Below are 55,204 nucleotides of genomic sequence, written 5' to 3'. Positions count from 1 at the left end.
GGGTGGAGACGCGCCCCCCGCCGTCGCGTTCAACATGCTGGACGCTCCCGAGGGCTTTACCGTGAAGCTCCCGGGCCCTCCGCCGCAGGCGCAGCGCAGCGAGGCCGCCCTGCCGAAGCGGACGGACAAGGCCACGCTCGTGACGTACGCGGCCAATGAGGAAGGTGTCAGCTACATCGTCAACGCGGTGGACTACCCGGAGGCCTTCGTGGCCACCGTCCCCGCCGAGGCGCTCATCAACGGTGGCATCCAGGGCATCGCCGGGCAGGTGGGCGGCGAGCTGAAGAGCTCCGAGGACATCACCCTGGAGGGCTACCCGGGCAAGGCGTACGTGCTGGCGTCGCCCAGCGGCGAGGTGAAGGGCCGCAGCTTCCTGGTGGGGCCGCGCGTCTACAACCTCATCACCGTCTACAACGCGGCCATCGGCGCGCCGGGCGCGGACGAGTTCCTCGCCTCGCTCACGCTGGTGAACCCGCCGCCGAAGATTGAGCGCGCGACCGCCGACGCGGATGGTGGCACGGACGCCGGAACGGCGGACGTGGGCGACGGCGCCGCCATGGAAGGCGCCGCGGACGCCGGCAGCGCCAACTAGTTCGCGGGTCCGGGGACACGCTTCCGTTGAGGGAGCGTGTCCCACGATGCCACGCTGAGGGACTCTGGGCGTTAGGCTCTCCGGTGACTGGAGGCCGCCATGTGGGACCCGGCGCAGTACTCACGCTTCCGCGATGAGCGAAAGCGTCCCTTCTTCGATTTGCTTGCCCGGGTGGACGCGGCGTCGCCCACGCAGGTCGCGGACCTGGGCTGTGGAACCGGGGACCTCACGCGCCTGTTGGCTGAGCGCTGGCCGTCCGCCCGGGTGTCTGGCGTGGATGCGTCCTCGGAGATGATTGAGGCGGCCCGCCGCGGTGCGCCCGTGGACGCGGTGCACTTCGAGGTGGCGGACCTCGCGGGCTGGGCGCCTCCCGCGCCGCTGGACGTGCTCGTGTCCAACGCGGCGCTGCACTGGCTGCCGGACCCTGAGGCGTTGCTCGGGCGGCTGGTGGCGAAGCTGGCCCCCGGCGGGGTGCTGGCCTTCCAGGTGCCGGCCAACTTCGATGCGCCTTCGCACCAGCGCGTCGACGCGGTGCGGGCCTTGCCGCGCTTCGCTGCTGCCCTGGCGCCGGTGCGGGGCGGGGCGGTGGAGTCCCTGTCCGTGTATGCGTCCTGGCTGTTCGGCCTGGGGCTGACGGTGGAGGCCTGGGAGACGACGTACCTGCACGTGCTCCCGGGCGAGGACGCGGTGCTGGAGTGGCTGCTGGGGACGACGCTGCGGCCCGTGCTCGCGGCGCTCGTGGAGGAGGAGGCGCGCGCGTTCGTGGAGACGCTGCGCCCGTTGCTGCGTGAGTCCTATCCCGCGCAGCCGTATGGGACGCCGTTCCCGTTCACCCGCCGCTTCGTGGTGGCGCGGCGGGTGAGGTGAGCCGGGTTACTGGGGCCAGTGGAGAATCTGGCCCGCGTTGCCCGAGACCCAGAGGTCCGCGGGACTGGTGCCGGCGATGTCGTTGAAACGGAGGTTCGTGTCCTCGTAGACGATCTCCCACCCCGTGCCGTCGTACCGGTAGATACGGCCGTTGTACGCGGTGACGTAGACCGACTTCGCACCGAAGGCGATGACGGAGGTCAGGCTTTCGTTGTGCGTCGTGGGGAAGGACATCCTGCTCCAGGTGCTGCCGTTCCACTGGAGCACGGAGTTCTGACCGCTCCTGAAGTCACCCACGGCGAAGGCGAGCTTGTCATTCACCACCCAGACGCCGCGGAGGCGGCCCAGTTCTGGGATTGCGGTCTCCGTGTTCTCCGACTGCCACTGACTGGTGTTGGTGTTGAAACGATAGATTCGAGGTCTTTCATTTCCTCCGTCAAAGCCGCCGACCGTGAACAGCGCTGACCGCGAACGGCCGTGGATGTCGTACAGCGGCCCGACGGTGGTGGTTCCGAATCTCAGCGCACTCGCGCCGGTCTCTCCGGTCCACGTGAATGTCAGGCCTTGGTTCGATGAGCCCGAGTTCTCGGTGACGCCATGAATCTCCAGGACGCCTGCGTTCCGGAAGCCGACGAGCCCTCGGATCCATCGGGTCATGTCATGCGTCTCGGTGCAGGCATTCTGCGACCTGTCCAGGAAGGTGAGGCTTCCTCCCGACGAGCCGAGGTAGAGGCGGCCCTGGTTGGCCATGTCCGTCCAGATGGCGTTCCAGCCCCTGTTGCTGTCACCGCAGTTGGAGGCGTTCGTCTGGAACGTGGAGGAACCTGGAGTGAGCACCGCGGTGCCTCCCTGGTTGCCCACGGCAGTCACATCACCGGGGACCTCGGTGAAGATGGAGCGCCACTCCTGGTCGGTCGCGCCCACGGTCCGTGCAAACCAGTCGGCACTGTCGCCCGGGCACACGCCGGGGCCTTCCGGGTTCCCATCACAGTTGTTATCCAACTCGTCGCACAGCTCCGGGGCGCCAGGGTACGTGAACGGGTTGCCGTCGTTGCAGTCGCCGCCGGTGCTGACGTAGCCCTCGCCGGGCGAGACGCAGGACGACACGGCCGTGCCATCACCGAAGGTGTCTCCGTCGCCGTCCAGGAACCAGTCGCCGGGCGTCGTCGTGGCCTGGCAGGTGGTGGCGATGCCGGAGGCGTCGCAGACGTAGACGCCTTCGCACTGGGCCTCCGCGGTGCACGCCGTGCCGAGGTCGGGGAACGTCTCGTCAATCTGGTCGTCACAGTCATCGTCGACGCCGTTGCAGAGCTCCGTCGCGCCCGGCCGGATGCTGGCGTTGTTGTCGTTGCAGTCGTCCGCGGGACCCGTGACATAGCCCGGCGCGATACCGGCGCAGAAGGCGACGGGAGCGGCGTTCCGGTCGCCGTGCCCGTCCTGGTCCACGTCGGGGTAGGCATACGCGGCCAGCGGCATGTTGCAGCGGACCTCTCCGTTCCCGTCGCACGCGCGGACGCCTTCGCATCCCTCTGCCTCCGTGCAGCTCCCGCCCAGGCTCAGCTCCACCGTGTCCGACTGACCGTTGCAGTTGTCGTCGACGTCGTTGCAGCGCTCCGTCGCGCCCGGGTGGATGTTCGGGCTGGCGTCATTGCAGTCCGTACCGCCCGTGAGCACGGAGACGTACCCGTCACCGTCCCCATCCGTCGCCTGGAGGGACAGGGCCACCGGAACGGGGGCTCCCGGCGTCAGCGTCACGGACGTCGACCGCGTCACCACGGGGCTCGCGGCCTCACAGGTCTGCTCGAAGGCGCGCGCCTCCACCTGGATGGCCGTGCCCCAGCCGCCGGGGGCAATCACCGCGACCGTCAGTGAGCCACCCGAGCGGTCACCCTTGCCGGCGAGGGTGGTGGTGAGCTCCTTGCCGCTGCCCTCGTCGCGTGCGTTCACCTGCACGCAGCCAGGCAGAAAGCCGGAGTAGCCCACCGTGACTTTGGCCGCGCCGGGGCTTTCGTCCTTCTTACAGCCGGCCAGCGCGAGGAGAGGGAGGAGCACCAGAACGCGTCGCATGCGGACACTCTATCGCGTCCGTGCCCCGCCGCTGCATCCTCGCGAGCCCGCGCCTACCTCACGGACGGGAAGTCGGAGTGGACCACCTCAAGGCGTACATCCACTGCGATGCTGGCGGGTGTCACCAGCTCCAAATCCAGGGGAACCCGCTTCCCGTAACGTTCGCGGAGCTTCCGCTCCAGGCCCTTCACACGGAGCGAGTCCAGCCGCTCCATTTTCCCATAATCCACGCCCGCACCCTGGGAGTAGGCCTTGCGCACCAGCTCCGAGCAGTACATCGCGTCGTCCCCCCAGCCGAAGTGCCAGTCATACGGCTTGCCCAGGTGCGCCTTGGCCGCCGTCACCGCCTGCTGGCGCTGCGCGGCGCTCAGCTCCCGAGGCCGTAGGACGAGGATGCCGCCCTTCACGCCTCGGGCCTTCCACTTCGAGAAGGGGATTCGCTGCACCGGCTGCACGGCCTCCACGACCCACGCGCCCCGGTCGGTCACCTCCACCATGCCCACATGGGACAGGGGGCTCCGCGTGGCCTTCTGGATGGCCTGCGACTGCGAGGAGCGCGAGGTGTGCAGGACGATGTCTCCCGTCTGCAACCGGGCCACCAGGTCCTCCTGTGGCGCCGCGACCGCGTTGTGGACCCCGAACCACACCAGCAGCATGACCCTCCACTGCATTGCCCCGTCCTTTCAGGTGCCTGACTGTCTCCGGAGTACAGGATGCAGCCTGGATGCCAGTCGTCACGGGGCGCCGCTCCCCAGCGCGCGGGTGAGGGGCACCTCCATCCGGGGCAGGTAATGGCCGCCCTTGCTCTCGAAGAGCACCAGGCGGTCCACACGCCCCTCGCCCAGTGACGTGTCCTGCAGCGCCTGGACGCAGGCGAGGAGGGCGGCGTCTCCACGCGGGTGTTTCGCGCGGGCCAGCGTGAGGTGCGCGGTGTACTCGCGATGCTCGGGCTCGAAGCCGAGCGGCTGGAGCACCTGGGCGGTGTCCGCCTGCAAGGCCTTCAGCGCGTCCGTGGCGCCGCACACCTCCGCCCAGAGCACGCGCGGGTGGGCGGGCACGCCAAAAGCGCCGCCGCCCGTGACAGACAGCGCGAAGGGCGCATGCCGCGCGCCCACCGGCGCCAGGGCTTCGCGCAGGGCGGGCAGGCGTGCGTCCTCCACGTCCCCCAGGAACACGAGCGTGAGGTGGAGACCCTCCAGCTTCACCCAGCGGGCCTGGGGGGCCAGGGGCCGCAACCGGTGCAGCTCCTGGGTGGCGCGCGCTTCGATGTCGGCCCCCAGGGTGACGGCGGTGAACAGGCGCATGGCGCACGGCTCCTGACTGCGAATGGGACGAAAGGACGTCCCAGGCGTCACTTCAGCATACGGGTGAAGGGCAGGGCTCGGAGTGGAGGCGGCGAGGCGGCTGGGCTACCGTCCCCGTCCGATGCCGACGCGCCTCCCCGTCGATGAGACCCTCCAGAAGCGACTGAACGGCTGGCGCGCGCAGGTCGGCGAGTGGCTCAACCGGGTCCGCGTGGCTGCGACGGCGAGCTGGTTGCTGGTGGCCTGGCTGGACGACTGGCGCGTGCCGCCCCGGGCGCTGGCGGCCTACCTGCTGCTGGCCTTCGGGCTGTGGCTGGGCGCGCGGCGCCTGGCCTCGCTGGGGCGGCGCCCCGCGCTGGGGGTGACGCTCATCGACATGCCCGCCGTCTGCCTGCTCCAGTGGCTGTCCATCCAGGGCTCGGCGTCGCCGGGGACCACGGCGCTGCTGACGCTGGGCGTGTTCATCACCCTGGTGGTCATCGTGGCGCTGCTGACGTTGTCGCGCCGCTACGTGGCGCTGGCCACGTTGGTGGCCATCGGGCTGGAAGGCTGGCTCCTGTTCCAGGCCCGGTTGCCCCCGGATACGTTCCTCTCCGGCATGGTGCTGGTGCTGACGCTGGCGGCGCTCGCGGCGTCCTTCATTGGCCGGCAGGTGATGGGGCTGGTGAAGGAGGTGGCGCAGGAGGAGGTGCAGCGCGAGCGGCTGGGCCGCTACTTCTCCCCGGAGGTGGCCCGTCAAATCGCCGAGCGTGGCACCGAGGCGGGCAGCGGCGAGCACCGCGAGGTGACGCTGCTCTTCTCCGACATCCGCGGCTTCACCTCCATGTCCGAGCGCATGGACAGCCCGCACGTGGTGGCGCTGCTCAACGAGTACCTGTCCCGCATGGTGGAGGTGGTGTTCCGCCATGGAGGGACGCTCGACAAGTTCATCGGCGACGGCATCCTCGCGTACTTTGGCGCGCCGCTGGATTTGCCCGGACATCCCCAGGCCGCCGTGGCCTGCGGGCTGGCCATGCTGGAGGCGCTGGAGTCCCTCAACGCCGAGCGCGCCCGCCGGGGCGAGGAGCCGCTGCGCATCGGCATTGGCATCCACACCGGGCGCGTGGTGGTGGGGGACGTGGGCAGCGCGCAGCGGCGCGAGTACACCGTGATTGGCGACGCGGTGAACCTGGCCAGCCGCATCGAGGGGCTCACCAAGAAGGTGGGCGTCGCCATGCTCGTGTCCGGCGCCACCCAGGCGCGCTGCGGGGGCGCCTTCCAGTTCGAGCCGGCGGCGCCCCTGCCGGTGGCGGGGAAGGCGGAGCCCGTCGCCACCTTCCTGCCTGGCAAGCCGGGCCTGCGCGTAGCAGGCTGAGGCTCAGTACGACTTGGAGAAGACGATGCGGCCCGGCGAAGGCTCGCCGGTGACGACGCACTTGCCCGGCTCCTGCTTGAGGTCGAAGGGACGGCAGCGCGTCGTCAGGCCCGTCTCCTCCTTGATGCGCGCCTCCACCTTGGGGTCCAGGTTCCAGTGCGCCAGCAGGAAGCCCTGGTCCGCCTTCTCCTTCAGCTCCTCGTAGGAGTTGACCTCGAAGGTGTGCGAGTCGCGGAAGTCCCTGGCCTTGGTGAACAGGTCCTTCTGCATCGCGTCGAGCATGGCCTGGGCCTTGGACACGGCCTCGTCCAGCGACACGAACTCCTTCTGGCGCACGTCGCGGCGGACCATGACGCAGGAGTTCTTCGCCAGGTCCTTGGGCCCCAGCTCGATGCGCAGACACGTGCCGATGAGCTCGTGCTCGTTGTACTTGAAGCCCGGGCTCTTGGTGTCGTCGTCGTCCAGCACCACGCCCAGGCCCGCCTTGCGCAGGTCCGCGGCGAGCGCGTTCGTCTTCTCCAGCACCTGCGCCTTCTCCGCGTCGGAGGCCTTGCCGAAGATGGGGATGATGACCACGTGCGTGGCCGCCAGCTTCGGCGGGACGATGAGGCCGGCGTCATCCGAGTGGGTCATGATGAGGCCGCCGATGAGGCGCGTGGACACGCCCCAGGACGTCTGCCACACGTGGTGCATCTTGCCGTCGCGGCCCTGGAACTGGGTGTCGAAGGCCTTGGCGAAGTTCTGGCCCAGGTTGTGGCTGGTGCCCGCCTGCAGCGCCTTCTTGTCCTGCATCATCGCTTCGATGCTGTAGGTGCGCAGCGCGCCGGCGAAGCGCTCGGACTCCGACTTCTGGCCGGTCAGCACCGGCATCGCCATGTAGTCCTCGGCGAAGGTCCGGTAGACCTCCAGCATCTGCCGGGTCTCCTTCTCCGCGTCCTCCTCCGTCTCATGACAGGTGTGGCCTTCCTGCCAGAGGAACTCGGTGGTGCGCAGGAACAGGCGCGTGCGCATCTCCCAGCGCATCACGTTCGCCCACTGGTTCAGCAGCATCGGGAGGTCCCGGTAGCTCTGAATCCACTTGGAGAAGCTGCGGTTGATGATGGTCTCACTGGTGGGCCGGATGACGTAGGGCTCCTCCAGCTTGGAGCCGCCCGCGTGGGTGACGACGGCCAGCTGCGGGTTGAAGCCTTCGACGTGCTCGGCTTCCTTCTTCAGGTAGCTCTCGGGGATGAGCAGCGGGAAGTAGGCGTTCTTGTGGCCCAGGTCCTTGAACTTCGTGTCCAGGACGCGCTGCATGTTCTCCCACAGCGCATAGCCGTTGGGCCGGATGACCATGCAGCCCTTCACGTCCGAGTAGTCGGCGAGCTTCGCCTTCTGGACCAGGTCGACGTACCACTCGGAAAAGCCCTTCTCGCGGGGCGTGAGCTTCTCGGCCATGTGCGGAGCACCCTTCAAAAGTCGTGGAAAGAGGACGGTTGCCTACGCCGGGCCCACCCGGAAATCAACGGCCCCGTCACCCGGACGCAGGGGTCCTTCCCGGACGGGATTGCATTTTTCGACCAATGGTCAGAATAATGAGCTCCGGTTGAATGTGCATCCAGGAGGCAGTCATGTTTCGCCAGGTGGCCGACGACGTGCATGTGCTCGCGGTGGAGTTCGGCATCGGGGGAATGGACCTGGGAGGCCGGATGACCGCCGTCCGCCTGCCGGATGGGGGGCTGTGGCTCCACTCGCCCGTCCGCTTCAGCCCGGAGGCGCGGGCGGCGGTGGACGCGCTCGGGCCGGTGCGCTTCCTGGTGGCGCCCAACCTGATGCACCACCTGTATGTGCGGGACTGGGCGGCGGCCTATCCGGACGCGAAGGTGGCCGCGCCCGCGGCGCTGCGGCGCAAGCGGCCGGACCTTCGCATCGATTTGGAGCTGGGGGACACGGCCGAGGCCGGCTGGGCCGGCGTCCTGGACCAGGTGCTCGTCCAGGGGATGCCCAGGGTGGACGAGCTGCTCTTCTTCCACCGCCCCAGCAAGACGTTGTTCGTCACCGACCTGGCGTTCAACGTGCACCGGACGCCTTCGTGGTTCACCCGCCTGTACCTGAAGCTGAGCGGCGCGTGGCAGCGGCTGGCGCCGTCCCTGCTGATCCGCGCCGTCATCAAGGACCGGGAGGCCGTGCGCGCGTCCCTGGCGCGGGCCCAGGCCTGGGACGTGGAGCGCGTGGTGGTGTGCCACGGCGACGTGGTGGAGCAGGGCGGCCGGGAGGCGGTGCGGAATGCCTTCGTCCGGCTCTAGCGGCGGTGGCCGCAAGCCCGCGCCGGGCCGCCGTCGCGCGGCCGCGTCACCCGCCGCGCCCACCCCCGCATCGGCGCCCAGCTCCAAGCCCTCCGAGCGCGAGGCGCGCAAGGCGCGGCGTCAGGAGGGGCGCCGTCAGGCCATCCTCGTCGCCGCGCGGGCGGTGTTGGTGCGGGGCGGGTGGTTGGGGCTGACGCTGGAGGCCGTGGCGGCGGAGGCGGACCTGAGCAAGCCTTCACTTTTCTACTACTTCCGCTCCAAGGAGGACCTCGTGGGAGCGCTGGCGGTGGAGGGGCTGGAGCGCGAGGTGAAGGTGCTGGAGGCGGCGGTGACGGCCGCGACCAGCGGCGTGGAGGCCCTGGCCGCGCTGGTGCGGGCCCGGGTGGATTTGTACGCGGAGGACCTGGACGGCTTCCGCGTCGTCTACCTGTGGCCACAGTTGACGGGGCGGCAATCCGAGGCTCACCAGGCGCGGGTGCTGGCGCTGAGTGGACAGCTGAATGACGTGCTGGAGGCGCGGCTCCAGGCGGATGCGCGCGCGGGCCGGCTGGCCCCGGGGCTCCAGCCGCGTCGGCTGGCCAACCTGGCCTGGACCGTGGCGCACGGGGTGCTTTCCCTGGGGGCCGGACTGGAGCACTCCGGTGTGGGAGCGCGCTTCACCTTGTCTCAGCTTCGTGACGAGGCCTGTGCGGTATTGCTGCGCAGTAGCGGCCGTTAGGGTGGCTGTGAAGGGGGGGACGGGCGCGCTATGTAGAGGGCCTCCTTCCCGTCGTTCCTTTTTGGAGGCTTCATGCGGTCGTACCTTGCATCTCTCGGAGTGGTCGGCGTTGTGTCGGCGTGCCTTGTCTCCGGTTCCGCGTTCGCCAACTCCGCGGGCATCAGTGGCCAAAGCGGCAAGCAGGGTTCGAGCCTCACCTGTGCGGCGTGCCACACCGGCGGCGGCAGCGCGCCCACGGTGACCATCGAGGGGCCCACCACGCTGGCGCCGGGCGCCACCGGCAACTACACGCTCGTCATCCGGGGCGGTCCGGCTTCCGGTGCGGGCTACAACGTGGCGGTGAGCGACAACGGCGGCACGCTCACCCCGGGAACGGGTTCCATCAGGCTGAGCGGGGAAGTCACCCACAGAACCATCCAGGCGTTCTCCGGCGGCGCGGCCCGCTTCGACTTCACCCTGGTGGCGCCGTCCACCCCCGGCAGCGTCACCCTGTACGGCGCGGGCAACTCGGTGAACGACAACGGCACCGAGCAGGGAGACGCCTCCGCGGCCACCACGCTCAACGTCACCGTGGCGGATGGCGGTGGTGGCGACGGCGGTGACGACGAGGGCGGCTGCGCCGCCGCGGGCGGTGCCCCGCTGCTGGGCGCGGCCCTGGTGCTGCTCGGCACGCGCCTGCGCCGTCGCCGCTAGGCCTCGTTGAAAGGAGGCCTCCGGGCGCGACAGCGCCGTCAGTGACCGGAGGCCACCGAGGCGGTGAACTCGTCGGGCAGGAAGGCGGCGAAGGACGGCACCCGTCGAAGCTTCCGCCGGGAGTTGCCCGCCAGCCGCAGGATGGCCACGGACACCAGCCCCAGGCCCATGGCGCTGCGCAAGGGCGCTGGACGGCGTGCGCGGCGCCGGGCCCGGTAGCGCAGGAGTCCCACGGGCAGCAGGGCGGCGGGAATGGCTGCCAGCGCCCAGGCGCGCCAGTGGGACCGGCCAGTCGAATCGGATGCCAGTGTCGTTTTCATGAAGAAACAGGTTGGGCGCGGGGTGGAGCAGGGGGAAGGGTGGCCCGGACCGGACGCCGACGGGCTCCCGGGTCGGGACCCTCCGGTGGAGGGCGGACACGGGCTCGCCCCCCTGCTCGCGGAGAGCCCGCCCGGCCGGCTGCCTCCCGGACGCGCCGGGGTGGGCGAGGCGACAAGGCCGCGCGGGGGGACTTAACATCGCGCCCCTGCCGACCATGCGCCTTCGCCGCCTCCTCCCCCTCCTGTTCCTGCTGGGGCCGCTCGCGTGTGCGACCGGCCCTGGCCACCTTGCCTCCACCGAGTCCGTCGCCGCCGTGCGGCGCGCTCCGGGCGAGCTGCGGGTGATGACCTTCAACATCCAGTCCGGCGCCCGTGGGTTGGAGCGCGTGGCGCACGTGATTCGCGCCGCGGTGCCGGACGTCGTCGCCTTGCAGGAGGTGGACGTGGGGTCTACCCGCGCGCGGGGCCTGGACCAGACGGAGGAGCTGTCCCGCCTCACCGGCCTGACGTACCGCGCCCACTTCCGCACCACGGACTTGTACGGCGGGGCCTACGGCATCGCCGTGCTGTCGCGCTTCCCGCTGGAGGCGCTGGCGCAGTATCCGCTGCCGGTGCCGCGCGGCGCGGAGCCTCGCACGGTGGCGCATGCGGTGGTGGCGGTGGACGGGCGCGAGGTGAGCGTCTACCTCACGCACCTCATCCGCCGGCCCTTCAACAGCGACACCCGCGTGCGGCAGAGCGCGTACGTGGCGGGGTTGATGGCGCGGGACTCGCGGCCCAAGGTGTTGATGGGGGACCTCAACGACGGGCCAGACTCCCGCTCCACGCGGCTGCTGCGGCGGGCCCTGCATGACGTCGCCGCCGCTACTGGAGGCACGTATCCGCTGCCGCTCTTCCTGCCCACGCTGCGCATCGACTACGTGCTGGCGTGTGATGCCTTCACGTCCGTGGCCAGCCGGGTGCTGCGCGTGGACGTGTCAGACCACTACCCCGTGGTGGCGGACCTGCGGTTGAAGCCGGAAGCCGTGCCCGTGGTCGCCGAGCGCACGGCCACCGGCACCGCGCCTTGAACGAGGCGCGGGCCGGCGCGGGCATCAGCCGACGTTGAAGCGGTACAGCACTTCGTTGTCGTTGCGTGTGAAGCCCTTGAGCACCTGGTGCTCGAGGTTCTGCGCGCCCAGGAACGCCAGTCCGCCGGCGGCGAAGCCCATGACGGACAGCTCGAAGTAGGGGTGCGGCCGGGGGACTTGGGTGATGTGCAGGTCGGTGTGGCCCTGCCCGGGGTGCACGGTGAGGTCGCCCTCGGTGAAGTAGCCCTTCCAGATGCCGGGGGTGAACAGCAGGAAGCGCCGGAAGTCACCCTGGCTGAACATCGCCTTGAGCTGGCCCTGGCCCAGCGCGTACTCGGCGGACTTCACGCCGAACTGCCACCAGGCGCTCTGGTTGTTGTTGTAGAAGCGCGCCAGCAGCTCGTCGTTGAGCCGGAGGAACGCGTCCGCCGGCATGCGCGACACCGGCATCACGGGCCTGGCGAAGAAGGGCTCCCTCGTCGCGAAGTCGGTGAGGAACGCCTTCCAGGCCGCCTCCCCGTGGGTCTGCACCATCAGCTGTTGCCGGGCCAGGAAGGCGACGCCTTTGACTTCCATTCACGCTCCTTCACGGGGGCGCGGACGCCCCACGTCTGGGTTTGCAGAGCACATTGTGCTGTGAATGTTTCATGAGACGAAGCGGGGAGGTGACAGCCGCTGGCGCCCGCTCGGCCTTCAGTCGAGCTGGAGGCCGCAGTCGCTGCAGGCGCCCTCCAGCAGCGGCGCGGCGGTGCCACAGGCCGGGCAGGGAGGCTCGCCGTCCTCGGGGATGGGAGCGGCCGGGGCGGCGGTGCGTCCCACGGGCACCAGGCCCTCGCGCTCGATGCTGTCCATCCACCGCTGCTGGAGCAGGGCGGCCACGCGAGGGCCGTCCTCGGGGCGCACCAGCACCTGGAACTTCGGGCTGCAGCCCGGCTTGCTGCAGGCCTCGCGATGCACGAGCGCCGGCACCTCCGCGCCCAGGCAAGCGTCCACCAGCCGCCGCGCGTCCATCAGCGCCATCTCCGCGCAGGGCACCAGCTCCACGTCCGACAGGGCCTTCGTCGCGTCTTCAGGGGTCATCACCCGGGGGATTGGAGCGCACCTCATGGGGCCACGTCCAGTGCGCCCGGGCCAGCGTCTCACCCCGCGCACGACTTCAGGCTAGCGTGCGGAGGGTGCCGCCCACGTCACTCACCCCGCGCACCGCGCGCCTCTCCCGGCTGCTGCTGGTGGGCGCGGGCGTGCTGACAGGGGGCGTCTTCGGCCTCGCCTGGGTGGTGGACCGGTTCGGTCAGCGCGAGCAGGCCACGCCCGCGGACGTGCTGGTGGTGCTGGGCGCGCGCGTGTTGCCCGGGGGCGTGCCTTCCGGGGCGCTGCGCGCGCGCACCGAGCACGCGGTGGCGCTGTACCACCGCGGCGTGGCCCCGCGGCTCGTCTTCTCCGGCGGCGTGGGCGTGAATCCCCCCTCCGAGGCGCGCGCCATGCTGGCGCTGGCGACGCGGCTGGGCGTCCCGGCGGAGGCGTGCGTCCTGGAGGAGGGCAGTCACTCCACCGACGACAACGCCCGGCTCACGGCCGAGGTGCTGCGCGGGCTGGGCGCTCGGCGCGTGGTGGTGGTGTCGGACCCGTATCACCTGCTGCGCGCGCGCAATTGCTTCCGGCTGTATGGCTGGGAGGTGGCCACCAGCCCGGCGCTGGAGACCGCGCGCGACATGGACACGTTCGACCGCATCTATTGGACGGTGCGCGAGGCCGTCGCGCTGCTCCTGCGGCCCCGCGTGCTGCTGGCGCGCGCGCCTACTCCTCCGGCATCGTGAGCGCGCGCAGCTCCAGCGCGCCACCCGGCAGGGCCACGCGGAGCAGCACGGACTCGCCAGGCTTCGTCTTCCGCAGCGCCGTCACCACGTCCCGCGCGTTGTTCACGGGCTTGTTCGCGGCCTCCACCACCACCATGCCCGGCAGCACGCCGGCGTGTTCGGCCATGGACGCGGGGGCCACCTCCGTCACCAATGCGCCGGAGGGCGGCAGCTCCTGGGACTCCGCCAGCGCCGGGTCCATGTCCATCAGGCTCAACCCCACGCGATGCTCGGCGGGGCGCTGCGAGCCCCCGACGGCCGGCGCCTTCACGGCGACGCCTTCCAGGTCGGGCCGCGTGCCCAGCGTCGCCTTCACGTCGCGCTTCTTCGCGTCCCGGTAGAGGGCGAGCGTGAGCTCCGCGCCGGGTGGTTTCATCGCCACCAGCCGCGTGAGCGCGCCCGCCGAGTCGATGGGCTGCCCATCCGCGGCGACGATGACGTCGTCCGGCCGCAGCCCGGCCTGGGCCGCCGCTGTCTCCGCGGTGACGTCGGTGACGACCGCGCCCGCCTGCACCGGCGCGCCCAGCGCCTCGCCCAGGTCGGGCGTCAGGTCCTGCACCATCAGCCCCAGCCAGCCCCGGGTGACGCTGCCCTTCTGCTCCAACTGGGGCAGCAGCGACTTGACGAGGTTGCTGGGCACCGCGAAGCCGATGCCCGAGCCCTGGCCGGCGATGGCGGTGTTGATGCCCACCACCTCGCCGCTCAGGTTGAACAGCGGACCGCCGGAGTTACCCGGGTTGATGGCGGCGTCCGTCTGGAGGAAGTCGTCGAAGGGGCCCGCCGCGATGTCGCGCGCCTTCGCGGCGAGGATGCCCAGGCTGGTGCTGGACGTCAGGCCGAAGGGGTTGCCAATGGCCAGCACCCAGTCCCCCACGCGCAGCGCATCCGAGTCACCCAACCGCACCACCGGCAAGGGCTTGCCGCCGTCCAGGCGTTCGAGCTGGAGCACCGCCACGTCCGTGAGCGGGTCCGAGCCCAGCACGCGCGCCTCCAGGTCACGTCCGTCCGCGAGCTGCACCTGTATCGCCTCCGCGTCCGCCACCAGGTGGTGGTTGGTGAGCACCAGCCCCTTGGCGTCGATGATGAATCCGGAGCCGATGCCCTCGCGCACCGGTGGCGCGAAGGGCGAGGGACTCTCGAAGGGAGACAGCGGCTCCTCGGGGGCGTCGCCGAAAGGGAGGCCGTCGAACGGCGGGCCACCGAAAGGCGAGGGGCCGCCACCACCCCAGGGTGTGTCGTTCGCCTCGCCGGGCGTGGGCGCCCCCAGCCGCACCTCCACGTTGACGACGGCCGGACTCACGGACGCCACCAGGGGCGCGACGGAGGCGAGCGCCACGGCGCGTCCGGCGGGCAGCGTGGGAGGCTCGGGCGGCTTCGGTGCGGGGGTCTCCGTGGAGGGAGACGACTGCTCCGCGTCCTTCCGGCAGGCCATCAGGCCCAGCAGCACCCCTACCGCCACCCCGCGCGCGCGTCCCGTCATCGCCTTCCACCCCCCGTCGCAAGCTGCGACCGCCGCGCGACGCAGGGGGGCTGCCCCCCCGGACATGAAGCCTGTCAGGCAGCCTGGAGGACGGGGGCCCCGCCGAGGGCCCGGCTGTCAGCCCGTGCGCTCACGCGGCGCGGGCGTGGCCGGCGTGGGCGAGGCGCCGCCCATGCGCTTCAGCAGCTTCTCCAGGATGCGGAAGAGGGCCTTGCGGTCTCCTGCGTCGAGGATGCCCAGGAACTGGTGCATGCCATGGACGACCACGCGGTCGAGCCGCTCCCAGGTCGACTGGCCGTCCTCCGTCAGGCGGCAGTGGACGACGCGGCGGTCGGTGGCGCTGCGCTCGCGCAGCAGGTGTCCCTGGCGCTCCAGCCGGTCCACCACACCCGTGACGGTCTTCTCCGTGACACCCAGCCGGCGCGCCAGCTCGCCCATGGTGAGCGGGCCGTCCTGACCCAGCCAGAGGATGGCGTGAACCTGAGGTGGCGTGAACTGGAGCTGCTCGCACATGTTGGCGATGGGGTCTCGGAGCGAGCTGCGCCGGCCCAGCGCGAGGAGCAGGTTCTGGAGCCTCTCCAGGTCCTCGGAAACGTCTTCATCCTCTTTGTGGAATTTCCGTGACACGGAGTATCCCATAGCGGCCCCGCATGGGCAGGTCAATCTGTTGTCCAGAAGGACGCTGACCTGACGACAATGCAACGCGGGTTGTCCGGATATGCGAGGTGCTACGCCATGCGTCATCTGTTCCTGCTTTGTGCCGTCTCCGCGTTGCTGGCGGGTGGGTCTGCCCAGGCCGACACGGTGCTGGTGTTCTCGGCCGTGAGCACCTCGGACGCGCTCCGGGAGCTGGCGCCGGTCTTCACCCAGGCCACGGGCCACGCGGTGGAGCTCTCCCTGGGGGCCTCCAGTGGCCTCGCACGTCAGGCCCTGGCCGGGGCGCCCGCGGACGTCTTCCTCTCCGCCGACACGGCGCAGCTGGATGCGGTGGAGAAGGCGGGCCTGGTCGCGCCCTCGACGCGCGTGGACCTGCTGTCCAACCGGCTGGTGGTGGTGGTGCCGGTGGACGCGAAGTCAGCCCCGTCATCACCCGCCGGGTTGCGTGGGCTGAAGCGCTTGTCGCTGGCGGACCCGGAGGCGGTGCCCGCGGGCGTGTATGCGAAGGCCTGGCTGGTGAAGGCGGGGCTCTGGACGGCGCTGGCGCCGAACATCATCCCGGCGCTCGACGTGCGCGCCGCGCTGGCGGCGGTGGAGACGGGGCGCGTGGACGCGGGCGTGGTGTATTCCACGGACGCGGCGCATTCGAAGCGCGTGCGCGTCGCCTTCCAGGTGCCCGAGCAGGACGCGCCGCGCATCGTGTATCCGGTGGCGGCGCTGACGAAGGGCGGCGCGCCGGAGGCCGGGCGGGCCTTCGTGCGCTTCCTTCAGTCAGACGCGGCCCGGAAGGTCTTCGCACGCCACGGCTTCGGCGCTCCCAGCGCGCGGGCTCCCTGATGGAGGGCGTCACGGCGTTGGTGTCCTTCACGCTCTGGGTGGCGGCGCTGGCCACGCTCCTCATCCTGCCGCCGGGGCTCGCGGTCGCGTACGCACTGGCGAGGTGGGACGGTCCGGGCAAGGGCGTGGTGGAGACGCTGCTGACGCTGCCGCTGGTGCTGCCGCCCACGGCGGTGGGACTGGTGCTGCTGGAGTTGCTCGGACGCAACGGTCCGTTGGGGCGCGTGCTGGATGCGTGGGGCGTGGAGGTCGTCTTCACGCCCAAGGCCGTGGTGCTGGCGAGCGCGGTGATGGCGTTCCCGTTGCTGGTGCGCTCGGCGCGCTCGGGCTTCGAGGAGGTGGACCCGCGGCTGGTGGCGGTGGCGCGCACGCTGGGCGCTTCGCGCACGCGCGCCTTCTTCCGGGTGACGTTGCCGCTGGCCTGGCGCGGCGTGCTGGTGGGCGCGCTGCTGGCGTTCTCCCGTGCCTTGGGCGAGTTCGGGGCCACGGTGCTGGTGGCGGGCAACATCCCAGGCCGCACGCAGACGCTGTCCCTGGCCATCTTCCAGCGCACGCAGCTGGGGCGGGACGCGGAGGCGCTGCGACTGGCGGGCGTGGCGGCGCTGCTCGCCTTCGTGGCGGTGTTCGCGACCGAGGCGGCGGCGCGGCGGCGCGGGCGGCGGGTGCGCGCGTGAGCCTGGAGCTGGACATCCGGTTGCCACTGGCGCGCTTCACGCTGGAGGTGGGGACGCGGCTGGACGGCGCGTCGGTGGCGGTGATGGGGCGCTCGGGCTCCGGGAAGACGTCGCTGCTGGAGGTGCTCGCGGGACTGCGGCGCGGCGCCCGGGGCCGGGTGGTGCTGGAGGGCCGCGTGCTGCTGGACAGCGCTGCCCGAAGCGACGTGCCGCCCGAACAGCGCCGCATGGGCTACGTGCCCCAGGACGCGCTGCTCTTCCCGCACCTCACGGCGGAGCAGAACGTGCGCTTCGGCGCGCGGCCGGGGCGGGCCTCTCGCGTGGACGAGGCCGTGGAGCTTCTGGAGCTGGCGCCGCTGCTGCGCCGCTATCCGGCCACGCTGTCCGGGGGCGAGAAGCAGCGGGTGGCGTTGGCGCGCGCGCTGGCCACGGATCCGGCGTTGTTGCTGCTCGATGAGCCGCTCGCCGCGCTGGACGTGGCGCTGAAAGAGCGGGTGCTGCCGTACCTGCTGCGCGTGCGCGACGAGTCCCGGGTGCCGATGCTGTACGTGACGCATCAGCTGGGCGAGGCGCGCGTGCTGGCGCGGGAGGCGCTGCTGCTGGACCAGGGACAGGTCCGCGCGGCCGGGCCCGCGGCCGAAGTGCTGGGCGCGGCGGCGCGAGGCCTGCTCGCCGGTGAAGGGGAAGGGGAGGAGAACATCCTCGAAGGCGTCCTGGAGCGCCCGGACGGCGGAGGGCTGCGGCTTCGGGTGCGGGGTGGGTTGTCGCTGTGGGTGCCGGACTCGCCCGCGTTGGCGCCGGGCACGCGTGCGGCCTATGCCGTGCCGGCCGCGGACATCCTGCTGTCCATCCAACCGCTGACGGGCGTCTCCGCGCGCAACGTCCTGACGGGCACGGTGGTGGACGTGGAGCCCGTGGCGACGGGTGAGGACGCGGCCATCGTGGAGGTGGCGGGCGTGCGCTGGGTGGTGTGGCTCACGTCCGCGTCGGTGCGTGAGCTGGGCGTGGCGCCCGGCGCGCGGGTGTCCCTGGCGGTGAAGACGTCCGCGTGCCGGCGGCTGCGCTGACTCATCGCGCAGCACAGATGCGCTGAGCGGCGGAGTTGCCTCAGTGGGCGAGCCCTCCGCGGCGTGTCGTCCGTGAGCTGAGCGAGCGCCAGGCAGGGCAGGAGGAGCGACAGCAGGACAGAGCGGTTCGCGTGGGAGTGCATGCGCGCGGGGGCGCAAGGCGCGCGGCTGCCATCACCACCGTGGCGGACTTCATGCGGAGCGGACCGCGCGGCCACCCCAGGGGCCCCCGCGGAGGGTCGGCCGGAGCCACTCCCGTCACTCGCTGTTCGGAAATGTCGGGGGTTTTGCGCCGCGAAATCTCCCGACATTTCCGAACAGCGAGCTGCCCGGGTGCGCCCCGGCCCTCGGGGCGCCTCGCCTCATGGCGCGGCGCAAAAGGGCTGAGCGATGGCGTCGCCGCGGTAGGCGAACCCTCCGGCGGCATCGCGCGGAGAAATCGCCGCCAGCGCGGGCGGGGCGCCCCACCAGGCTGCGATGGAGCGCTCGCGCACGTCGCGCTTCGCGAACCACCGCATGAGGGGATTGGTGAGGGCCGCGGTCAATTCCGGCCTGGGCGCCCCACCCAGATGATGATTTCGTGGATCAAATATTGAATATGAGAATCGTTATCAATTATGGTGTCGCGCGTGGGGGCCGGAATGGCACAGCGCCGTGTGCGTCTTGTCCTGGCCATCGGTGGTCTCCGGCTCCGCACCACCCGAGGGAAAGGGCCGTTGATGAAGACTCACCCCGAAGAAACGATGCACACGAAGGCCGGCAAGCAGGGCCTGTGGGTGCTGGCCGCCGTGGCGATGGCGCTGGCCCTGTTGGTGAACTGTGGTTCATCCGATGAGGACCCCACCCCGGTGCCCGACGCCGGACAGACGGACTCCGGGACGAACCCGACGCCGGACTCTGGCACCGAGCCGGAGCCCGACGCGGGCACCGAGCCGGAGCCCGACGCGGGAACGGAGCCGGACGCGGGCACGGAGCCGGACGCGGGCACGGAGCCGGACGCGGGCACGGAGCCGCAGTGCCAGAGCGACGTGCCCTGCAGCGAGCAGAGCATCGACCGGCTGAACCTGCTCACGACGCCGTCGACGACGGCGATGTACGAGGAGGAGGCCTCGGAGGGCGAGTTCCGTTCGTATATCGACGCCCGCGCGGGTGGCCTCACGGTGAACCAGTCCTACACCTACGCCCGCTTCACGCCCGAGGGTTTGTCCCGGGTCAACATCGACGACCAGACGTCGCTGGGCGACCACGGCTGGGACGTCGCGTTCCGCCGTTACTACATCCGGGTGAACGGCGGCACGTCCGGCCCGTCCTGCATTGGCGTGGCGCGGCTGCCCACGGGCACCCGCTTCGAGACCGTGACGTCCGTGCCCGAGGACCTGACCTTCCAGTCGGACGCCTGGTACACCGACACGTGCGAGTTCATCCCGGACAACTCGGGCCTCTCCGGGCCGACGATGGCGCTGAGCAGCTTCTGGGCCTACCAGGGCTGCGTGCGGATGACGGGGGATGTCTTCATCATCCGCCTGGCCGACGGGCGCCACGTGAAGTTCGAGGTGACGTCCTACTATGAGCTGGCCGTGCAGGAGCACTGCGACGCGACGAATGAGCTGCCGTCGGGGACGCCGAGCGGCTCGGGGCAGCTCCGCGTGAAGTGGGCCTTCCTGCCATGAAGCTCCGGGCGCTGCTCCTGCTGCTCCCTTTCGGGTGTGGACCTGTCCAGCAGGCCCCGCGTGAACCGCACGAGCGTCACGATGCGTTCGTGACGTGGGAAGCGGGACTGCAAGCGGGAGCGCGCCCCACCTCGCCCTCGGCGATGCCTCCGCGCTTCGACGAGGGCGAGGCGGTGGAGTCGGTCGTGTCCCCTGGGGGGCGCTTCCGCATCCACTTCTCCCGTTCGGGCTCCAACGCCGTGCCGGCGGCGGACGCGGACGGGAGCGGCGTTCCGGACGCGGTGGAGACCGTCGCGTCCGCGTATGACCGCGTCGCCGTCTTCTATGAAGGGCTGGGCTTCCGCCTGCCGCTGGAGGACGGCTGGGTGGGGAGCGACAACGGCGGTGACGGCCGCTTCGATGTGTACCTGGTGGACTTCGGCGGAATCGCGGACGGAGCCTTCCGGCTGGACGGCTGTCTGGAGACGTCGTCGCGCTGCACCGGGCACATGCTCCAGGAGAACGACTTCGCGGGCTACAGCTACCCGTCCTACGGCGAGGCCGTGGACATCCTCGCCAGCCACGAGTTCTTCCACGCCGTGCAGGCCGCCTATCACCCGGGCCTGGGTAGCGTGGCGTCGGAAGGCACCGCGGTCTGGGCCAGTGAGCGCTACCGGCCCGCGTTGGATGACCTGGAGCGCTTCACCGCCGCGTACCTGTCACGTCCGGACCGCACCCTGGCGCTGGACCCGGAGGGGCCGGCGGTGTCCTTCAGCTATGGCACGAGCATCTACTTCCAGTTCCTGGGCGAGCGCTTCGGGGATGGGGTGGTGCGCTCGCTGTGGGAGGAGAGCGTCGTGACGCCGTCGGTCCGCTGGCCGGTGCTGGTGGAGACGGCGTTGCGGCGCGACTGGGGCGCGGACTTCGACACCGCCTTCGCCGAGTTCGCCCTGTGGAACCTGGCCACCGGGCCGCGCCGGGCGCGCGGCGCGGGGTATGCGAGTGGTGAGGGCTATGCGCCGCTGACCGTCGCGCCGCGCACGCTGCCGGTGTCGGAGCCGTCCGTGCGGGTGGCGGCCGCGTCGACGCGCTACTTCGAGGTGGAAGGGGGGACGTCTTCCGTCACCGCCTCCTTCGTGCCGACCGAGGGCGAGGAGGCTCCCTCCATCCACCTGCTGGTGGCCGCGGTGACACCGACGCAGGTGCTGCGCGTCGCGCGGGCGGATGGCGTGGGGACCCTGTCCGCTCGCGTGGACGCCGAGGCCGCCACGCACGTCATCGTCGCCGTTGTGGACGGCCGGCGCGAAGGCCTGGGCCGCTATGGGCGGCTGTGCATCTCCGGGGAGGACTCCGGCGCGCCCTGCGCCACCGTGCCACCGCCTGACCCGGATGGTGGGGCGGATGCGGGCACTGGGAACGACTCGGACGGTGGGGCCGACGGTGGGCCGGGAGGCGCCCCGGACGGTGGCGTGGGCGGTGCGCCGGATGGAGGGGGCGCCGGAGGCCCTGGAGGCGACCTGGACCGTGGGGGTGACGAGGGCGGCTGTTCGTCGGCACCGGGCGGGCTGACGTGGGCGCTGCTCCTGCTGTGGGGGGCGGCCTTCATCCGGCGTTGAGCAAGGTTCGTTCCCCAGGAATGCGCCGGCCGCGACGACCGTGTGCGTCATCCGCGTGACAGTCGGACAGGCGCGGTCCGTGCGGGAGGCGTCAGCTGGAACATCCCGTATCGCGTTGGACGCTATCTCCGATTAAGCGTCCACTCTCCACCGACGCGAATGATTCGGGAACGCCATGCTCAGTGCCTCAGGCCAGGACCGCTCGCCCTCCATCCGTGCCGTGGGGCGGGCACTCCCGCCGCACTACGCCAGTCAGGAGCAGCTCATCGCCGCGTTCCGCGAGCTGTGGGCCACGCGCCACTTCAACCTGGAGCGGCTGGAGGACCTGCACCGCGCCGTCCAGGTGGGGGGCCGGCATCTGGCGTTGCCCCTGGAGGCCTACCCACCGCTGGTGACGTTCCAGCAACGCAATGACGCCTGGATTCGCTCGGCCACGGAGCTGGGTGAAACGGTGGTGCGCCAGGCCTTGGACGCGGCGGAGCTCACGCCCGGGGAGGTGGACCACGTCTTCTTCGTCACCGTGACGGGCATCGCCACGCCGAGCATCGACGCGCGGCTGGCCAACCGCGTGCGCTTCCGCGAGGACTTCAAGCGCACGCCGCTCTTCGGTCTGGGCTGCGTGGCGGGCGCGGCGGGCGTGGCGCGGGCGGCGGACTACCTGCGCGGCTTTCCGGAGCACACGGCGCTCGTCATCGCCGTGGAGCTGTGCTCGCTCACGTTGCAGCGCGAGGACCTGTCCATTCCGAACATCATCGCGTCCGGCCTCTTCGGCGACGGCGCGGCGTGCGCGGTGCTCCGTGGCGCCGCGGCTCCGGGGGCTCGAGGGCCGCGGGTGGTGGCGTCGCGGTCCGTGTTCTACCCGGACACCGAGCGCATCATGGGCTGGGACGTGGTGGACACCGGCTTCAAGGTGGTGCTGTCCGCCAAGGTGCCGGGGCTCGTGAAGGACCACATCCGGGGCAACGTGGACGGCTTCCTCGCGCAGCACGGGCTGAAGCGCGAAGACATCCGGCACTGGGTGGCGCACACCGGCGGGCCCAAGGTGCTGGAGGCCTTCGAGGAGGCGCTGGAGCTGGCGCCCTCGACGCTGGAGCGCTCGTGGGCCTCCCTGCGCGAGGTGGGCAATCTCTCCTCCGCGTCGGTGCTCTTCGTGCTCGGCGAGACGCTGGAGTCCGTGCGCGCGCGGCCGGGGGAGTGGGGCGTGATGATGGCCATGGGCCCGGGCTTCGGCGCGGAGATGGTGCTGCTGCGATGGTGACCTCCACGCAGGCCCTCTTCCTGGGCTTCATGGCGGCGCTCGTCGTGGAGCGGTTGGTGGAGCTGGTGCTCTCCAAGCGCAACGCCGCCCGGGCCTTCGCGCGCGGCGGGGTGGAGACGGGGCAGCGGCACTACCGCTTCATGGTGGTGTTCCACACGCTGTTCCTGGTGGCGTGCGTGGCGGAGGTGTTCCTGCTGCGGCGCGGCTTCCCGGGCGCGTGGGGCTGGGTGGCGCTGGCGGGCGCGGTGGTGGCGCAGGGGCTGCGGTACTGGGCCATCGCCACGCTGGGCGACCGGTGGAACTCGCGCATCATCGTGGTGCCGGGGCTGGCGCCGGTGACAGGCGGGCCCTATCGCTTCCTGCGCCACCCCAATTATGTCGCGGTGGTGTTGGAGTTGGCGTGTGTGCCGCTCATCCACGGCGCATGGTGGACGGCGCTGGCCTTCTCGGTGGGTAATGCGGCGCTGCTCTACGTGCGGATTCGCGCGGAAGAGGCGGCGCTGGGTGAGGTGTACGCGCAGGCGTTCTCCCATCGCCCTCGTTTCATTCCGGAGGTGCCACGTGGCTGAACGCGAACTGGAGGTCATGACGGAGATTCATCGCATCGTCACCGAGGAGCTGGAGTGGAAGGGCGAGGTGGAGCCCTCGCAGGACCTGATACGCGACCTCCAGTTGGACAGCCTGGGCCTCACGGTGCTGGCGGTGGGGCTGGAGAACCGCTTCCGCATCCGCCTGTCCGAAGAGGACGCGCAGGGCGTGCGCACGGTGGGAGATTTGGCGAAGCTGGTGGCGCAGCGAGTCGCGGCTCCGGTGGAGCCCCTGCCGGAGGAGGCCCTGCCGTGAAGGGCGCTGGCGCGCGACTGGTGGGCCCGGCGTTGCCTCCGCCCAGGCACCTGACGGTGAACGCGGCGCTCGCGGACACCGGGCGCTCGTCGCCGCTGGGGCTCACCTTCGTGGACGCGTCCGAGCGCGAGGTGTTCATGCCCTGGGCGGACGTGTATCGACGGGCGAAGCGCACCGCCGCGGGGCTGGCCCGGCTGGGCGTGCGCGAGGGTGACCGGGTGGCGTTGCTGCTGCCCACCTCGCCGGCCTTCATGGACGCCTTCTTCGGCACGTTGCTCGCCGGCGCGGTGCCGGTGCCGCTGTACCCGCCGGTGCGGCTGGGGCGGCTGGAGGAGTATCACCGCGCGACCTCGCGGATGCTCCAGGTGACGGGCTCGGTGATGGTGTTGACGGACTCCCGTGTGCGGCTGCTGCTGGGGCCCAGCGTGGAGCGCGCGCGTCCCCGGCTGGGCTGCCACACGGTGGATGACGTGTCGAGAGGAGACGACGCGCTGGAGGCCCCCGTGCGGCCCGAGGCGTTGGGGCTCATCCAGTTCTCGTCCGGCTCCACGGTGGACCCGAAGCCAGTGATGCTGACGCACGAGGCGCTGCTGGCGCGGGAAGGCCGGGTGGCGGAGGGCGCGCGTGCGTTGGTGAGCGTGGGCAGGCCCGTGGCGGGCTTCGAGGTGGAGGTGCGCGGCGAGACGGGCGAGGTGCTCGCGGAGCGGTGCGTGGGCCAGGTGTTCGCGCGGGGGCCGTCCCTGATGGCCGGCTACTTCGCGGACGCGCAGGCCACGGACCGGACGCTGACGCGGGATGGCTGGCTGGACACGGGCGACCTGGGCTTCATCGCGGAGGGCGAGCTGTTCCTCACGGGCCGGGCGAAGGACGTGGTCATCATCCGAGGCGCGAACCACGCGCCGCAGGCGTTCGAGGAGCCGCTGCAGAACGTGGCGGGCGTGCGCATGGGCTGCGCGGTGGCGCTGGGCTTCACGCCCGAAGGCGCCGAGGACGAGGCGCTCCTCATCCTCGCGGAGCGCGCGGGACAGGAGGCGGATGACGTGGTCGAGGAGCGCATCCGCGCGGCGGTGGTGGAGACGACGGGCGTGCGGCCTCACGCCGTGCGGCTGCTCGTGCCAGGCACGTTGCCGCGCACGTCCAGCGGCAAGCTGCGCCGCGCCGAGGCGCTGCGCCGCTATCTGGCCGAGGAGCTGGCGCCGCCGAAGAAGGTCGGGGCCGTGGGGCTGGCGGTGGAGATGGCCAAGAGCGCGCTGGCGATGGTGCGCGCGGAGAGCGACACGTGACGTCGCGGGCCGGGTGGCGTGTGCCGGCGTCGGCGTGAGACCCGCCGTCATGGGGACGCGAGTCCCGGAGGAGTCCACGCCGTGAAGCGGTATGACGTCGCCGTGGTGGGTGGAGGGCCCGCGGGGCTGGCGGTGGCCATCACCACCACGCTGCGCGGGCTGAACACCGTGGTGCTGGAGCGCGGCACCGCGCCGGTGGACAAGGCCTGTGGTGAAGGGCTGCTGCCTCCCGGCATGGCGGTGCTGGAGCGGCTGGGCGTGCTGCCGTTGCTGGACGACCAGGGCAGCCATCCCTTCGTGGGCATCCGCTACGTCCAGGAAGATGGCAGCACTGCGGAGGGCCTGCTCCCGGGCAAGGGCGCGCTGGGCGTGCGGCGCGTGGCGCTGGCCACGGCGCTGGTGTCGCGGGCGCGCACGGTGGGCGTGGAGCTGCGCGAGCGCACGCAGGTGTTGTCCCATCAGCGGGATGGCAAGGGCGTGGTGCTGCATACGGCCGAGGGCCCGGTGGAGGCCGCCATGCTGGTGGCCGCGGACGGGCTGGCTTCACCGCTGCGCCGCGCGGAGGGCCTGGAGGTGGAGCCCACGGGAGCGCGCCGCTTCGGCCTGCGACGACACTTCCAGCTCGCACCGTGGACGCCCTATGTGGAGATTCACTTCGCGCAGGGCGTGGAGGCCTACGTGACGCCCGCGGGCGCGCGGCGCGTGGGCCTGGCCTTCCTCTGGGAGGGCGGTGTGGTGGAAGGGCGGGTGAGCTTCGAGGCATTGCTGGCCCGCTTCCCCAGGCTGTCGGAGCGGCTCTCTGGCGCGGAGCCGGACTCCCAGCCGCGCGGCGCGGGGCCGCTGGCCCGGGTGTCCCGAGCGCGCATCGCCGACCGCTTCGCGCTGGTGGGCGACGCGGCGGGCTACGTGGACGCCATCACCGGAGAGGGCCTGTCGCTGGCCTTCGTGTGCGCGGAGTCGCTGGGGAACCTGCTCCCGGAAGCGCTCATGCATGGCGCCACGCGCGAGGCGCTGATGCCCTACGAGCAGTGTTTCCAGCGCGTCTTTGGCAAGTACTCCCGATCGACGGGCGCGCTGCTCATGCTGGCGCGACGGCCCTGGCTTCGCCGCCCCGTGGTGCGGCTCCTGGGGAAGACGCCCTGGCTGTTCGAGCGCGTCCTGCACGCCATCGTGACGTGAGGGCGGGGGCGGTGGCCGCTTCGGGCGCGTGCATTCCCGGTTGCCGGCCGAGCCTGAACCCGGTCCACTGCCGGGCTGGGACACGGAATCGGGCCTGGGCCGCGCGGGCTGTCTTCCGAGGTGTCTCGCAGGGAGCGCCGCACGCATGTCGAGGCTCGCATCGGTGTTGTTGCTGTTGGGCGTGCCGTGGCTCGGAGGGTGTCTGTTCGCCGGTCCGCGTCACCAGGGGCCGGTGACGGAGCACTTCGACGGTGAGCACTTCCAGAACCTGGAGCCCGTCAAGCGCCTGAGTCCGGACGAGGTCTTCAAGGCGCTCCGCAAGGGGCCTCGTGGCCCGTGGCGGGACTACGAGGACGCACCTCCGGGCAAGTCGCCTCCGGAGCGCGTGGGGCCGGGACAGCTCCGGGTGACGTTCATCAACCACGCCACCGTGCTCGTCCAGGCGGACGGGCTCAACCTGCTGACGGACCCCATCTATTCGGACCGTCCGAGCCCGGTGCCCTTCCTCGGCCCCAAGCGCGTGCGGCCTCCGGGCATCCGCTTCGAGGACCTGCCGCCCATCGACGTGGTGGTGGTGAGCCACAACCACTATGACCACATGGACCTGCCGACGCTGCGGCGCCTGGAGGCGGCGCACCAGCCGCGCTTCATCGTGGGGCTGGGCAACAAGGCGCTGCTGGACGATGAGGGCTTCCGGCACGTGGTGGAGCTGGACTGGTGGAAGTCCACGGAGGTGGCCCCGGGCCGCACGGTGACGGCGGTGCCGGCGCAGCACCGCTCCAATCGCGGGCTCACCGACAGCGCGGCGACGCTCTGGGCGGGCTACGTCCTCTCCACGTCTGGCGGGCCGGTGTTCTTCGCGGGCGACACGGGCTTCGGTCCCCACTTCGCGATGATGGCCGAGCGCTTCGGGCCCATGCGGCTGTCGGTGCTGCCCATTGGCGCCTACCGGCCCACGGCGTTCCGTCCGGTCCACATGGGGCCGGTGGAGGCCCTGCGGGCGCACAAGGTGCTGCGCTCGGCCACGTCGGTGGCCATGCACTACGGCACCTTCGCGCTCGCGCTGGATGGCCAGGACGAGGCGAAGTACCATCTGCTGTGGCTGCTGGCGCGCGAGCCCGTCCGGCCGCGCTTCTGGGCCCTGGGCTTCGGCGAGGGCCGCGACGTGCCCGCGCTGGACTGAGCGGGCACGCCTGCTCAGAGCTTCATGCGCTTGAACACCGTCTCCGGGATGGTCCGGATGATGAGCATGATGAGCGCCCAGATGCCGGGCACATAGACTTCGTTCTTCCGCGAGTCCGCCGCGCTCAAGAGTCCGCGCGCCACCTTCTCCGGCGAGGCGAACAGCTTGTTCTTCGGCAGGTGCGCCGTCATCGGCGTGTCGACGAAGCCCGGCTTCACCGTCACCACCGCGACGTTGGACTTCATCAGCCGGTTGCGCAGGCCCTGGAGGAAGACGTTGAGCGCGCCCTTCGACGCGCCGTACACGTAGTTGCTCTGCCGGCCGCGGTCGCCCGCAACCGACGAAATCACCACCAGCGTGCCGGCCTTCTGCGCCTCGAAGCGGTTGGCCAGCACCGTCAGCAGCGACACCGCGCTCAGGAAGTTGGTGCGCAGCACCGCCTCCGTCGCCGTCCACGAGCGCTGCGCCTCTGCCTGGTCACCCAGCACGCCGTGCGCCAGCACTACGCCGTCCAGCCCGTCCAGCGCCGTGTACGCGGCCTCCACCAGCGCCTCGTGGGTGTCGAAGTCGTTCAGGTCCACCACCTGCGACGCGACGTTGGCCGCGCCGCGCGTGGCGGCGTCCTTCGTCACCGCGTCGAGGTTCGCCGCGTTGCGGCCAGTCAGGTACAGCGAGGCCCCGCGCGCGGCCAAGAGCCGCACCGTCGCCTGGGCAATGGCGCTGGTGGCGCCGAGGACGAGCACTTTCTTCATGGGGAGCGAATCTCGGAAAGAAGGTCAGCGGACAGGGAAGAGGGCAGGGACGCCGGATTCACCCGCCGCCAGAATGACGAGGAGAACGACGGGTCCACGTACTGCATGAAGCGCTCACGTTGCGGGAAGTACGCCGCGAAGTGCTCCGGGCTCATCCGGGCGTCCTTCGCCGGGTACACCGCGCCGCCCGCCTGCCGTGTCAGCCGGTCCAAATCTTCCACCAGCTTCCACGTCTTCTCGCCGCGGTTGGCGAAGTCCATGGCCAGCGTCACGCCCTCTCGCGGGAAGGACAGCCACCCCGGCGAGGGAATGTCACCGAACGTCTTCAGCACCGACAGGAAGCTGGGCAGTCCGCCGCGCGCGCTGCGCTCCAGGATTTCCTTCAGCGCGTCCTTCGCGGTGGCGTAGGGCACCACGCACTGGAACTGGAGGAAGCCGCGCCGGCCATAGATGCGGTTCCACCCGTAGATGGCGTCCAGCGGGTAGAAGAACGGGTCGTAGTGCGTCAGCCGCTGCTTCGGCTTGCCGTTCTGCCGGTGGTAGTAGAGCCAGTTGAAGGCGGATACCGACAGCCGGTTGAGGCAGAAGGCCGGCATGTCCATGGGCACCGCCAGCCCCACGCCGTGTGACAGGTGGCTCTTGGCCAGCGGCAGCCCGTCGAACTGCGGCGGCGCGAAGTTGCCCCGGTACAGGAGCCCCCGTCCCAGCTTCTTGCCCCGGGCCAGGCAGTCCACCCACGCCATGGTGAACTCGTAGTCCTTCTCCGACGCGCGGGCCACGTCGAGGAACCCCTCCAGGTTCCCGAACGGCACCGTCTCCTGGAGCACGTACGGGTTGCTGATGGGCTTGAGCTGCACCTCGGCCCACGTGACAAGGCCGGTGAGACCCAGGCCACCAATCGTCGCGCCGTACCAGTCCGGATTCTCATCCGGCGCGCACACCCGGCGGCTGCCGTCCGAGCGCAGCAATTCGAAGCGCCGCACGTAGCGGCCGAAGGTGCCACCCCGGTGGTGGTTCTTCCCGTGCACGTCGTTGGCGATGGCGCCGCCCACCGTCACGAACTTGGTGCCCGGCGTCACCGGAAGGAACCAGCCGCGCGGCGCGGCCAGGCGCAGAATCGTGTCCAGCGACACGCCCGCCTCGCAACGGACCACGCCCGTGGCCGGGTCGAAGGCGATGAAGCGGTCCATCCCCGTGGTGAGCAGCAGCGTGCCATCCGCGTTGAGGCACGAGTCGCCGTAGCTGCGCCCCAGTCCGTGGGGCAGCAGGCTGACGTCCTTCCTGGGCAGCGCGTCCGAGCGCCACGCCAGGGCGTGCGTGCGTTGTTCGACTTGGGGGTAACGCCCCCAGGACTCCCGTGACTTCATCGCGAAAGACCTCTCACGTGGCGGCCCATAGCACCAACGCGCACACGAGCCCTACCGCGTAGCTCACCCGGTCCCTCAGGGCGAAGACGAGCGGGTCCTCGTTCACCAGCCCGCGGTGGGCCAGCAGCCACACCCGGCCCACCCAGTACAGCATCACCGGGCAGATGAGCCACAGCCGCTCCGGGTGGGCGTACAGCGCCGTCACTTCATCGGAGGTGATGTAGAGCGCCAGCACCAGCACGGACACCTGTCCCGAGGCCGCGCCCAGGCTGGCGAGCTGCTCGTAGTCCTGGGCCAGGTAGCCACGGCCATGCGCGGACGCCTCGTTGGTCTGCCGCAGCCGGCGCACCTCGCTCAGGCGCTTCACCAGCGCGAGCGAGAGGAAGAGGAACATGCTGAACATCATCAGCCAGCTGGACGTGGGCACGTTGACCGCGAGCGCGCCGCCGAAGATGCGCACCGTGTACAGCCCGGCCAGCACCAGCACGTCCAACATCACCACCTGCTTCAGCCGCAGCGAGTAGGCCAGCGTCAGCACGTAGTAGGTGCCCAGCAGGGCGGCGAAGGCGGGCGGCAGCAGCAGGCACACCGCGGCGCCGGCCAGCAGCAGCACGGGGGCCAGCATGACGCCGGTGCTCACCGGCAGCGTGCAGGCCGCGAAGGGGCGCTTCTTCTTCGTCGGGTGGCGCCGGTCGGAGTCCAGGTCCAGCAGGTCATTCAGCACGTACACGCTGGAGGCGCACAGGCTGAAGGCCGCGAAGCCCAGCAGCGCCTGGAGCAGCTTGTCCGGCTCGGTGGCCTTGTGGGCGGCCAGCAGCGGCACGAAGACGAGCGCGTTCTTCGCCCACTGATGCACGCGCAGCGCCTTCACCCAGGTGCGGAGGTGGGTGTCGGGGCGCTCGAAGACGCGGTGGACGTCGCGGCCCAGGCCCCGGGCCTGCTTCAGCACCCCGGCCGGCGCGTGGACCACGACGATGCGGCGGCACTCACGCCACAAGGGCAGGTCCACCGTGTCGTTGCCCGCGTAGTCGAAGGTGCCCAGCAGCTCCTTCAGCTTCGCCAGCTTGCGCGCGCCGGACAGGTTCACCGTCGCTTCGCTGGCGACGACGTCGGAGAACAGGCCCAGGTGCGCGGCCACGGCTTCGGCGATGCGCCGGTCCGCCGCGGTGGCCAGCACCAGCCGGCGGCCTCGGGCCTGCTCCTCGCGCAGGTACGCCAGGAGCTCTTCGTGGTAGGGCAGGCTGGCCGCGTCCAGGGCCGCGCGCCGGGCCACCTCCGCCTTGAAGAAGGCCTTGCCCTTGAGCACCCAGAAGGGGGCCAGCAGCAGCAGCCAGGGGGCACGCTTGAAGAGGACCAGCAGGTTCTCGTGCAGCGTGTCCGTGCGCACCAGCGTCCCGTCGAGGTCGACGGCGAGTGGTACGTCCGGAGAGTCCTCGGGGAGGGGCGTTTGGGGAAGCATGGGCAGCGGTGTGACGGAAGCCGTCAAAGGGCGGGCAGGGTAGCGCAGACGCCCTCCGCGCGGAAAAGCCACCTCAGGGCAGGCACGCCAGAACTGCGGTCGGGTGGACGCTCAGTCCAGTCGAGCCACCAAAAGCGTCTGCAAGGGCAGGTGCCGGATGGGGCGGCTGTTCTCGATGCGAAAGCCCGCATCGTCCAGGAAGCCTTCCACCTCGGCGGGCGTGTAGGCGGCCGCGCCGGAGGTGAGGAAGTAGTGCAAGCCAATCAATGGCGCCGCGCTGGTGGGCGTGTCGACACTCTCACGCAGATACTCCAGCACCGCCAGCGTCCCCCGGGGCGCCAGCGAGGCGCGCACCCGCCGCAGCAGGGCCACGTTCTGTGCGGGGGACAGGTGGTGCATCACCTGGAAGAGCATCACCCCGTCATGCGGGCCGCCCAGCTCCGCGGTGAGGATGTCGCCCTCGCGGTGGGTGACGAGGTGGCTCAGCCCCGCCGAGGCGATGATTTCCCGGCCCACGCGGGCGCTGCCTTCCAAATCCAACACCGTGGCCTTCAGGCCCCGGTTGCGCAGACACAGCTCGGCGGCGTACCAGCCGTGCGCGCCGCCCAGGTCCAACACCTGCTTCGCACCGCGGGGCAGGGGGATGGCCGCCGCGACCTCCGGGGCCGCCAGCCGCGCCAGCTGGTGCATGGCATGGATGTAGTCGCGCCAGCGCGCGTCGTCGGGCGCGAAGCCGTGGATGTCCACCGCCTGACCGGTGCGCACCACGCCCTCCAGCCCGTTCCACCAATCCCACTGGGCGTAGTTGAACTCCAGGAAGGCGCCCACGTAGCGGGGCGAGCGCGGGTCCAACCAGCGCCTGGCGCGCGGGGCCAGCCGGTAGCGTCCACCGCGCTGGCGCTCCACGGCCTCGCAGGCGATCAGCGCCTCCAGCAGCGTGCGGGTGCCCTCCTGGGACAGCTTCAGCCGCTCGGCCAGCGTCTCCGCGGACACCGGTCCGTCCGTCAGGGCCTCATAGACGCCCAGCCGCGCGCCGGCCATCAGCGTGCGCGACGCCATCATCCCGAAGAAGGCCTGGGCCACCGGCTGTGGGGCCAGGTTGAGCCAGTCCGCCACGCGCTCCAGCAGGTTGTCCGCCTTGAGCCCCAGCCTCATGCGTGTGCTCCTAACGCCTGCGCCTGTACCCAGCCACGGCGGCCAGGCCCACGACGAGGAGCGCGGCCTGGGCACCCAGCACGCAGCCTTGCTGGTCTGCCTGGCGCACGCCAGTGTAGCGACAGAGCCCGTCATCGCAGGTGAAGCGGGGGGAGCAGTCCCGGGTGCTGCGGCAGGACGTATTCACCCTGCCTGTACTGTCGTCGCCCTCGGGGTTGTCCCGGTCCGCGCCGCCCTCGCCCACGGAGGCGTCGGGGAGGCCCGCGTCGAGCCCACCGTCGGATTGGGCCATGGCCCCCAGCGGCAGCAGGAGGGGAAGGCAGGCCAGCAGGCGGCGCAGGTGAGAGCGGAAGGGAGACATCGGGGCCGCCACCCTAACCGCCTGGAGGGACGGATGCATCCTCCGCGGTGGCAGGAGCACCCGGGGGCAGATTGTCTGACCCTTCCCTTCGCATCTGGTACGGTACGCCCCGCGATGGCACCCCGAATCCTCGTCGTCGATGACAATCAGGAGCTGTTGTCCCTCCTCACGCAGCTCTTCGAGGAGGCGGGCTACGAGGTCCTGGGTGCGAGCCGCGGCAAGCAGGCGGTGGAGCTGGCCAAGGCCCAGCCTCCGGCGGCGGCCGTGCTCGACATCTTGCTGCCCGACATGATGGGGTACCACCTCGCGGACGCGCTGCGGAAGGACAACCCCCAGCTCCCGCTCCTCTTCATCACCGGCGTCTTCAAGGGTGGCAAGCACGCCGTCGAGTCGCGCACCAAGTACCAGGCCGCCGGCTACTTCGAGAAGCCCTTCGAGGCCCAGAAGCTGCTCGAGGCGATGACGAAGGTGCTGCCTCCGGAGAAGCCCTCCGCTTCGGCCGCGTCGCTCCAGGACGCCTTCGAGGTGGAGCTGGACATCGACGTGGAGGAGGAGGGCCCGCAGGACGCCATGGAGCTGACCGGCCGCATCAAGGTGACGGGCGGCGGCAACATCACGGCGGAGATTCGCGGCGCCAACCTCACGGCCAGCCCCATGCAGAAGGTGCCGGCCACCCACGTGCGCCCGCCCACGCCAGGACGTCCGCCGGACCCGCCGCCCGCGGGCGCGCCGGGCAGCCGTCGTGGCGAAATCCGGGACAACCTGCCCTCGCTCCTCACCGCCTTCTATCTCTCCCGCGAGACGGGTGAGCTGGGCGTGCAGAAGGGCAAGGTGAAGAAGGTCGTCTACTTCGAGAAGGGCACGCCGGTGTTCGCCCTCTCCAACCTGCTCGCGGACCGCTTCGGCCAGTTCCTCGTCCGCGTGGGCAAGATCAAGCCGGAGCAGCTCCAGGACGCGTCGGCGGTGGCCGCGCAGTCCAACCGCCGCACCGGCGACGTGCTGGTGGAGCGCGGGCTGCTCAAGGACACCGAGCGCCTCTATTACGTGGGCCAGCAGGTGAAGGCCGTCATCTATTCGCTCTTCGCGTGGGATGAAGGCTCGTACGTGCTGAGCTTCCGGGAGAAGGCGAGCGCGGAGTCCATCAAGCTGGACCTGCACCCGGCCAACCTCATCGTTCGGGGCATCAAGAAGCTCTACAAGCCGGAGCGCCTGCGGCGTCTGCTCCAGCCAGAGGACCGCCTCATCCCCGCCGTGGCTCCGGCCTACCAGCTCAACGAAGTGGAGCTGGAGCGGTGGGAGGCGGAGCTGCTGCCGAAGATTGACGGCAACCGCACCGTGGCGGAGTTGCTGGCGTTCGCCAACCGCCCCGAGCACGTCGTCTACGGCTTCCTGGTGGCGATGATGTCGCTGGGCATCCTGGACAAGCGCAGCTAGCCGCCGCGCTGTCCGTCCCCGCCGTCACGGGCGGGACGCTGTACCAAGGGGCTCAGCCGCCGACGAGCCGCGAGCCCATCCAGAACAGGCCCAGCGCGCAGGAGCCCACGGCCACCGCGCGCTGCACCCAGAGGGTGATTCGCGCGTTCAGCCGAGCGATGCCCTCCGCGAAAATCAGCCCCACCACGCCCATGCCGATGAGGATGCCCAGCGCGAAGCCGGGCAGGTACATCCACGCGGCCATGCTCATGCTGCCGCCCACCAGCAGCGGGGGCAGGGCCAGCAGCAGCGAGCGCACGCCGCTGACGGCCATCAGCGCGCCCGCAGTGGTGCTCACCGTGTGCACGTGCTGGTGCGGCTCCTGGGTGTGGCCGGGCAGGTGCGGGTGACCGTGGTCCAGGCTGCTGGGGAACAGCAGGGCGGCCACCGCGAGGGCCACCAGCACGGCGCCGCCGAAAATCTCGGCCCAGCGCTCGAAGGTCTCTGAAAGGCCCACGCCCGCCAGGATGCAGAGCGCGGCGATGCCGCCCAGCATGACGGCGTGTCCCAGCGCGAAGCGCACGGCGGTGGCGATGGCGGCGCGGCGCCGGCCTCCCCCCAGGGTGCCGAGGGTGGCCATGGCGGCGCAGTGGTCCGGGCCCACGGCGTGGAGCATGCCTTGGGACAGGCCAAGCAGGAAGGCGAGGAGAATGGGCTGCACGACGCGGCACCCTAGCCGTGCTTCAATCGGGAGGCCAGCAGGAGAGGAGAACCGACCCTTCATGAGGATGACCACCCGACGGCTGTCCGCCGTCATGCCGCTCGCGCTCTGTCTGCTTCTGTCGCCTGGCTGCGACAAGGGGCCCGACCAGCTCCGGGACGCGGAGAAGTCCTACCGCGAGCTGATTGACCGCCGCGTGTCTCCCCTGGACCCGGCATGGGACCCCGTCATCAACGCCTTCGAGGCGATTCCCAAGGACTCCAAGGCCCGTCCGGAGGCGGAGCAGCGGATCGCCACCATTCGACGCTTGCGGGGAAAGCTGCCGCCGCGCCCCCTGGCCACGCCGGGGGCCACGGGCCCCGGGACGTCGGAGGTGGATGCCAGGCGCGCCGCGTGTGAGGCCCTGGCCATCCGGCTGGGCCAGACGCCGGAGGGCGCGGACCGGGAGCCCTTGCACCAGGCGCTGACCGAGTGCCGCAAGGCGCTGGTCCGGCTGGAGGCGCACAGCCATCCGCCCGGGGAGCATGGGCATGACCATGGTGGTGAAGCGGGGCATCCCGCCCACTGACGGGGCGCTGTCGCTGGACGTTGAGTGGCGCGGGCTTTGTGATTAATGAGCCCGCATGCCCATGCCCCAAGCAGGTGACCAGGCCCCCGCGTTCCAGCTCCCCGACCAGGATGGAACCCCGGTATCGCTCGCGCAGTTCGCGGGCCGGAGTGTCGTCCTCTACTTCTATCCGAAGGACGACACCCCCGGATGCACCGTGGAGGCGTGTGGCTTCCGCGATGAGCACTCCGCGCTGGAGGCCGCGGGCGCGGTGGTGCTGGGCGTGTCCGCGGACAGCACCGCGAGCCACCGGAAGTTCGCGACCAAGTTCAACCTGCCCTTCCCGTTGCTGGCCGACGTGGACCACGCGCTGTCCGAGGCTTACGGCGTCTGGGGCGAGAAGTCGCTCTATGGCCGCAAGTTCCTGGGCATCACCCGGGCCACGTTCCTCATTGGCCCGGATGGCGTGCTGAAGCAGGTGTGGCCCAAGGTGAAGGTGAACGGCCACGTCGCCGAGGTGCTGGCCGCGCTGAAGGGCGATGCCCCGGCGGCGGACGGTGCTGAGAAGAAGCCCGCCGCGAAGAAGGCGCCCGCGGGGAAGAAGGTCGCCACCGCGAAGAAGGCTCCGGCGGGCAAGACTGTCTCGGGGAAGACCGCTGCAGCCAAGCGGGTGCCGGCGAAGAAGGCGGCTCCGGCCGCCAAGGCGCCTCGTGCGGCAAGGAAGGTCGCGGCTGCGGCGAAGAAGGCTCCCGCGGCGAAGAAGTCCGTGGCGGCGAAGAAGTCCGTGGCGGCGAAGAAGGCCCCCGCGGCGAAGAAGCCTGGCGCCGGCAAGAAGAAGGCGTCCGTGAAGGCGCCCGCGAAGAAGGCCGCGGCGGCGAAGAAGGCCACCAGGAGGTAGCGCTCCGGGCGGCTCAGGGCGGACGCAGTCCCAGACGTCCTCCATCGAGCAATCCCCGGCGGGCCCGGAGGCACCGCCAGCCCGCGGCCTGGAAGTGGGCTTCCTCGACGAAGAAGCAGCCCTCAGCGGAGCGGGCGCCGGGAGCGCTGAAGAGGGCTGCTCCCGGCCGCCGCTGGGGCTATATGTGGAGTCCGTGCGGTCCGTCGTCACGCGGACATGGCGTCACCCCGGGGGCTCCATTCCCGGCGTGCCCCATCTTCGGAAAGTACGAGCAACCAGCTTGAAGGGACTCGGAGGAGTCGACATGCGCGAGCGGAATATTCGGCGGTGGGGTTCGGCGGCGGCATTGATGGCGGGCGCGGTTCTGGCTGTGGGCTGCCGGGGCCTTCCGGAGACGGGTGGCAGTCAGCCGGATGAGCCGCGGGGCAACTTTGCCGCCCAGCGCGGTGACCAGCCCGCTGCGATGAAGAACATGGAGGGTGGCGACACCAACACGCCGCTGCCGCCTTGGACGCTGCCGGCGAACCGGGGCTACAACGGCACCATCGACCAGATTGGCTCCAGCATCGACCCGCGCACGGCGAAGAACGACGGCACCCAGGGCCGCTCCATCATCGACGACGCCGGGAAGATGATGGGTGACCAGTACAACGTGCAGGGCGGCGCCGCGTACTCGCCCGCGGCCCAGGGCCTGGGGGGCGAGGACGGCGCGGCGCTGGGTGGCAAGCGCGGTGGCCACTCCAGCGGCTTCAGCCCGCTGGGCTGGCAGGACCGCAGCGGCCCCTATCGCCGCTGAAGTCCGCCCCTTCCATCCGCTCCCGGTGCAGGGCGCCGGGAGCGCGCGTGGCAGTCCGGCCTCCGCGCCTTCAGCGGGAGGCCAGCATCACCTCGGTCGGGTCGCGGCCGGTGAAGGTGCTGACGAGCCCCTCGGCCAGCGCGTGGTGCTCCGGGCTCCCCAGCAGGGCGAGCCGGTCCTCCGCCGGGTGCGCGAAGCGGGCACTGAGCGCGTCCAGCCGCCGGTGCGCCTGCGCGATGCGCTCCCGTGACACGCGACCGGACTCCACCGCCTTCACCAGGGCTTCGATGGCGCGGCGCTGCACGTCCGCGTCGTGGCACACCAGGAACAGGTCCACGCCCGCGAGCGTGCCCTGCACGGTGGCCTCTTCCACGGAGTAGTGGCCGGCGATGGCCTTCATCTCCAGGTCGTCGCTGACGAGCACCCCGTCAAAGCCCAGCTCCTCGCGCAGCACGCCCTGGAGCACGCGCTGACTCATGGTGGCGGGCACGCCCGGGTCCAGCGCGTCGAAGAGGACGTGCGCCGTCATCAGGGACGCCAGCCCCGCCTGGGCGAAGGCGCGGAAGGGCACCAGCTCCACGCGGCGCAGCCGCTCCATGTCATGCGGCAGCCGCGGCAGCGTCAGGTGGCTGTCGGTGGTGGTGTCGCCGTGACCGGGGAAGTGCTTGCCACACGAAGCCACGCCGCCCGCCTCCAGGCCCCGCGCGAGCGCCACGCCCAGCCGCGCCACTTCCTCCGCCTCGCGGCTGAAGCTGCGGTCGCCAATGACGGGGTTGTCCGGGTGGGTGTCCACGTCCAGCACCGGCGCGAAGTCCCAGTCGAAGCCCAGCGCGCGCAGCTCATACGCCAGCAGCCGGCCCACGCGCTCCACCTGGGCTGCGTCGCCGCGCTGTCCCAGCTCACGCATGGGCGGCAGCGCGGTGAAGGGCTCGCCGCGAAGCCGGGCCACGCGGCCTCCCTCCTGGTCCACCGACAGGATGAAGGGCCGGCCCGCGCGTGTCTTCACCGCGTGGCACAGCGCGGCCGTGTCCGCGGCGCTGCCCACGTTGCGCTTGAAGAGGATGGCGCCGTAGATGCCGTCATCCATCAGCGCGGCCAGCTCGCTGTCGATATGAGTGCCGGGAAAGCCCACCATGAAGAGGCGGGCACAGTCGCGGTAGAGGGCGGAGGTGGTCGTCACGGCGCGCAGTCTGGCAGAAGCCGGGGGCTGGGCGCTCGGGAGGAACACCGTGCCCCAGAATGCGTCGGCTGCCTGCCAGGCCGCAGGGCGGTGAGGCGCGCTACTGGAGGATGGCTCCCTGGGCGAAGCGCTTCACCACCCCCAGCAGGTCGTCCAGGGAAAAGGGCTTGGGCAGGAAGGCCGCGCAGCGCAGGTGCTTCCAGTAGTCCGGCGGGCTGGCGCTCATCATCACCACCGGGATGTCGCGCAGCAGGGGACTGCGCTCCATCGCCTCCAACAGGGCCGGGCCGTTCATCACCGGCATCATGTAGTCGAGCAGCACCAGGCAGGGGCGCTCCTCGGCCATCCGCTCCAAGGCCTCCTTCCCATTGAGCGCGATGGCGGTCCGGTAGCCTTCGTCGTTCAGGAGGTCGCGCATGGCCTCGACGATGCCGAACTCGTCATCGACGATGAGGATGGGGCCCATGCCTACGTCCCCTGGCGCCCGCCGCCGGGACGCCGGGGCTCGGACCACGTGGTCGACCGTGGCAGGCCGCTCATCATCGCCTCGACATCCGTGAAGGTGTCCGCCACCTCCATCCCCGTCGTGTGGATGCGCAGCTCGCGCAGGGCGGTGTCGTGCGGGCTGTTGCGCAGCTTCAGCACCGAGACGAAGCGGCGCAGCTGGGAGTTCAGCTCCACCTGGCGCAGGAAGAGGACGTTCTCCGCCACCATGGAGATGCCCTTCATCGGGAAGGTCACCTCCGCGCCGAACGCGGAGGTCAGCTCGACGGAGTAGAGCAGCGTCACGCCGCGCATGCGGCACTCGTTGACCAGCGCGGCCAGGAAGCGCGACACACGGGGCTGCCGGATGGCCGCCCTGCGGAGCGCGTCGTAGCCGTCCAGGAAGAGCCGGCGCACGCCGTGCGTCCGGATGATGTCCAGCAACTGCACGCCCAGCTTGTCCAGCAGGTTCTCCGTGGGCGGCCGGAAGCTGACCTCGAAGTCGCCTCGGTCGATGAGGGGCTTCAGGTCGAGCCCGATGCCCGCCGCCTGCGTCACCATCCGCTCGGGGGAGTCGTAGAAGGCGAAGTAGTGCACGCGCTCACCCCGCCGGGCGCCTTCCGCGAGGAAGTTCAGCCCCAGCAGCGTCTTGCCGCCGCCCGACGGCCCCAGGAGGATGGTCGTCGAGCCCTGGGGCACGCCCCCGGTCAGCATCGCGTCCATCCCGGGGATGCCGAACGCGCACTTCGCGTCCAGCGGCGGCCCCGGCGGAGGCCCGGACTCCGCGAGCGTCTCCAGGCGGGGATAGATGACGAGGCCATCCTCGGTGATGTCGAAGCTGTGCTTGCCCAGCAGATAGGGGCTGCCCCGGAACTTGCGCACCAGCAGCTCGCGCACGGCACGCGCGCCGAACAGGCGCTGCCGGAGCAGCAGCAGCCCATCCACCATGGTGTGCTCGGCGCGCAGGCCCTGGCCGCGGCCGGTGGTGAGGATCAGCGTCGTGCAGCCCATGAGGCCCGTCACCACCTGGAGACCGTGGATGAACTTCTTGAGGGCCTGCTGCGACGGCGCCACCTCCTCCGCGGCCACCAGCCCATCCAGTACGAGCAGCGTGGCCTGGTGGTTCTTCGTCTCCTTGCGGATGAGCTCCGCCAGCGCGTCCAACCCACCCTGCTCCAGCACCGTGAAGGCGCTCAGGTAGGTGATGGCGTCGGGCAGCAGCGTGGGGTCGAAGTAGGACAGCGAGGAGAGGTTGCCGACCAGCTCCGTGTGCGACTCCGCCAGCAGCGTCAGGTAGAGCACGCGCCCGCCGTGGCGCTTCACGTGGTGGAAGCTCACCTGGTTGGCGAAGATGGTCTTCCCCGAACCCGGGAGGCCCATCAGCATGTAGGTGCGGGCCTTGCGGAAGCCGCCGTGCAGCACGGTGTCAAGGCCTGGAATGCCCGTGGATATCCGTTCCGCCACGCGTGGAGTGCCTTCGGTCATTTCGCGTTCCCTTTCCTGGGCCCGGCCCGAGTGTGGCCCCACCGGAATGATTGGGAGCAGTGCGCTCGCCTTCTCAGGGGAACACTTCTTGCCACAGCGCCTCTTCCGAACTGCCGCTGAAGCGCACGGCCCCAGCGGCATTCAACAGAGGTGGAGTGCCTCAGAATCCGCGCTGCACCGTCCGCGCGGTGCCGCCCGCGGGGCCAGCGCCGCTCGCGATGCGATACCAGCTCACACCGTCCGTTGAATAGCGGAACCCGAATGCATAGGCGTTCCACGGCGTATACGCGAGCGGCTGCGCGGCGAGGTTCCAGCGATACCGGTAGTTGTTGCCTACCCGACCTTGATAGGCCAGCCAGTGGTGCTGCGTGGCCGCGCCGTCCACGCTGAACGCCACCTGCGCCTGGAGGAGCTCCGGACGCGCGGTGGCGGCATCCGTCACGCCGGGCACGTACACGTCCGCGTCCACGAACTTGCAGGCGCGCTCCATGACGTAGCTGTCGATGACGATGGGGTCCGCCAGTCCGTCGCGGTGCTCGCAGTCGCGCGCGAAGCTGCCGCCCCAGTCACCGGCCCAGGCCACCGCGGACGGTGACTGCGCCTCCACGGGGAAGACATAGTTCTGGCCATGGTTGCTGTCGTACTTCGCCGCGCAGGTGCGGCCGGAGGTGAAGAACCACGTCTCCACGCTCGTGGCGTCCGAGGGCACCGTCACCTCGAAGGGCTTGTTCACGAACGACGTGCTGCCCGTGGCCTGCTTCACGCTGCCGCTGAAGAGCTGGCCGCTGGGGAGGAAGCGGACGTAGGCCAGCGTGTCCCACGCCTGCTGGCCGGCGTAGGTGCTGTGATGGCAGTCCGTCATCCGGTACAAGTCATAGTCGACGACGAGCGTGCCGCCGCGGACGATGGCGCCGTGCTGTGTGTGCGTCCAGCCGGTGAGGAAGCGCACCGTGGCGGTGGGCGTGGTGAGCGGCGCCTGCTGTGACGCCGTGGCGCTGGCGGACGTCTCCTCCTGCCACGGAGCGCCACCACAGGCCGCCATCAGCGGCAACGCGAGGGCCAGGGATTTCCAGACAGACGTCTCCATGCGGGGCACTCCAGGAAGCGGGGATGTCGCCACTTACCAGGACTTCCTGTCGCATGCGCTGCCGGTCGCCCGCCCTGTCAGGGGGCGGGCGGTTTCACGGCGGACCGCTGGGGGAGCGAGCAGGCTCCCAGGGCGGGCCCTCCTGTCGAGCGTCAGGGCCTCAGAAGCAGGACGCCGCGTCCTCGGCGTAGAAGTCCGCCGAAAACGTCGTTGTCTGGGCGCAGCCCGGGCGCGAGGCCGTCACGTACAGGGTGAAGTAGCCCACCGAGGTGGCGGAGAGGACGACGTACGAGCCCGTGTTGTTGTGCAGCGAGGCGTAGTTGCTGGACCAGGTGTACGTCACGCCGCTCTCCGGGCTGGGGATGGAGTAGCGCCCGTAGGGGTGGCTCGACGGGTAGCACACGCTGATGTTCTCGGTGATGCTCTTCCGGGCCGGAGCACAGGACGTGGGGCCGCAGGTGCGCGTGACGCCATCACACGTCACGGATTTGGTGGTGGAGCGGCAGTCCCCCAGGAGGCTGCCGCACTGAATCGACGTGCCGCCCGGACACGCGAGCGTCACGGTGCAGGCGTTGAACGCCTGCACGTCGCCCGCCGTGTCGCCGGAGGACTCAAGCACCGGCGCCGGACCTTCTTCAATGCGCTGCTCCTCGGGCCCGCCACAGCCAATGGCGAGGAGGGTGGTGGCCAGCAGGGCGAGGGAGATACGGATGGGGGACATGGGGGCTCCAGGCAAGGGACAGGCACAGCTGCTTTTCGGTAAAAACGAGATTTTCACAGAAAGTGTGACAAGCATCCAGTGAGAGCGGCCAGGTGGGGTGGTGGCTTCACTTGTCCTGGCTTCGGCGGGTGTGCCGTGCCATGGGGCCCCGAATGGACTTCTCATCGCTCGCGCTGGCTCCTCCCCTGCTCCAGGTCCTGGAGGAGCTCGACTTCAAGTCGGCCACGCCCATCCAGGCGCAGAGCATCCCGGTGCTGCTCCAGGGCAGGGACCTGGTCGGTCAGGCGCAGACGGGCAGCGGGAAGACGGCGGCCTTCGCGCTGCCGCTGCTCCAGAAGGTCCAGTTGCAGCACCGCAAGGTGCAGGCGCTGGTGCTGTGCCCGACGCGCGAGCTGTGCGCGCAAGTGGCGGGGGAGATCCGCAGGCTGGGGCGGCGGCTGCCTGGGCTCCAGGTGCTGGTGCTCGCGGGAGGCCAGCCCATCCGTCCGCAGTTGGAGGCGCTGGAGAAGGGCGCGCACCTGGCGGTGGGGACGCCGGGCCGGGTGATTGACGTGCTGGACCGGGACGCGCTGGAGACGCGGCAGCTGTCCACGGTGGTGCTCGACGAGGCGGACCGGATGCTCGACATGGGCTTCCGCGAGGACATGGAGCGCATCCTCGGGGCCATGCCGCCGCGGCGGCAGACGGTGCTCTTCTCCGCCACCTTCCCGCCGGACATCGAGGCGCTGAGCCGCGACTTCCAGCGTCAACCCGTCCGCGTCACGGTGGAGAGCACCACCGCGGGGCCCGACATCCAACAGGTGCGCTACGACTGCGAGCCGGCGGAGAAGCAGGCCCTGCTGCTGCGCATCCTCCGGCACTACCAGCCGGCGTCCGCCATCGTCTTCTGCAACCTCAAGGCGACGGTGGTGGAGCTGAAGAAGTCGCTCTCCGCGTCGGGCGTCAGCGTGGACGGGCTCCAGGGGGACTTGGAGCAGTTCGAGCGGGACCGGGTGATGGCGAAGTTCCGCAACCAGAGCACGCGGGTGCTCATCGCCACGGACGTGGCGGGGCGCGGCATCGACGTGGAGGCGCTGGACGCCGTCATCAACTTCGACCTGCCGATGCAGGCCGAGCCCTACGTGCACCGCATCGGCCGCACCGGACGGGCGGGGCGCGCGGGGCTGGCCGTCTCCATCGTCGCGCCTCGGGATGGCCGCAAGGTGGACGACATCCAACTGGCCACCGGGGTGAAGCTGGAGCGCGGGGACGTGGAGTCGCTGCCCTCGGCGGACCCGCGCAACGCGGTGTCCCTGGAGTCGACGTGGGACACGCTCTACATCTCCGCCGGACGCAAGGACAAGCTGCGGCCCGGGGACGTCCTGGGCGCGCTCACGGGCGAGGCGGGCGGGCTGGAGGCGACCGACGTGGGCAAGATTGAAATCCAGGACCACGTGGCCTACGTCGCCGTCGCCCGGCGCGTGTCGCGGGTGGCCTTCCAGCGGCTGAGCGAAGGCCGCATCAAGGGCCGCCGGTACAAAATCGAGCGCGTGAAGTAGGCCGGGCGGCTCACGCGGCGCCGCGCAGGGACATCTCCTCGCGGAAGGCCTGGATGACCTCCTCCTCCGTGGGCAGCTCGCCGCGGCGCTTCTCCATCAGCTTGGAGAGGACGGCGACGTAGGCCTCGCCGAACAGCGTGGTGAGCGCGGTGGCGGTGGTGGCGGAGATGAGCGCGCCAAGCGCCGTGCCCGGGCCGGGGACGAGCTTCAGCAGGCCGGACACGATGGACTGGCCGGTGAATGTCGCGCCCAGGCCGGTGATGCCCGCGCCCACCAGCGTGGAGAGGAAGGCCTCCGTCAGCGGGAGGCCAAAGACGCTACTCACCCCCGCCAGCATTCCGACCTGCGTGGGGACGAGCAGGGCGGCGTCGGCGAAAGGGATGGGCACGGCTCCAATGAGGCCGGCGGCGACCGCGGCGCTGGCGACGATGCCGTGGGCGCGCTTGCGCTTCTGGCCAATGCTCACGCGCTGGGCGGCGGCGAAGGCGTTGCGCTGGGCTTCTGGAACCAGCTCCATGGTGAGCTCGACGAGCTCCACCAGGCCCTTGGGCTGGAGCGTGTGGCCCTCGTCGTCCGTCTCCTGGAGCGCGCGCACGCGCATGACGTTGCGGGCCATGGGCAGCAGCTTCTGCACCTCCGCGCGGAGGCCCTGGTCGCTGCGGGCCTTCGTGACGACGACGACCACCGGCATGTGCCGCGCGAGCATCTCCGCCGCCTTCACGTCACCATCCTCCACGCGGCGCGAGTCCTCGCTGATGCACAGCCAGGCGCAGTGCAGGTGGCGCGTGGCGTCCGCGTCCTTGGCGCGCGCGGCCACCAGCTCCTCCAGCAGCTTCAGCGTCTCTTGAAAGGCGCCCAGCTCCAGGCCGCGGGTGTCGAGGATGCTGACGGGGATGCCGTCCTTCGTGTACTCGCGCGTCTCCTTCGTGACGGGGCGGCCCTGGCCGGTGTCCGCGATGCGGCCGTGGAACACCGCGTTGACCAGCGTGCTCTTGCCCACGCCGCTGCGGCCCGCGATGACGATGTTGACCCGGCCGCGCTTGCGGAAGGCCTCTTCGACCTGCTTGCGAATCTCCTCCGCCAGATGGATGTCCATGGACCGCCGCCGCCTCCTTCGGTGAGTCCTCCCGCATCAGGGGAGGGAGCCCCAGCGTAGCGGAAAGCCTCCGCGCGCCGGCGGTGGACCGGCGGGGCGAGCGGGCAGGGGAGCCCTGTCGGGCCTGCTCGCCCGGCGCGGCCAGCCAGGACAGGGAGCACACACACGGGCGCCGGCCCCGCCTTGCCGTGTCAATGCGCGGTCCTCACTCCTTTACCCACAAAGGAGCAGAACTCGCATGCGCGCACTCAGCTACCAGGGGCCGTACCAGGTTCGGGTGAAGGACAAGCCGGACCCTCGCATCGAGCACCCGCAGGACGCGGTGCTCAAGGTCACGAAGACGGCCATTTGTGGTTCGGACCTGCACCTGTTGCACGGCCTCATCCCCGACACGCGGGTGGGCTGCACGTTCGGCCACGAGTTCGCGGGCGTCGTGGAGGAGGTGGGCCCGGGCGTGACCAGCCTCAAGCCGGGTGACCGGGTGGTGGTGCCCTTCAACATCTCTTGCGGCGCTTGCTTCTATTGCAAGAAGGGCCTGACGGCGTGTTGTGAGAACTCCAACCCGTCCAGCGACGTCGCGGGCGGCGCGTTCGGCTTTTCGCACACCACGGGTGGCTACGACGGCGGGCAGGCGGAGTACGTGCGCGTGCCCTTCGCCAACGTGGGGCCCATGAAGATTCCGGAGGACATGGACGAGGAGGACGTCCTCTTCCTCAGCGACATCTTCCCCACCGGCTACATGGGGGCGGAGATGGGAGGCATCCAGCCGGGGGACACGGTGGTGGTGTTCGGCGCGGGCCCGGTGGGCCTCTTCGCCATGAAGAGCGCGTGGTTGATGGGCGCCGGCCGCGTCATCGCGGTGGACCTGCAGGACTACCGGCTCGACTTCGCCCGGAAGTTCGCCCACGTGGAGACGCTGAACTTCAAGGACGTGGACATCGTCACCGCCATCAAGGAGACCACGGAGGGCCGGGGCGCCGACGTGAGCATCGAGGCGGTTGGCTGCGAGGCCGAAGGCTCGCTCCTGCAGCGCGTGCTGGGCCTGGGGCTGATGGCCGAGGCGGGCACCACCACGGCGCTCAACTGGTGCATGCACGCCACCCGGAAGGGCGGTGTCATCTCCGTGGTGGGGGTGTACGGGCCGCCGTGGAACCTGGTCGACATCGGCACGGCGATGAACAAGAACCAGACGCTGCGGCTGGGCCAGTGCAACGTGAAGCGCTACATGCCGCACCTGCTGGAGCACATCCGCAAGGGGCGCGTGGACGCCAAGGGCATCATCACCCACCGCTTCAGCCTGGAGGACGCGCCGAAGGCGTATGACCTCTTCTCCAAGAAACAGGACGGCTGCATCAAGTGCGTCCTCTCCCCGCATGGCCATGCCTGAGTGGAAGGAGCCCACCATGAACCCGAACGCGCGAAACATCCCCGGCTACGGCGTGGACGCCGACCCGAAGAACCGCCCCGGCTTCCCCAAGGAGGAGTCACCTCAGCTGCGCGGCGACGCGCGGGGCACGCCGTCCCGCCAGCAGTCGGACGTGGCGGTGTTCAAGCACGGGCAGCCCGCGCGGAAGATGCCGCTGGTGTTCGGCACGGCCCAGCCGCCCCAGGGCGTCTCCGGCGTGCTGCGCCGCCTGGCCTACAAGTACCCGGACCACTGGACGCGGCACTGGATGATGTTGCTGCTGGCGGACCGCGTGGACGTGGCCGAGCACAAGCTGCGGAGGGGCCTTCCACGTCTCGCGGCGGGTGCGGCGGTCGTCCTCGTCGGCGGCGTCTTGATGCGCCGGCTCCGGGCCTGACGCCGGCTACTTGCGCAGCAGCGTGCCTTCAAAGAAGAACGCCAGGCACGCGGCCAGGATGAGCCAGGTCCACAGCGGCACGGTCGGCTTGTCCGCGTCACCCGTGGAGGCCTTCACCGTCTCTTCTCCGAAGTAGGCGGTGAGGGTGTCCATGGGCACACGGCCCAGGTCGCTCTCGGAGGGCTCGAGCACGGCGGCGAAGGACAAGTCGGACTGCACCTTCCCGTCCGCGCCCAGCACCGAGTACACGCCCGGCTCCGTCACCGGCCCGGCCACCAGCGCGCCCTCCGGCTGCTCCTTCACGGCGACCTCGCTGCCGTCCGGCGCGCGCACCGAGGACACCTTCCGCGCGCCTTCCGGACGCAGCGTGGCGCTTTCGCCCACGCGCACGCGCACCTCCTCGCGCTCGTCCAGGGAGCCGGTGAGGTAGGCGGCGAAGCGCTGCATCAGCGGCAGGAAGGACGTGCGGATGGAGAAGTCGCTCCAGTCGCGGTCCACCGTGCTGGTGAGCAGCGCCACGCGCCCCTTGCCCTTGCGCGCCACGGCCACCGCCGGCGCGCCGTCCTCGTACGTGGCCAGCACCTGGCTGGCGCCGGCCGCGCCCGGAGAGTCCGCCTCCAGCAGCATGTACTTGTAGAAGCGCGCCCCCACGAGCCCCTCCTCCGCCTGCCCCGTGAAGGGCGAGAAGAGGACGTGCTCCACGGAGACCTGCGCCAGCCGCGCGCTCTTCGTGTCCGCGTCCGGGTCATCGCGCTCGGCGCTGGTGCGCACCAAGCGCAGCGGACGCGGCAGCACCGGGCCCAGCCGCTGGTTGTAGGCCTCCGGGTTCACCCGGTCGCCCATGCTGATGAAGAGGCCGCCGCCGCTCTCCACGAAGGCCGCCAGCTTCTGGGCCTCGTCGGCGCCAGGCGCGGGCACGTTGAGCAGCAGCACCAAATCGTAGGTGGAGAAGTCCTCGCGCAGGCCCACCTCCGCGTCGCGCGTGGCCACCTCCACCGGAGAGCCCGGCGCGGTGAGGGCCGCGTCCACGAAGAAGGCCTCGTCCCGGTAGCGCGTCGCGTGGGGCGAGCCATTCACCACCAGCGCCTTCAGCGCGCGTGGCACCGGCAGCACGAAGGAGCGCCGGTCATCCTCCACCAGCGCGTCCGGCGCCAGCGTCACCTGCCCCAGCACCGTGCCGCCCTGCGGGAAGCGCACGGTGAGCGCCTTCTGCGTCGTGCCGCCCGGGGGGAGGTCCACGAAGCCCTTGGCCAGCGTGGACTCGCCCACGCGCACCGTGGCCTCCAAATCCTTCACCGGCTCCGCGCCGAAGTTGCGCACCGTGAAGGTGAACTGGAACGTGCGCGGGCCGGCCTGCAGCGCGGGCTCCACCTTGAGGTCGACGATGGCGCGGTTGTTCAGCACCTCGTGGCCCTCGGCCGCGTCGCGCAGCACCACCTCCGGCTTCACGGGCGCGCCCGTGGGGCCCTTCACCGTGGGCGGCGGCGCCTCCAGCCGGAAGGCGGAGGCCGTCATGTCGGAGACCAGCACCAGCCGCTTGGCCGGCATGGGGTTCTCCTCCAGCGCGCGGGCCGCCAGGTCCAGGCAGCGCGACAGGTCCGCGGCGCCGTGCGTGGCCTTCGCTTCATCCACCAGCGAGCGCAGCCGGCCGCGGTCGAAGCCCGGCGGCGGCGGCGCGGCGGGGGACTGCGTGCACACCAGCACGGTGGCGGGCTCTTCGGGCAGCAGGTCCTTCAGCGCGTCGCGGGCCTCGTCGCGGGCGCGCTCGAAGAGCGGCGTGCCGTCCGACCAGCGCATGGACAGCGACGCGTCCAGGATGATGGCGGTGGCCGCGGGGCCCTTCACCACCTGCGCGGCGGCCGCGTCGCGCGTCAGCTCCGGGCGGGCGAGGGCGATGGGGATGGCCAGCAGGATGAGCGTGCGCAGCGCGTACAGCAGCAGGCGCTTGAGCTTGAGGCGGCTGGCGGTGCGCTTCTGGCTGCGCATCACGAAGGCCAGCGGCCCGAAGGGGTGCGGCCGGGGACGGCGCCGGTCGAACAGGTGCACCAGCAGGGGGATGAGGGCGCCCAGCGCGCCCAGCAGCATCCACGGATTGCCGAAGGTCACCGGCGCCTCCCGCGCCGCGACAGGTACCGCAGCAGCACGTCATCCAGCTTGTCGTCCGTGCGCACCAGGTCGTAGTCCACGTCCGCCTCGGCGCACGCGGCCTTCACGCTCGCCAGGAAGCCGTTGAACTCCTCCAGGTAGCTCTCCTTGATTTCGCGCGGGTTGACCTCGACGCGGCCCTGGCCCTCCATGTCGATGAAGAGCGTGGGGTCATCGAAGGGGAACGTCAGCTCCGCCGGGTCCACCAGGTGGAACACGGACACGTCGTTCTTCCGCTGGCGCAGCGCGAGGATGCGGCGCAGGGCGTCCTGGTTCTCATCCAGCAGGTCCGACAGGACGATGACGCTGGAGCGCCGGGGCAGCACCTCCGCCAGGTGGTCCGCCGCGCTGCCCAGGTCCGTGGCGCCGGTGGGCGTGGTGTGCTCCAGCGTGTCCAGCAGCACGTTGAGGTGGCCGGCCGACGCGCGCGGCGGCACGTCCTTCCACTTGCCGCCCGCCATCAGCGCCAGGCCCGCCGCGTCCTGCTGGCGCACCAGCAGGTAGCACAGCGCGCCCGCCAGCGTGGTGGCCACGTCCAGCTTGCTCAGCGCGCCGCTGCGGTAGCCCATGGAGGCGGACGCATCCACCACCATGACGGCGCGCAGGTTCGTCTCGTGCTCGAAGCGCTTGACGTAGTACTTGTCGAACTTGCCGTAGGCCTTCCAGTCCAGGTGGCGGAGCTCGTCGCCCGGGGCGTACTCCTTGTGCTCCGCGAACTCCACGCTCTGCCCCTGATGGGGGCTCTTGTGGAGGCCGGACAGCACGCCCTCCATCACCGCGCGAGCGCGCAGCTTCACTCCCTGGAGGCGGGCCAGCGTCTGGGCGTCGAGCAGCATGTGCGGGCGTTAGCCCTTCACCACCGTGAGGAGCTGGTCGATGAGCTTCACGGAGGTGATGCCCTCGCTCTCCGCGGTGAAGTTGGGCAGCACGCGGTGGCGCAGCACCGGGCGGGCCAGGGCGCGCACGTCCTCGACGGTGGCGACGAAGCGGCCGTGGAGGATGGCGCGCGCCTTCGCGGCGACGACCAGGTACTGGCTGGCGCGGGGGCCGGCGCCCCAGGACGCGTTCTTCGCGATGAAGTCCAGCGCGCCCGGCTCCTTGGGGCGCGTGTGGCGCACCAGCTCCACGGCGTAGCGCACCACGTGGTCCGGCACCGGCACGCGGCGCACCAGCTCCTGGAGCGCGAGGATGCGCTCGGGGGACAGGATCTTCTCCAGCTTCGGCTGCGGACCGCCAGTGGTGCTCTTGACGATCTGCACCTCTTCGTCGGCGGTGGGGTAGCCCACGTCCACCAGGAACATGAAGCGGTCGAGCTGGGCCTCGGGCAGCGGATAGGTGCCCTCCTGCTCGATGGGGTTCTGCGTGGCGAAGACGAGGAAGGGCAGCTCCAGCGGGTACGTGCGGCCACCGGCGGTGATGCGGTACTCCTGCATGGCTTGCAGCAGCGCGGCCTGCGTCTTCGGCGGGGTGCGGTTCACCTCGTCCGCCAGGATGATGTTCGCGAACAGCGGACCCTGGAGGAAGCGGAAGGTGCGCCGGCCGGTGGTGCGGTCCTCTTCGAGGATGTCCGTGCCGGTGATGTCCGACGGCATCAAATCCGGCGTGAACTGGATGCGGTTGAAGGACAGGTTGAGGACGTCCGCCAGCGTGGAGATGAGCAGCGTCTTGGCGAGGCCCGGCACGCCCACGAAGAGGCAGTGGCCGCGGCTGAAGAGGGAGATGAGCAGGTGCTCCACCACCTCGCGCTGACCGACGACGCGCTTTTCAATCTGGGCGACGATTTCGTTGCGGGCCTGGGCGAGCTCCTCGACGGCACGGAGGTCGTCGCTCGAGGCGTCAGGCACGGGCAGAGAGTCGGGGGCGGCGCTTTCCATGGAAGGGTTCTCTTAATTCGTGGGTGGCGCTGGGACCAAAGGATTCCGCCACCCTTGCGCCAGGGCGTGCGCTGGCAACCGTTCTGGGGGTGACCTATTCCGCTGCCGCACACCCCGGCACGCCGGGGCACATCCGGGCGCTGATCGCCTGCATGCTCCCCTGCCATGTGACACTGCCCCTGGGCTGGGGGGGAATGCCGGGGGCTGGACACGCTGCTTAGGTTCCCAGGGCCTCGCTTCCGGTGGACGGGAGCAGGCTCCTTGGAGCGTGTCATGGGGTCATTTCGGCGGCGTGGTGGGCGTGGCAATCTCTGGGCGGGGCTTCTTCCAGTCGCCCTGCTGTGGGTGGCGGGCGGGTGCGGCGGGGACGGGGAGGCGCCAGCCGGAGCGCCGCGTGACGGCGACGGGGCCGCACCGGGGGTGGCCGTGACGCCCACGGCGCCGCAGGACTCCAGCGGGCTCCCGCAGCGTCCGATTCCGGCGGCGGCCTCGCCGTGGAACCAGGTGGTGGGTGGACCCCAGGACGACATGGGTACGGGCGTCGCCACGGCTCCCTCCGGAGAGGTGGCGGTGGTGGTGTCCAGCACGCCCCGCCAGGACGGTGAGCGTGAGCCCGTGGAAGGTGAGAAGCTGGCGCTGACGCTTTCGCGCTCCGCGGCGGATGGGACGCCGCGCTGGTCGCGAGAGTGGGTGCGCAACCGCTTCTCCGACACGCGCGTGGCGGCGAGCGACGCGGCGACGTTCCTGTCGGGCAACGCGTTCCTCTACTCGGCGGACTTCGGACTGGGCGAGGCGCAGGACGGCTTCCTGGTGAAGTTCGACGCGGAGGGCACCCCGGTGTGGCAGCACCGCGTGGGACAGAAGGTCTACGCCATCGCCGCGGACGCGCGCGGCGGCGTGCTGGCCGCGGGCGAGGAGTGGGAGGGGGAGTTCATCGAGGACCCCGTGCTCACGCGCTACGCCTCGGACGGCTCCGTGCTGTGGACGCGGCGCTTTCACGGCGCCAACATGGACACCGCGCTGCACGCGGCGGCGCTGGCGCCTTCGGGCCAGTCGATTCTGGCCGGGCAGCTCGTGGACACGCTGGAGGTGGACGGCCAGACGTTCGGCGCGCCCGGCGTGCGTGGCTTCGTGCTGCTGACGTTCGACGCGTCCGGCCGCCTGCTCTGGGGCAAGGAGCTGCCGGGCGCGAAGGGCCGCATCACCTCGGTGACGGTGGCGGCGGATGGCACGCTCGTGGCGGCGGGGGACTTCATCGGCCTGCTGGTGTGGGGCGAGGCGTCGCTCGGCTCCTCGGGGGCCTTCGTGCTGACGGCGGGCGCGGATGGCGGCGCGGGGTGGGTGCGCCAGCCCGTGTGCGGGCCGGTGACCGAGCCAGGCGCGTCCGTCGCGGTGGAGGACTCGGGCGGCGTCGCGGTGACGTGTGGCGGTGTGCTGACGCGCTACGCGGCTTCGGGAGCGTGGCTGGGTGAGCAGACGCTGGAGGCGCGGCCCTGCGCCAGCGGGGTGTGCTCGCTGACCACCGCGGGCGTGGCCACGGTGCCGGGCCGCGGGCTCGCCGTCACCGGCTGGCAGCGTGATGGGGCGGGCGACACCTGGAACCAGGACGCCTTCCTCCGGCTCGTGGTGCCTTAGCGGCTGGGGCCGCTACAGTGCGCGGCCATGTCCGCTCCCGCCGCAGAGGTCCTTCTCGACGTGGAGGGTGCCGTCGCCACCCTCACCCTCAACGACACCGCCCGACGCAACGTGATGACGCCCGAGCTGGGAGACGCGCTGGCCGCGCGTGTCGAGGCGCTGAAGGGGCGTGACGAGGTCCGGGCGGTGGTGCTCACCGGGGCGGGAGGCGCGTTCTCCGCCGGTGGGGACCTGAAGATGCTGGAGCGGCTGCGTCAGGCGTCCTTCGAGGAGGCGCGCACGTTCATGCTCGGCTTCTATGCGCGCTACCTCAGCGTGCTGGAGCTCCCCGTACCGGTCATCGCCGCGGTGGACGGGCCGGCGATTGGCGCGGGGCTGTGCGTGGCGCTGGCGTGTGACGTGTGCCTCGTGGCCGAGGACTCCAAGCTGGCGCTCAACTTCGTCCAGTTGGGCCTGCATCCGGGCATGGGCGCCACGTACCTGGCGCCGCGCCGGGCGGGGGCGCAGGCCGCCGCGGAGCTGCTGCTCACCGGGCGCCGCTTCGATGGCAGGGAAGCGGTGAAGCTGGGACTGGCGCTGGAGGCGGCGCCCGCGGGACAGGTGCTCACGCGGGCCCAGGAGCTCGCGGGGCGGATTGCGGCGAACGCGCCGCTGGCCGTGCGTGCGCTGAAGCAGCGGCTGGGGCTCGACAGGGCCGAGCTCCAGCGCGCGCTGGAGGAGGAGGCGCGCTTCCAGGCGGAGAGCTACGGCAGCCAGGACCTGGGCGAGGGGCTGGCCGCCGCCGCCGCGCGTCGCGCCCCCGTGTTCCAGGGGCGCTGAGTCCGCGCGTCAGTACACGTTGTACTTGCGGCGGAGCGCCTCGTGCTCCTCCGCGTTGCGCGACGGGCGGAGGATGCGCTGCGCGTCGTGCAGGTAGTACCAGTAATCGCTCGGCTTGGGCGCCATCGCGGCCTGGAGCGAGGCCACGGTGGGCGCGCCGATGGGGCCGGGCGGCAGGCCCTTCTTGTGCCGCGTGTTGTACGGGTCCCGCGGATCCCTCAGGCGCTTGAGGAAGGCGATGCGGTCATTCCACCGCGCCAGCTCGTAGCGCGACGTGGCGTCCACGCCGAGCGGGTAGCCCTTGTCCACGCGCTTCCACAGGATGCCGGCGACCAGGGGGCGCTGCTCGGGCAGCGGCTCCTCGCGCTCCAGCATGGAGGCCATCACCACCACCTCATGTAGCGTGCGTCCGCTCTTCGTGATGGCCTCGCGGTTGGGCGCGTAGAAGCGCTGCGCGAAGGCGTCCAGCTGGCGCTGGATGAGCGCCTCCACGTCGAACTTGCCCGGAATCACGCCGTAGGTCTCCGGGTAGAGGTAGCCCTCCAGCGTGCCCATGGAGGGCAGGGGGAAGGGCGCGGTGAAGCGCTTGGGCTTGCTGGCCGCGGCGATGTACGCGCCCGGCTTGATGAAGCCCGCGGCCACGAGCGCCGCGTCCGTGTCGCGCAGGCGCCAGCCCTCGACGACGACGAACGGGACGTCCTCGGGGATGGGGTTGCCTTCCAGCTCCGTGGCCAGCTCGGCAAGCGTCATCGACGGGCTGACCTCATGGCGGCCCGCCTTGGGGGCGAAGCTGCCGCGCCGGTACAGGTGCCAGCGCCACACCCGCGTGTCGCGGATGAGGCCCTGCGATTCGAGCAGCGTGCCCAGGCCGCGCCCGGACGTCCCCTTGGGCACGGTGAACTCCACCACATCCGCGCCAGGCGGCGCCGCGGCCGAGTGTGCCTGCTGCTCAATCCAGAAGAAGGCGCCCGCGCCGGACGCCACCAGCAGCACGAAGGCTGCACCCAGGACCCAGAGAATCCGCTTCATTCGCGGCGCACGCTATCACCGGATTCGGGCCGTGCCTGGGGTTCCGGCATCCAGATGTCGCCTCCTGGGCGCCAGGCGGGCCGGAGGTCAGGCGGCCGGTGCCGTCTCGAGCTTCAAGTCCCGGTTCAACCCGGTGTCCCGGCTCACGCGCCAGATTTTTTGATCCAGGTAGTAATGGTGGAGCGCGAAGCCCCAGATGAAGCACTCCATCAGGTTTCGCAGCGTCAGCCCCGCGCCCAGGGGCACCTTCAAGTCGAAGCCGCCGCAGCCTGGGTGCGCGCCGAAGCCGCAGCCCAGGCCCCGGTACAGCAGCGTGAAGGCGACGCCGCACGCCGCGTAGAGGATGAAGCGCTGGCTCACCTTCGGCGCCCAGCCGAACGGCGCCGGGTCCACGCCCGCCGCGTGGTAGCGGTTGCGGTGATAGAACCAGACCACGCCGTGGTACTGCACATTGTGGAATGCCGTCACCGCCACGGCGAACATGATGAAGTCCATGCGCGCCGCGAACGGAGGCCAGAACACCCCGGCCGACAGTCCCATCGCCGCGCCCATCATCAGCAGCTTGGGCACATTCACCTTCAGGCCCGCGCGGTGGCGTTGCACCTGCCGGCCCGCGTAGAGCACCACCAGCGCCAGCACGGCCGCGAAGCAGGCCCCGGCCACCACCGGCTCCCATGTGGGCGGACCCAGCAGGCCCAACTGCTTGCGCGCGCTTGGATGCGACACGGCGAACGCGATGAAGGGCGCCAGCAGCCCCGTGTACAGCGTCACGCTGTCGAGCCGCCGGTCCAGTGGCAGCGACTCACCACCCTTGCGCTGGTACAGCACCATGATGCCGTAGTGCTGCCGCACCACGTGCCAGTACGCCCAGAGCGCCGCCGCCGTCATGAAGAGGGCGAAGGGCCACTTCGTGCCCAGCAGCGTCGACAGTCCGAATGACGCCGGGCCCACCGCGAACCACGCCAGGCTGCCCAGCAGCAAGCGCCGCCGCGTCCGCCATTCCTTCGCGTCCAGATAGGTCCGCGACACCGTGGCGAACAGGTGCGGCCCATCCAGTGCCAGCACCCACGCCCACCACAACACCAGGCTGCTGACGCCGCCCCAGACATGGAGTCCGACCAGCGCCAGACTCACCCCGAGGCCGCCCCCGGTGCAAATCAGGTCGTGCCGCCGGTCAACGAGCCAGCCCGCGCGTGCGGGGACTGGGACTGCGAGAGGGATGGCGCTCATGAGGGCTCCCGAGGGACGCCGCCGAGGATATGGGAAGGTGCAGGTAGGCGGTCTGCCCACCTGTCAGCGCCCATTCGCCGGGCAGGGGACCAAGGGGTCAAAACCTACTTGAGCGGCGGGTCGCGTACCGCGATTGTCCTCGCCATGGATCAAGGCAGGCGCACCACGGACAGGAAAGCAGTTGGCCTGCTGGTGAAGCTGAAGCATGAGAGCGTGGGGAGCTTCGCGGAGGAGTTCGCCACCAACCTGAGCCCGGGTGGGATGTTCATCCGCTCGCGCACCCCGCAGGCGGTGGGGACCCCCGTCAAGTTCGAGGTGCAGATCGCCGGAGGCGTGCGGGTGCTGCGTGGCTCCGCGCTGGTCCGCTGGGTGCGCGAAGTCGGTGACCCCGCGGGGCCTCCGGGCATGGGCCTGCAGTTCGAGGAGCTGGACACGGCGAGCCGCGCGCTCGTCGACATGATGTTGATGCGGAAGACCGTCGCGGACTCCAACGCGTCCGCCGTCCAGCCCCTGCCCGCGATTGCGCCGTCCGTGGCGCCCGCGATTGCGCCGTCCATCGCGCCCGCGATTGCGCCGTCCATCGCGCCCATGGCGCAGGCCCGTCCCGCGCCGCCGGGCATGGCCACGCCCACCGTCATCGAGCGCAACAGCCCGCTGCCCGCGCAGCGCTCCTTCGCCATCAACACGACGAAGGACAACGAGGCCTTCCTGGAGCTGTCCATCTTCCAGGGCGAGGACAACCACATCTCCGCCAACGAG

Annotated in this window: 55 protein-coding genes (1 of these 55 cut by a window edge); 29 read left to right on the top strand and 26 right to left on the bottom strand. The window is 70.9% G+C overall.

Annotated elements, in window-relative coordinates; genetic code table 11:
* Both HV824_RS09635 and HV824_RS09630 read left to right on the top strand, forming a co-directional pair.
* Window positions 1–592: the 3' portion of a hypothetical protein gene (locus HV824_RS09635; RefSeq protein WP_217917248.1), read on the top strand. The gene continues 125 nt to the left of window position 1, outside the view; only the last 592 of its 717 coding nucleotides appear in the window; its start codon lies beyond the left edge, outside the window; the stop codon is at window positions 590–592.
* Window positions 593–691: 99 nt separating this feature from the next.
* Complete coding sequence (locus HV824_RS09630) at window positions 692–1,459, top strand: methyltransferase domain-containing protein (protein WP_176415683.1); 768 nt, start codon at window positions 692–694, stop codon at window positions 1,457–1,459.
* 6 nt (window positions 1,460–1,465) lie between these two features.
* On the opposite strand, the gene HV824_RS09625 is transcribed toward HV824_RS09630, so the two are convergent.
* The 3 genes from HV824_RS09625 to thpR all read right to left on the bottom strand — a co-directional run bounded on the left by HV824_RS09625 (window position 1,466) and on the right by thpR (window position 4,830).
* Window positions 1,466–3,526 (bottom strand): putative metal-binding motif-containing protein, encoded by a 2,061-nt coding sequence (locus HV824_RS09625; RefSeq protein WP_176423137.1) that lies wholly within the window; start codon window positions 3,524–3,526, stop codon window positions 1,466–1,468.
* A 53-nt stretch (window positions 3,527–3,579) separates the two neighbouring features.
* The gene (locus HV824_RS09620) at window positions 3,580–4,197 is read right to left on the bottom strand and encodes a YiiX family permuted papain-like enzyme (RefSeq protein ID WP_176423136.1); all 618 of its coding nucleotides are present in this window, start codon (window positions 4,195–4,197) and stop codon (window positions 3,580–3,582) included.
* A 63-nt stretch (window positions 4,198–4,260) separates the two neighbouring features.
* On the bottom strand, window positions 4,261–4,830 hold the full coding sequence (gene thpR / locus HV824_RS09615) for an RNA 2',3'-cyclic phosphodiesterase (RefSeq protein ID WP_176423135.1): 570 nt from the start codon (window positions 4,828–4,830) through the stop codon (window positions 4,261–4,263).
* 121 nt (window positions 4,831–4,951) lie between these two features.
* Here thpR and HV824_RS09610 point away from each other — a divergent pair, with 121 nt between their 5' ends.
* Window positions 4,952–6,184: an adenylate/guanylate cyclase domain-containing protein gene (locus HV824_RS09610; protein ID WP_176423134.1), complete on the top strand. Its 1,233-nt coding sequence runs from the start codon at window positions 4,952–4,954 to the stop codon at window positions 6,182–6,184.
* 3 nt (window positions 6,185–6,187) lie between these two features.
* Here the strand turns inward: HV824_RS09610 and proS are convergent, their stop codons facing one another.
* A complete protein-coding gene (gene proS, locus HV824_RS09605; protein WP_205507569.1) occupies window positions 6,188–7,639 on the bottom strand; it encodes a proline--tRNA ligase in 1,452 nt (483 codons plus the stop codon).
* 155 nt (window positions 7,640–7,794) lie between these two features.
* Between proS and HV824_RS09600 the strand changes: the two genes are divergently transcribed.
* The 3 genes from HV824_RS09600 to HV824_RS09590 all read left to right on the top strand — a co-directional run bounded on the left by HV824_RS09600 (window position 7,795) and on the right by HV824_RS09590 (window position 9,880).
* Complete coding sequence (locus HV824_RS09600; protein WP_176415688.1) at window positions 7,795–8,469, top strand: DUF4336 domain-containing protein; 675 nt, start codon at window positions 7,795–7,797, stop codon at window positions 8,467–8,469.
* Window positions 8,450–9,187 (top strand): TetR/AcrR family transcriptional regulator, encoded by a 738-nt coding sequence (locus HV824_RS37950; RefSeq protein ID WP_176415689.1) that lies wholly within the window; start codon window positions 8,450–8,452, stop codon window positions 9,185–9,187. Before HV824_RS09600 ends, HV824_RS37950 begins: the two co-directional genes overlap by 20 nt.
* A 72-nt stretch (window positions 9,188–9,259) precedes the next feature.
* A complete protein-coding gene (locus HV824_RS09590; RefSeq protein WP_176415690.1) occupies window positions 9,260–9,880 on the top strand; it encodes an MXAN_6652 family MXYO-CTERM-anchored protein in 621 nt (206 codons plus the stop codon).
* 38 nt (window positions 9,881–9,918) lie between these two features.
* On the opposite strand, the gene HV824_RS09585 is transcribed toward HV824_RS09590, so the two are convergent.
* Window positions 9,919–10,200, bottom strand: a complete 282-nt coding sequence (locus HV824_RS09585; RefSeq protein WP_255207895.1) for a hypothetical protein — start codon at window positions 10,198–10,200, stop codon at window positions 9,919–9,921.
* 215 nt (window positions 10,201–10,415) lie between these two features.
* Between HV824_RS09585 and HV824_RS09580 the strand changes: the two genes are divergently transcribed.
* Window positions 10,416–11,270 carry an endonuclease/exonuclease/phosphatase family protein gene (locus tag HV824_RS09580; RefSeq protein ID WP_176415691.1) on the top strand — a complete coding sequence of 285 codons (855 nt, stop codon included), beginning with the start codon at window positions 10,416–10,418 and terminating at the stop codon, window positions 11,268–11,270.
* A 24-nt stretch (window positions 11,271–11,294) separates the two neighbouring features.
* On the opposite strand, the gene HV824_RS09575 is transcribed toward HV824_RS09580, so the two are convergent.
* A complete protein-coding gene (locus HV824_RS09575; RefSeq protein WP_176415692.1) occupies window positions 11,295–11,846 on the bottom strand; it encodes a hypothetical protein in 552 nt (183 codons plus the stop codon).
* Between the two features lie 117 nt (window positions 11,847–11,963).
* Window positions 11,964–12,350, bottom strand: coding sequence for a hypothetical protein (locus HV824_RS09570; protein WP_176415753.1), 387 nt, complete (start codon window positions 12,348–12,350; stop codon window positions 11,964–11,966).
* Between the two features lie 95 nt (window positions 12,351–12,445).
* On the opposite strand from HV824_RS09570, the gene HV824_RS09565 reads away from it, so the two are divergent.
* Complete coding sequence (locus HV824_RS09565) at window positions 12,446–13,087, top strand: YdcF family protein (RefSeq protein WP_176423133.1); 642 nt, start codon at window positions 12,446–12,448, stop codon at window positions 13,085–13,087.
* Here HV824_RS09565 and HV824_RS09560 read toward each other — a convergent pair.
* The gene (locus HV824_RS09560; protein ID WP_176415694.1) at window positions 13,068–14,606 is read right to left on the bottom strand and encodes a trypsin-like peptidase domain-containing protein; all 1,539 of its coding nucleotides are present in this window, start codon (window positions 14,604–14,606) and stop codon (window positions 13,068–13,070) included. The genes HV824_RS09565 and HV824_RS09560 overlap by 20 nt on opposite strands.
* Before the next feature lie 117 nt (window positions 14,607–14,723).
* Window positions 14,724–15,245 carry a MarR family winged helix-turn-helix transcriptional regulator gene (locus HV824_RS09555; RefSeq protein WP_176415695.1) on the bottom strand — a complete coding sequence of 174 codons (522 nt, stop codon included), beginning with the start codon at window positions 15,243–15,245 and terminating at the stop codon, window positions 14,724–14,726.
* A gap of 96 nt (window positions 15,246–15,341) precedes the next feature.
* Here HV824_RS09555 and modA point away from each other — a divergent pair, with 96 nt between their 5' ends.
* From modA to HV824_RS09500, 11 genes are all read left to right on the top strand, one after another.
* Window positions 15,342–16,100 (top strand): molybdate ABC transporter substrate-binding protein, encoded by a 759-nt coding sequence (gene modA, locus HV824_RS09550; RefSeq protein ID WP_176415696.1) that lies wholly within the window; start codon window positions 15,342–15,344, stop codon window positions 16,098–16,100.
* Between the two features lie 20 nt (window positions 16,101–16,120).
* Window positions 16,121–16,774: a molybdate ABC transporter permease subunit gene (gene modB / locus HV824_RS09545; RefSeq protein ID WP_368670833.1), complete on the top strand. Its 654-nt coding sequence runs from the start codon at window positions 16,121–16,123 to the stop codon at window positions 16,772–16,774.
* On the top strand, window positions 16,771–17,841 hold the full coding sequence (modC, locus tag HV824_RS09540; RefSeq protein WP_176415698.1) for a molybdenum ABC transporter ATP-binding protein: 1,071 nt from the start codon (window positions 16,771–16,773) through the stop codon (window positions 17,839–17,841). The genes modB and modC overlap by 4 nt, the downstream gene beginning before the upstream one ends.
* A 719-nt stretch (window positions 17,842–18,560) precedes the next feature.
* Window positions 18,561–19,511 carry an HmuY family protein gene (locus HV824_RS09535; protein WP_255207894.1) on the top strand — a complete coding sequence of 317 codons (951 nt, stop codon included), beginning with the start codon at window positions 18,561–18,563 and terminating at the stop codon, window positions 19,509–19,511.
* A complete protein-coding gene (locus HV824_RS09530) occupies window positions 19,508–21,106 on the top strand; it encodes an MXAN_6640 family putative metalloprotease (protein WP_176423131.1) in 1,599 nt (532 codons plus the stop codon). Before HV824_RS09535 ends, HV824_RS09530 begins: the two co-directional genes overlap by 4 nt.
* Window positions 21,107–21,281: 175 nt before the next feature.
* Entirely contained in the window at window positions 21,282–22,364 is a 1,083-nt protein-coding gene (locus tag HV824_RS09525) for a type III polyketide synthase (protein ID WP_176415701.1), read from the top strand.
* Window positions 22,358–22,933 carry an isoprenylcysteine carboxyl methyltransferase family protein gene (locus HV824_RS09520; RefSeq protein ID WP_176423130.1) on the top strand — a complete coding sequence of 192 codons (576 nt, stop codon included), beginning with the start codon at window positions 22,358–22,360 and terminating at the stop codon, window positions 22,931–22,933. The genes HV824_RS09525 and HV824_RS09520 overlap by 7 nt, the downstream gene beginning before the upstream one ends.
* The gene (locus tag HV824_RS09515) at window positions 22,926–23,207 is read left to right on the top strand and encodes an acyl carrier protein (protein WP_176415703.1); all 282 of its coding nucleotides are present in this window, start codon (window positions 22,926–22,928) and stop codon (window positions 23,205–23,207) included. Before HV824_RS09520 ends, HV824_RS09515 begins: the two co-directional genes overlap by 8 nt.
* Window positions 23,204–24,490 carry an AMP-binding protein gene (locus HV824_RS09510; protein ID WP_176423129.1) on the top strand — a complete coding sequence of 429 codons (1,287 nt, stop codon included), beginning with the start codon at window positions 23,204–23,206 and terminating at the stop codon, window positions 24,488–24,490. The genes HV824_RS09515 and HV824_RS09510 overlap by 4 nt, the downstream gene beginning before the upstream one ends.
* A gap of 81 nt (window positions 24,491–24,571) precedes the next feature.
* A complete protein-coding gene (locus HV824_RS09505) occupies window positions 24,572–25,669 on the top strand; it encodes an NAD(P)/FAD-dependent oxidoreductase (protein ID WP_176415705.1) in 1,098 nt (365 codons plus the stop codon).
* Between the two features lie 145 nt (window positions 25,670–25,814).
* Window positions 25,815–26,852, top strand: coding sequence for an MBL fold metallo-hydrolase (locus HV824_RS09500; protein WP_176415706.1), 1,038 nt, complete (start codon window positions 25,815–25,817; stop codon window positions 26,850–26,852).
* Window positions 26,853–26,866: 14 nt separating this feature from the next.
* Here the strand turns inward: HV824_RS09500 and HV824_RS09495 are convergent, their stop codons facing one another.
* From HV824_RS09495 to HV824_RS09475, 5 genes are all read right to left on the bottom strand, one after another.
* Window positions 26,867–27,604 carry an SDR family oxidoreductase gene (locus HV824_RS09495; RefSeq protein WP_176415707.1) on the bottom strand — a complete coding sequence of 246 codons (738 nt, stop codon included), beginning with the start codon at window positions 27,602–27,604 and terminating at the stop codon, window positions 26,867–26,869.
* Window positions 27,601–28,971 (bottom strand): FAD-binding oxidoreductase, encoded by a 1,371-nt coding sequence (locus HV824_RS09490; protein ID WP_176423128.1) that lies wholly within the window; start codon window positions 28,969–28,971, stop codon window positions 27,601–27,603. The genes HV824_RS09495 and HV824_RS09490 overlap by 4 nt, the downstream gene beginning before the upstream one ends.
* Window positions 28,972–28,984: 13 nt before the next feature.
* Window positions 28,985–30,430: a UbiA family prenyltransferase gene (locus HV824_RS09485; RefSeq protein ID WP_176423127.1), complete on the bottom strand. Its 1,446-nt coding sequence runs from the start codon at window positions 30,428–30,430 to the stop codon at window positions 28,985–28,987.
* A 111-nt stretch (window positions 30,431–30,541) separates the two neighbouring features.
* Window positions 30,542–31,585: a class I SAM-dependent methyltransferase gene (locus tag HV824_RS09480; RefSeq protein ID WP_176415710.1), complete on the bottom strand. Its 1,044-nt coding sequence runs from the start codon at window positions 31,583–31,585 to the stop codon at window positions 30,542–30,544.
* 10 nt (window positions 31,586–31,595) lie between these two features.
* Window positions 31,596–31,946 (bottom strand): MXAN_6627.5 family MYXO-CTERM protein, encoded by a 351-nt coding sequence (locus HV824_RS09475; RefSeq protein WP_176415711.1) that lies wholly within the window; start codon window positions 31,944–31,946, stop codon window positions 31,596–31,598.
* Between the two features lie 114 nt (window positions 31,947–32,060).
* Here HV824_RS09475 and HV824_RS09470 point away from each other — a divergent pair, with 114 nt between their 5' ends.
* Entirely contained in the window at window positions 32,061–33,380 is a 1,320-nt protein-coding gene (locus tag HV824_RS09470; RefSeq protein ID WP_176415712.1) for a response regulator, read from the top strand.
* 52 nt (window positions 33,381–33,432) lie between these two features.
* Here the strand turns inward: HV824_RS09470 and HV824_RS09465 are convergent, their stop codons facing one another.
* Entirely contained in the window at window positions 33,433–34,080 is a 648-nt protein-coding gene (locus tag HV824_RS09465) for a hypothetical protein (RefSeq protein WP_176415713.1), read from the bottom strand.
* Between the two features lie 67 nt (window positions 34,081–34,147).
* On the opposite strand from HV824_RS09465, the gene HV824_RS09460 reads away from it, so the two are divergent.
* The 3 genes from HV824_RS09460 (at window position 34,148) to HV824_RS09450 (ending at window position 36,321) form a co-directional block, all read left to right on the top strand.
* Window positions 34,148–34,648 carry a hypothetical protein gene (locus HV824_RS09460; RefSeq protein ID WP_176423142.1) on the top strand — a complete coding sequence of 167 codons (501 nt, stop codon included), beginning with the start codon at window positions 34,148–34,150 and terminating at the stop codon, window positions 34,646–34,648.
* A 61-nt stretch (window positions 34,649–34,709) separates the two neighbouring features.
* A complete protein-coding gene (gene bcp / locus HV824_RS09455; RefSeq protein ID WP_255207893.1) occupies window positions 34,710–35,525 on the top strand; it encodes a thioredoxin-dependent thiol peroxidase in 816 nt (271 codons plus the stop codon).
* Window positions 35,526–35,829: 304 nt separating this feature from the next.
* On the top strand, window positions 35,830–36,321 hold the full coding sequence (locus tag HV824_RS09450; protein ID WP_176415715.1) for a hypothetical protein: 492 nt from the start codon (window positions 35,830–35,832) through the stop codon (window positions 36,319–36,321).
* 70 nt (window positions 36,322–36,391) lie between these two features.
* Here the strand turns inward: HV824_RS09450 and nagZ are convergent, their stop codons facing one another.
* The 5 genes from nagZ to HV824_RS09425 form a co-directional block, all read right to left on the bottom strand.
* Complete coding sequence (gene nagZ, locus HV824_RS09445; protein ID WP_176415716.1) at window positions 36,392–37,501, bottom strand: beta-N-acetylhexosaminidase; 1,110 nt, start codon at window positions 37,499–37,501, stop codon at window positions 36,392–36,394.
* A gap of 100 nt (window positions 37,502–37,601) precedes the next feature.
* A complete protein-coding gene (locus HV824_RS09440) occupies window positions 37,602–37,967 on the bottom strand; it encodes a response regulator (protein ID WP_176423125.1) in 366 nt (121 codons plus the stop codon).
* Between the two features lie 2 nt (window positions 37,968–37,969).
* A complete protein-coding gene (locus tag HV824_RS09435; RefSeq protein WP_176423124.1) occupies window positions 37,970–39,469 on the bottom strand; it encodes an ATPase domain-containing protein in 1,500 nt (499 codons plus the stop codon).
* A 160-nt stretch (window positions 39,470–39,629) separates the two neighbouring features.
* Window positions 39,630–40,556 carry a DUF6209 family protein gene (locus HV824_RS09430; protein ID WP_176415719.1) on the bottom strand — a complete coding sequence of 309 codons (927 nt, stop codon included), beginning with the start codon at window positions 40,554–40,556 and terminating at the stop codon, window positions 39,630–39,632.
* A gap of 160 nt (window positions 40,557–40,716) precedes the next feature.
* Window positions 40,717–41,277, bottom strand: a complete 561-nt coding sequence (locus HV824_RS09425) for a hypothetical protein (RefSeq protein ID WP_176423123.1) — start codon at window positions 41,275–41,277, stop codon at window positions 40,717–40,719.
* Window positions 41,278–41,429: 152 nt separating this feature from the next.
* On the opposite strand from HV824_RS09425, the gene dbpA reads away from it, so the two are divergent.
* Complete coding sequence (dbpA, locus tag HV824_RS09420) at window positions 41,430–42,815, top strand: ATP-dependent RNA helicase DbpA (RefSeq protein WP_176423122.1); 1,386 nt, start codon at window positions 41,430–41,432, stop codon at window positions 42,813–42,815.
* 10 nt (window positions 42,816–42,825) lie between these two features.
* Here the strand turns inward: dbpA and HV824_RS09415 are convergent, their stop codons facing one another.
* On the bottom strand, window positions 42,826–43,911 hold the full coding sequence (locus HV824_RS09415) for a YcjF family protein (protein WP_176423121.1): 1,086 nt from the start codon (window positions 43,909–43,911) through the stop codon (window positions 42,826–42,828).
* A 238-nt stretch (window positions 43,912–44,149) separates the two neighbouring features.
* Here HV824_RS09415 and HV824_RS09410 point away from each other — a divergent pair, with 238 nt between their 5' ends.
* Window positions 44,150–45,298: a zinc-dependent alcohol dehydrogenase gene (locus HV824_RS09410; RefSeq protein ID WP_176415723.1), complete on the top strand. Its 1,149-nt coding sequence runs from the start codon at window positions 44,150–44,152 to the stop codon at window positions 45,296–45,298.
* Between the two features lie 16 nt (window positions 45,299–45,314).
* Window positions 45,315–45,713 (top strand): hypothetical protein, encoded by a 399-nt coding sequence (locus tag HV824_RS09405; protein ID WP_255207892.1) that lies wholly within the window; start codon window positions 45,315–45,317, stop codon window positions 45,711–45,713.
* Window positions 45,714–45,719: 6 nt separating this feature from the next.
* Here HV824_RS09405 and HV824_RS09400 read toward each other — a convergent pair whose 3' ends face one another.
* From HV824_RS09400 to HV824_RS09390, 3 genes are read right to left on the bottom strand one after another with little or no spacing between them, the layout of a single operon-like run.
* Window positions 45,720–47,819 (bottom strand): BatA domain-containing protein, encoded by a 2,100-nt coding sequence (locus tag HV824_RS09400; protein WP_176415725.1) that lies wholly within the window; start codon window positions 47,817–47,819, stop codon window positions 45,720–45,722.
* Entirely contained in the window at window positions 47,816–48,694 is an 879-nt protein-coding gene (locus tag HV824_RS09395; protein ID WP_163785405.1) for a DUF58 domain-containing protein, read from the bottom strand. Before HV824_RS09395 ends, HV824_RS09400 begins: the two co-directional genes overlap by 4 nt.
* Window positions 48,695–48,703: 9 nt before the next feature.
* Complete coding sequence (locus HV824_RS09390) at window positions 48,704–49,732, bottom strand: MoxR family ATPase (protein WP_090488185.1); 1,029 nt, start codon at window positions 49,730–49,732, stop codon at window positions 48,704–48,706.
* A gap of 273 nt (window positions 49,733–50,005) precedes the next feature.
* On the opposite strand from HV824_RS09390, the gene HV824_RS09385 reads away from it, so the two are divergent.
* Window positions 50,006–51,367 carry a hypothetical protein gene (locus tag HV824_RS09385; protein WP_176423120.1) on the top strand — a complete coding sequence of 454 codons (1,362 nt, stop codon included), beginning with the start codon at window positions 50,006–50,008 and terminating at the stop codon, window positions 51,365–51,367.
* A gap of 27 nt (window positions 51,368–51,394) precedes the next feature.
* Window positions 51,395–52,186, top strand: coding sequence for an enoyl-CoA hydratase/isomerase family protein (locus HV824_RS09380; RefSeq protein ID WP_176423119.1), 792 nt, complete (start codon window positions 51,395–51,397; stop codon window positions 52,184–52,186).
* 9 nt (window positions 52,187–52,195) lie between these two features.
* On the opposite strand, the gene mltG is transcribed toward HV824_RS09380, so the two are convergent.
* Window positions 52,196–53,215, bottom strand: coding sequence for an endolytic transglycosylase MltG (gene mltG, locus HV824_RS09375; protein ID WP_176423118.1), 1,020 nt, complete (start codon window positions 53,213–53,215; stop codon window positions 52,196–52,198).
* An 87-nt stretch (window positions 53,216–53,302) separates the two neighbouring features.
* Entirely contained in the window at window positions 53,303–54,445 is a 1,143-nt protein-coding gene (locus HV824_RS09370; RefSeq protein ID WP_176423117.1) for a hypothetical protein, read from the bottom strand.
* 192 nt (window positions 54,446–54,637) lie between these two features.
* Here HV824_RS09370 and HV824_RS09365 point away from each other — a divergent pair.
* Window positions 54,638–55,204, top strand: a 567-nt coding sequence (locus tag HV824_RS09365; RefSeq protein WP_368738043.1) for a TIGR02266 family protein, incomplete at its 3' end; no start/stop codon positions are given.

Source organism: Myxococcus sp. AM009 (assembly GCF_013372605.1).
Lineage (GTDB): Bacteria > Myxococcota > Myxococcia > Myxococcales > Myxococcaceae > Myxococcus > Myxococcus vastator.
This window is presented reverse-complemented; position numbering and strand designations above follow the sequence as displayed.

Coding starts and splice junctions, on each gene's coding strand:
- HV824_RS09630 (WP_176415683.1), top strand. CDS start 692: ATGTGGGACCCGGCGCAGTACTCACGCTTCCGCGATGAGCGAAAGCGT.
- HV824_RS09625 (WP_176423137.1), bottom strand. CDS start 3,526: ATGCGACGCGTTCTGGTGCTCCTCCCTCTCCTCGCGCTGGCCGGCTGT.
- HV824_RS09620 (WP_176423136.1), bottom strand. CDS start 4,197: ATGCAGTGGAGGGTCATGCTGCTGGTGTGGTTCGGGGTCCACAACGCG.
- thpR (WP_176423135.1), bottom strand. CDS start 4,830: ATGCGCCTGTTCACCGCCGTCACCCTGGGGGCCGACATCGAAGCGCGC.
- HV824_RS09610 (WP_176423134.1), top strand. CDS start 4,952: ATGCCGACGCGCCTCCCCGTCGATGAGACCCTCCAGAAGCGACTGAAC.
- HV824_RS09600 (WP_176415688.1), top strand. CDS start 7,795: ATGTTTCGCCAGGTGGCCGACGACGTGCATGTGCTCGCGGTGGAGTTC.
- HV824_RS37950 (WP_176415689.1), top strand. CDS start 8,450: ATGCCTTCGTCCGGCTCTAGCGGCGGTGGCCGCAAGCCCGCGCCGGGC.
- HV824_RS09590 (WP_176415690.1), top strand. CDS start 9,260: ATGCGGTCGTACCTTGCATCTCTCGGAGTGGTCGGCGTTGTGTCGGCG.
- HV824_RS09585 (WP_255207895.1), bottom strand. CDS start 10,200: ATGAAAACGACACTGGCATCCGATTCGACTGGCCGGTCCCACTGGCGC.
- HV824_RS09580 (WP_176415691.1), top strand. CDS start 10,416: ATGCGCCTTCGCCGCCTCCTCCCCCTCCTGTTCCTGCTGGGGCCGCTC.
- HV824_RS09575 (WP_176415692.1), bottom strand. CDS start 11,846: ATGGAAGTCAAAGGCGTCGCCTTCCTGGCCCGGCAACAGCTGATGGTG.
- HV824_RS09570 (WP_176415753.1), bottom strand. CDS start 12,350: ATGACCCCTGAAGACGCGACGAAGGCCCTGTCGGACGTGGAGCTGGTG.
- HV824_RS09560 (WP_176415694.1), bottom strand. CDS start 14,606: ATGACGGGACGCGCGCGCGGGGTGGCGGTAGGGGTGCTGCTGGGCCTG.
- HV824_RS09555 (WP_176415695.1), bottom strand. CDS start 15,245: ATGGGATACTCCGTGTCACGGAAATTCCACAAAGAGGATGAAGACGTT.
- modA (WP_176415696.1), top strand. CDS start 15,342: ATGCGTCATCTGTTCCTGCTTTGTGCCGTCTCCGCGTTGCTGGCGGGT.
- HV824_RS09535 (WP_255207894.1), top strand. CDS start 18,561: ATGAAGACTCACCCCGAAGAAACGATGCACACGAAGGCCGGCAAGCAG.
- HV824_RS09530 (WP_176423131.1), top strand. CDS start 19,508: ATGAAGCTCCGGGCGCTGCTCCTGCTGCTCCCTTTCGGGTGTGGACCT.
- HV824_RS09525 (WP_176415701.1), top strand. CDS start 21,282: ATGCTCAGTGCCTCAGGCCAGGACCGCTCGCCCTCCATCCGTGCCGTG.
- HV824_RS09520 (WP_176423130.1), top strand. CDS start 22,358: ATGGTGACCTCCACGCAGGCCCTCTTCCTGGGCTTCATGGCGGCGCTC.
- HV824_RS09500 (WP_176415706.1), top strand. CDS start 25,815: ATGTCGAGGCTCGCATCGGTGTTGTTGCTGTTGGGCGTGCCGTGGCTC.
- HV824_RS09495 (WP_176415707.1), bottom strand. CDS start 27,604: ATGAAGAAAGTGCTCGTCCTCGGCGCCACCAGCGCCATTGCCCAGGCG.
- HV824_RS09490 (WP_176423128.1), bottom strand. CDS start 28,971: ATGAAGTCACGGGAGTCCTGGGGGCGTTACCCCCAAGTCGAACAACGC.
- HV824_RS09485 (WP_176423127.1), bottom strand. CDS start 30,430: ATGCTTCCCCAAACGCCCCTCCCCGAGGACTCTCCGGACGTACCACTC.
- HV824_RS09480 (WP_176415710.1), bottom strand. CDS start 31,585: ATGAGGCTGGGGCTCAAGGCGGACAACCTGCTGGAGCGCGTGGCGGAC.
- HV824_RS09475 (WP_176415711.1), bottom strand. CDS start 31,946: ATGTCTCCCTTCCGCTCTCACCTGCGCCGCCTGCTGGCCTGCCTTCCC.
- HV824_RS09470 (WP_176415712.1), top strand. CDS start 32,061: ATGGCACCCCGAATCCTCGTCGTCGATGACAATCAGGAGCTGTTGTCC.
- HV824_RS09460 (WP_176423142.1), top strand. CDS start 34,148: ATGACCACCCGACGGCTGTCCGCCGTCATGCCGCTCGCGCTCTGTCTG.
- bcp (WP_255207893.1), top strand. CDS start 34,710: ATGCCCCAAGCAGGTGACCAGGCCCCCGCGTTCCAGCTCCCCGACCAG.
- HV824_RS09450 (WP_176415715.1), top strand. CDS start 35,830: ATGCGCGAGCGGAATATTCGGCGGTGGGGTTCGGCGGCGGCATTGATG.
- HV824_RS09440 (WP_176423125.1), bottom strand. CDS start 37,967: ATGGGCCCCATCCTCATCGTCGATGACGAGTTCGGCATCGTCGAGGCC.
- HV824_RS09435 (WP_176423124.1), bottom strand. CDS start 39,469: ATGACCGAAGGCACTCCACGCGTGGCGGAACGGATATCCACGGGCATT.
- HV824_RS09430 (WP_176415719.1), bottom strand. CDS start 40,556: ATGGAGACGTCTGTCTGGAAATCCCTGGCCCTCGCGTTGCCGCTGATG.
- HV824_RS09425 (WP_176423123.1), bottom strand. CDS start 41,277: ATGTCCCCCATCCGTATCTCCCTCGCCCTGCTGGCCACCACCCTCCTC.
- dbpA (WP_176423122.1), top strand. CDS start 41,430: ATGGACTTCTCATCGCTCGCGCTGGCTCCTCCCCTGCTCCAGGTCCTG.
- HV824_RS09415 (WP_176423121.1), bottom strand. CDS start 43,911: ATGGACATCCATCTGGCGGAGGAGATTCGCAAGCAGGTCGAAGAGGCC.
- HV824_RS09410 (WP_176415723.1), top strand. CDS start 44,150: ATGCGCGCACTCAGCTACCAGGGGCCGTACCAGGTTCGGGTGAAGGAC.
- HV824_RS09405 (WP_255207892.1), top strand. CDS start 45,315: ATGAACCCGAACGCGCGAAACATCCCCGGCTACGGCGTGGACGCCGAC.
- HV824_RS09395 (WP_163785405.1), bottom strand. CDS start 48,694: ATGCTGCTCGACGCCCAGACGCTGGCCCGCCTCCAGGGAGTGAAGCTG.
- HV824_RS09390 (WP_090488185.1), bottom strand. CDS start 49,732: ATGGAAAGCGCCGCCCCCGACTCTCTGCCCGTGCCTGACGCCTCGAGC.
- HV824_RS09385 (WP_176423120.1), top strand. CDS start 50,006: ATGGGGTCATTTCGGCGGCGTGGTGGGCGTGGCAATCTCTGGGCGGGG.
- HV824_RS09380 (WP_176423119.1), top strand. CDS start 51,395: ATGTCCGCTCCCGCCGCAGAGGTCCTTCTCGACGTGGAGGGTGCCGTC.
- mltG (WP_176423118.1), bottom strand. CDS start 53,215: ATGAAGCGGATTCTCTGGGTCCTGGGTGCAGCCTTCGTGCTGCTGGTG.
- HV824_RS09370 (WP_176423117.1), bottom strand. CDS start 54,445: ATGAGCGCCATCCCTCTCGCAGTCCCAGTCCCCGCACGCGCGGGCTGG.